Below are 57,671 nucleotides of genomic sequence, written 5' to 3' on the forward strand. Positions count from 1 at the left end.
TGTTTTTTTCATTGTTCAGTACTACAACCTTAGTTGTAGTGCCCTGCACATTGGTTCGTCTTGTTCAGTTTTCAAAGGTCTTTGTCACTCACTTCTCTCAAGTGACAACTATATTAGTATATCACAGTCGCTTTCGCTTGTCAACACTTTTTTGAAACTTTTTTTAATTTTTTTCATCCAGTGTTTCATCTGCTTCATACTATAGTCCGTACGGGATTCGAACCCGTGTTACCGCCGTGAAAAGGCGGTGTCTTAACCCCTTGACCAACGGACCGGAGTTGTTATTTTCAACTCTTACTATTATACCGACTTTTCTTACTTTGTCAACACCTTTTTTGAACTTTTTTTCAATTCTACTGAATTACTTCCTTCAGCTCTCTGAGAAGGGCTTTGCGGCCTTTAAATCGTTCGTCTGCCCAGAGGCGTTCATAGGCTTCTTGCTTATCTTGTGGTAACTTTCTTCTATAACTATCCAGCAATTCATGAAGGGCGTAGTAATCATCCAACCACAATCCTCCTTCTGGTAGGCGTTGGCTAATCTCTCCTACTTCTTCATAGGCCATACGGTCCAGGCGACGTTTTTGACTCTCTTGTTTTCTGACGCTATCAAGGATTCGATTGCGGAATTTTGTTTTGAAGTAGACGTAGAGTTTCTTTTCCTCTTCCACTAATTCTGGATGGGCCTCGAGGAGTTCATAGAGACAGATCAGTCCTTCTTGGTCCCAATCCTCTTTTTCCCACAGGTGGAGATAGTAATCTTTTCGGCATCTATGGACAATACCTTTTACCTTCTCATAATACTTTTCAAGCATTTGCTTTCCCCCTTTCTCTGCTTGTAGTATAGCAGAGAAAGAGGGAAAGAAGGACTTTGATTTCTGTCTTGTGTTTTTGAGTCTGTAATGTTATTGATTATAAGTTTGTAATTCACATAAAGCTGGCTAGTTGTCATAATCTAATTTTCAGACAAAGCAAAAAGCCCACTGTTGTAGGCTTTCTGTATCATATATCTTAAAATTAAAGCATTTTGTTGTAGAATTCAACGACAAGTGCTTCGTTGATTTCTGGGTTGATTTCGTCGCGTTCTGGCAAGCGAGTCAATGAGCCTTCCAATTTTTCAGCGTCGAATGATACGAATGCTGGACGTCCAAGAGTAGCTTCTACTGCTTCAAGGATAGCTGGAACTTTCAATGATTTTTCACGAACTGAGATCACTTGACCTGGAGTTACACGGTATGATGGGATATCAACGCGTTTTCCGTCAACAAGGATGTGACCGTGGTTTACGAATTGACGAGCTTGACGACGAGTAGTCGCAAGACCAAGACGGTAAACAACGTTATCCAAACGACGTTCCAAAAGAAGCATGAAGTTGAAACCTAGGATTCCGCCTTTGATTTTTGTAGCTTGTACGAACAAGTTACGGAATTGTTTTTCACCTACACCGTAAGTGAAACGAAGTTTTTGTTTTTCAGCCAATTGCAAACCGTATTCTGACAATTTAGAACGGTTGTTTGGTCCGTGTTGTCCTGGTACGTAGTTACGACGTGCCAATTCTTTACCTGTACCTGTAAGTGAAAGGCCAAGGCGACGAGCTTGTTTCCAAGATGGTCCTGTATAACGTGACATGTGTATGTCCTCCTGATATAAATAATATTTCGGTGGAAATAGTCACTTAGAAAGCCCTGATTCGTGCAGATGCCCTTCGCCTAAACAGCCAAGGTTACTTATCATAAGACACCTGTTGACGAGCTTCATGCTTTCCTGCTGATATTTCGCACAAAATCCATTTTACCATGAATGGCTGGATTTGTAAAGGGGTTTTAGGCTTTATTTTCATTGCCAGAGAGGTTAAGAAGGAGGGTAAAGGTGCTTCCTAGACCGTACTGGCTGCTGACTGTGATTTCTCCACCCAATTGATGAGCCAATTCACGCGCAATCGCAAGTCCTAAGCCATGACCACCTGTCTTCATGTTACGCGAAGTTTCTACACGATAAAGGCGTTTGAAAATATTCTCCAAATCCTCTGGGGCAATCCCCTGCCCCTCATCGGTCACACTGATTGAAAGCTGGTTCTTCTCCAGCTTAGCCACCACTTCCAGCTTGGTTCCTGGAGCAGAATATTTAAAAGCGTTATTGACCAGATTCACCAAGATACGAGAAAGCTTGGCATAATCTCCTTCAATCCTAGCAGACTCTGGAATTACCTGCAAGTGGACATCTCGCTCCTCCTGCTCAATCAAGAACTGAAACTCACTCATACACTCAATCAAGAGCTGATCCAGAAAAATGCTGTCTTTACTAGTTGTCTCTGCCCGATTTCTAGCTGTGTTTAGAGTCAAAAAATTTAACTCTTCAACCAGTTTATTAAGCCTTTCCGTCTGACGCCCAATGGTTGCTAGATAATGCTCCTGTTCTCCTTCCTTAATAACCCCATCCAAAATCCCTTCCACTGTCGCTTGAATCGAAGTAATGGGAGTCTTGATATCATGCGATAGCTGGGCAATCATCAAGCCCTTTTCTCGTTCGCTTTCTTCCAAGGAATCAAAGGTCGCCTGCAAATCATGGGACATTTCATTGAAAGCTTGGCCTAATTGCTGAAATTCTACAGGTCCTTGAACCTCCAGATTTGAAGGAAAATCCTTGTCCGCTACTCGCTTGGCATGCTCCTTGAGTTTGCCCAACGACGTAAATACCGGCGACAGGAGAAAGAGACTAATCCCAGCACCGACCAGGCTGGCAACGATGGTCATTCCAAGCAAAAAGTAAATCTCGCTTTTCGCAATCAGCATTTTTTGAACAGCCCAAAAAACCACGATAATCGTTAGGAGTGTTGAAGTGACATACCCCACTAAAATATAACTTTTTAATTTCATTAACTACCTCGTGCTTTCTCAATTTTGTAGCCCAAGCCCCAGACAGTTTTGATAGTAGGCGTTTCTGCACTGGCATGTTTAGCCAACTCCTGTCGAAGAGCATGAATATGAACATTCAAGGTATTGGTATCATCCACATAGTCTTCTTGCCAGACCTTTTCATAGAGGTCTGTCTTAGAGAAAACCCGCTCTGGATTACTAGCTAAAAGCCATAGAAGTTCGAAGGATTTGACTGTCAAATCAAGCGCCACACCTCCAACTTGAACCTTATGGCTACCGTGATTCATCCGTAAATCCCCGAGACTGACGACCTCTGTCTCACCTCCACGATGAAGGCGACGTAAGATATTGTGGACACGCAAAACCAGCTCACGAGGGCTAAAGGGCTTGGCAATAAAGTCATCTGCCCCCAAGCTCAGACCATAAATCTTGTCCTGCTCGCTGGTCTTAGCCGTAATAAAGAGAAAAGGCTGATCCGGATATTGATACTGGACCTCACTAATCAAATCATAACCATCCATCCGAGGCATCATGATATCTGTAATAATCAAATCAATCGCTTTTCGCTTGAAGATTTCCAAGGCCTCTACTCCATCATGAGCCACCAAAACCTGATAGCCCGCCTGAACCAGATAGCGTTGATGAATATCTGTGATTTCTACCTCGTCGTCAACGAGTAAAATTGTCTTTCCCATCTGTCTCTCCTTTGAAAAAAACAGTGCTATACTACAATAGTATAACACTATTTTAATCGCTTTACGAACATTCTAATCGCTATCTGAATTTTTCAAATCCTAGATAGAAAATCTGTAGCTAGACTAGTCATTTTCCTCTTTTTTAGATTTCAAACCTAGTCCACCTAGCAGTCCGGCCAAGGCGAGTCCAAAGAAACCAAGAGTAGCCATTGAGGTTTGGGCTTCACCAGTATATGGAAGCATGTCTTTTTGCTCTTTCATCTGATCAGCCATCATTGGACTTGACACCTTGTTATTAGATGCCATCTTGCCTTCATCAGGCATTTTGCTTGAAGTTGCTGTGACTTGGTCTTGCTTCATACTTGAAGTTGCCATTGGCTGGCTAGCATTCATGGTTTTGTCCTGCTCTTTGTTAGGCATCATCTTATCCTGACTAGTAGCTGGCATTTGAGATTTCATCGGATTGAGAGACTTATACCCATTCAAGTTTACTGTCAAATCCTTAGTCGCTACAAGATTGTTCAAATCAGCCTTACCGTCTTTAGCACCGTACACCTTGATAGTAGCTTTATAACTTTGAGTGCCGTTTTGTTTCAAGAAATCAAGAAGCTCTTTGTCTGATTTGCCTTGAGTACCTGCCAAATCCACTTCATAGAAGTAGAGACCTTTGCCCAATTTTTCTACTGGTGGAAGAGCAGGATTTTTAGCTGAACCATTGTCGGACCATGGAGCCTTGTCTGAGGCTTTCAAGATAAGGCGAGTCAACATACCATCACCAGCGAAGAATTCGTATGGGATTACTTGGTTAACACCGGCTGTGAATGGACCTGGGAAGTTAGCTTTATCCAAGTAAGTGGCTGGGACGTCTACTATGTCTTTTGTATTGTCGGCTACGCCTTTTTGCACTTCAGTTGGAGTAGTCAAGCCGTTCAAGTTGATATCCAAATCCTTAGTCGCTACGAGGTTGCTCAAGTCTGCCTTGCCATCTTTAGCACCGTACACCTTGATGATAGCTTTATAACTTTGAGTTCCGTTTTGTTTCAAAAGGTCAAGAAGCTCTTTATCTGATTTACCTTGAGTACCGGCCAAGTCCACTTCGTAGAAGTAAAGACCTTTCCCCAATTTCTCTACTGGTGGAAGAGCAGGGTTTTTAGCTGAACCGTTATCTGACCATGGAGCTTTGTCAGATGCTTTCAAGATAAGGCGAGTCAACATACCGTCACCAGCGAAGAATTCATATGGGATGACTTGGTTGACACCGGCTGTGAATGGGCCAGGGAAATTCGCTTTATCCAAGTAAGTGGCTGGGACATCTACTATGTCTTTGGTATTGTCGGCTACGCCTTTTTGCACTTCAGCTGGAGAAGTCAAGCCATTCAAGTTTACTGTCAAATCCTTAGTCGCTACAAGGTTGTTCAAATCAGCCTTACCGTCTTTAGCACCGTACACCTTGATAGTAGCTTTATAACTTTGAGTGCCGTTTTGTTTCAAGAAATCAAGAAGCTCTTTGTCTGATTTGCCTTGAGTACCTGCCAAATCCACTTCATAGAAGTAGAGACCTTTGCCCAATTTTTCTACTGGTGGAAGAGCAGGATTTTTAGCTGAACCATTGTCGGACCATGGAGCCTTGTCTGAGGCTTTCAAGATAAGGCGAGTCAACATACCATCACCAGCGAAGAATTCGTATGGGATTACTTGGTTAACACCGGCTGTGAATGGACCTGGGAAGTTAGCTTTATCCAAGTAAGTGGCTGGGACGTCTACTATGTCTTTTGTATTGTCGGCTACGCCTTTTTGCACTTCAGTTGGAGTAGTCAAGCCGTTCAAGTTGATATCCAAATCCTTAGTCGCTACGAGGTTGCTCAAGTCTGCCTTGCCATCTTTAGCACCGTACACCTTGATGATAGCTTTATAACTTTGAGTTCCGTTTTGTTTCAAAAGGTCAAGAAGCTCTTTATCTGATTTACCTTGAGTACCGGCCAAGTCCACTTCGTAGAAGTAAAGACCTTTCCCCAATTTCTCTACTGGTGGAAGAGCGGGGTTTTTAGCTGAACCGTTGTCTGACCATGGGGCCTTGTCAGTAGCTTTCAAGATAAGGCGGGTCAACATACCATCACCTGCGAAGAATTCGTATGGAATAACTTGATTGACACCGGCTGTGAATGGACCTGGGAAGTTGGCTTTGTCCAAGTAAGTTGCTGGGACATCTACTGTGTCTTTGGTATTGTCTGCCACACCTTTTCGAACTTCAGCTGGAGTAGTCAAACCATTCAAGTTGACATCCAAATCCTTAGTCGCTACTAGATTACTCAAATCAGCCTTGCCGTCTTTCGAACCGTACACTTTGATAGTTGCTTTATAGCTTTGCGTACCATTTTGTTTTAAGAGGTCTAGAAGCTCTTTATCTGATTTACCTTGGGTACCTGCCAAATCCACTTCATAGAAGTAAAGGCCTTTGCCCAATTTCTCTACTGGTGGAAGAGCGGGGTTTTTAGCTGAACCGTTGTCTGACCATGGGGCCTTGTCAGTAGCTTTCAAGATAAGGCGGGTCAACATACCATCACCTGCGAAGAATTCGTATGGAATAACTTGATTGACACCGGCTGTGAATGGACCTGGGAAGTTGGCTTTGTCCAAGTAAGTTGCTGGGACATCTACTGTGTCTTTGGTATTGTCTGCCACACCTTTTCGAACTTCAGCTGGAGTAGTCAAACCATTCAAGTTGACATCCAAATCCTTAGTCGCTACTAGATTACTCAAATCAGCCTTGCCGTCTTTCGAACCGTACACTTTAATAGTAGCTTTATAGCTTTGAGTGCCGTTTTGTTTTAACAAGTCAAGCAGCTCTTTATCTGATTTACCTTGAGTGCCGGCCAAATCCACTTCATAGAAGTAAAGGCCTTTGCCCAAGTTTTCTACTGGTGGAAGGGCGGGATTTTTAGCTGAACCGTTGTCTGACCATGGGGCCTTGTCTGAGGCTTTCAAGATAAGACGAGTCAACATTCCGTCTCCGGCGAAGAATTCATATGGAATGACTTGGTTGACACCTGCTGTGAATGGGCCAGGGAAGTTGGCCTTGTCCAAGTAAGTAGCTGGGACATCTACTGTGTCTTTGGTGTTTTCAGCCACACCTTTTTGAACTTCAGCTGGGGTGGTTGCTGATTGAGCTTCACTTGCCGCAGGTTTAACCGCATCTTCTGTTTGTTTCTTAGATTCTGGTCGGGCTTGCACTTCTTCTTTGGGTGCTACCACTTGGTCTTTAGCAGTCACATCCGCTTTTTCTGGAGAGCTTGTCGTATCCACACTTGCTTTAGGTGTTGGAGCAGACTGTTCTGAAGAAAGATCTACATCGACTGCTTTTTTGAGAACCTCTGCTGGTAAGTCGCTCTTTTCACTCACCGAAGTAGCGTCTGGCACGACTTGGGCAGGAGTCGGATTGACGACATCAGCACGTGCAGAACTTGGTTGACCGACTAGGACAAAGAAGCCACTAGCCACAACAACTGAAGCAACACCTACACTGAGGCGGCGAATAGACCAACGAGTATATCTCTGATTTGGATTGAATTTCATAGGATTCTCCTTAGAGTTTTCTTTTTTTGATAGCTCTAGTATAATCTCCTAAAATTAAAAAGGATTAAGAAAAAGTTAAAATTTTTCTTAAATCCCTCTTATAAAATACTTATATTGACTCAATAGTCGTTGAAAAAAAGAATAGTCATTCCTCTTCTACTCACTAAGGCTTGCTAGGGTATCCAAATATTGGTTATTTATCACCGCCATGATATAGGTATCCGGTTTTAATAAATCATTTGGTCCAAACTGTACATCTAAGGGAGCATTTTCGTAGTCACGAAAACCGAGGATATTGAGATTGTATCGTCCTCGAAGGTCTAGTTGACTTAGACTCTTACCTGACCACGATTGTGGAATTTTCATCTCGACAATTGAGACATTCTTGTCCAACTGAAAGACATCTACACTGTTATTAAAGAGAATCGTCTGTGCCAACGAACGACCCATCTCAAACTCTGGTGAAATGACTGAGTCTGCACCGATTTTTTCAAGGACTTTTTTTGCTGTATGGCTTTTAACCTTAGCAATAACAGTCGGTACCCCTAGACTCTTGCAATGCATGACTGCAAGAACACTAGACTCTAGATTTTCACCAGTTGCGACGACTACGGTATCGCAGGTATCAATTCCAGCTGATAGCAAGAGCTCTTCATCGGTGATATCTCCAACAACACCACGCACCAAGACTGGTTCAAATTGATTGATTCGTTCCTCATGGTTGTCAATAGCGATAATATTTATATCATGCTTGGCGAGAGCAGCCAGAACACTACTCCCAAAAATACCCAAGCCTAAAATTCCGATTGTCCGATCTGACATAGTTTATCCTTTCTTATCCTATGGTAATATCCGCTTTCATATAGTGGATCATATCTTTCTTATCTGGTCGATACTCAGCCAAACTAACTAATAGCGTCAGAGGTCCGATTCGCCCAATAAACATCAGTAGCATGATGACACTAAGCGCTAGCTTACCTAACTCTGGTGTCAAATTAGCTGTTACTCCAACCGTGGCAAGCGCTGAAATAGTTTCAAACATAATGTAGATAAAGCGCTGATTTCCTTCTGCTGTTATTCCTAGTAAAATCAAGCCAACCAGAAAAGTCAATAAGAAAACAATAAACACACTGAATGATTTTTGGACTGTTCGAGGTTCAATCGTTCTCCGAGCTATATTTGCATGAGGTAACCCTAAAAGTTCACTGCGTGCGAATACCAACAAGACAAAGAAGGTTGTGATTTTTAGTCCCCCTGCTGTACCGCCAGGTGACCCACCCAGAAACATCTGCAAAATATAGATCATCAAGGTAACAGGTCTAGTCTGAGTAAAATCAATAGAAGCAAATCCTGCCGTCCGCATGCTGACAGTTTGGAAGAAACTAACCAGCAATTTATCTGGGAAGCTGAGATTGCCAATCGTTCCCGAATTGTTCCACTCTATCAAGAGGGTTGAAACTGTTCCAGCAAATAAAATCCCCGCTGTTAAGAAGAGGACTAGCTTAGTATGGAAACGAAGACGACGCTTTTTCTTCTTTCCTAACTGGGTAGCTAGATCAAACCAGACCATGAAACCTAGGCCACCTGTAATAATCAATCCTGCAATCACTAAATTAATCAAAGGATCAGTTTGAAAAGCTACTAAACTTGTACTTCCAAAATTATCAAAACCAGCATTACAGAAAGCTGAAATAGCTACGAAAATGGAAGTAAAAATTCCCCGTCCCCAACCAAACTCGGGGACAAAACGAAAACTTAGCAGAAAGGCTCCGAAGCCTTCTACTAGAAAAGTCGTCACGAAGATGGAACGTAGAAAATCCCTCAGAGACTGGGTTTCTTCGAAGCTAAAGCTCTCCAAAATCGTTTCTCGACCTCGAAGACTGAGTTTTTGCTTGCCCTGGATATAGAAAATTCCGATAAAAGTCATGAGACCCAAACCACCAATCTGAATCAAGAACATACAGATCAGCTGCCCCCAGACATTGTAGGTCGAAGCGACAGGTAAGGTAAAAAGTCCTGTCACACAGACCATGGATACTGCTGTAAAGAGATGGTCGAAATAGGTCGCTTGGGAGCTTGTTGCTTGCACAAATGGCAGACTCAAAAGGAGAGAGCCTGCGAAAATAACTAAAGCAAAACTTAAAAAAATTCGACGAGCAGGTGATAAACGCCCCAAGGTCATGTTTATTTTTTCCGAAAATGATTTGAATAACATAGCTACATTGTACCACAAAATCAGTTAAAGCTGTCACATATGACTAACGATTTCAAGACAGAGTTCCAAGGCCTTGTCAAAAGCTTCCGAACCCCAATCGCGGCTATCATAATTTTCTAAATCGGCTAAAGAATCTGCGGTAAAGAGCAACTCTCCCCAGACAACCCCACGTAGCTGGGCTACTGCCGCAAGAGCGGAGCACTCCATCTCCACAACTGCACAGCCTTCTTCCTTGCGATAGGCAACTTTTTCAGCTGTTTCTCGGTAAAAACCATCTGTCGACCAAGTCATAACCTCTTCATAAGGAATGCCTAGTTGTTCCAAGACTTGTTCGATAGCAGAAATTGCTTGAACATGCACATCCATATAACGAGAAGGTGGTGCATAATGGTAACTAGTTCCTTCATCACGCAGGGCTCGTACTGGAACCAGAAAGGCATTTTCTTCTATATTCGTTAACACGCCACAAGTACCAGTAGAGATGATTTTCTCCACACCGTAACCAATCAACCAATCCATAAACTGGGCCGCAGGGGCAGAACCAACAGGAGCCTGGGCCAGACAAACTTCCTCACCCTTGTAACTCATGACATAAACGGGGTAGGTCTTAGTGGCAGACACAAACTCCCCAACGCACTCCGCCCCTACTTCCTGAGCAAAGCGGTCAATCTCCTCCTCCAAAAATGCATAGATGCACTTCTTTGGCAACTGTAAATCTAATCCTTCGTGATTTGGCATGATGACTGCCTGAGGATTATCATCAAACTCTAAAATAGGAATGGCATGTTTTTGAATCATAGGGCACCTCCTCTAAATTTTTACTATTGTATCAAAAACAGAAAGAAAGTCAAGGTCGAGTCGAAGTTCAATTCAGAAAAATTGAATTTAAATAGGAAACAACAATTAAATGCTTTTTTCGTCATAATAAAATTGCTATAGCTTAGAAATTATCTTATAATAGATTGAATTAAAAAAAAGTGAGGGAGTTTTATGAAATTCTATTCCTATGACTATGTGCTCAGTCAGATTAGTCAACAGAATTGGGTCATGATTATTGTGTCGACGCTCTTAGTGATTGTGACTGGATTCTTTGCATTTAAGGCTTTTCAAGATAAGAGAGGGAGTAAGTTCCGTGAATTATCGCTCATTTCTATTTTGACGTTAATTGCTTTTGTATTGATTAGCATTACGAATCTTCAAAACAACCAATCCAATGATAATCAATTTCGTAGTTCCTTGCACTTCATCGAAATTGTATCAAAAGAGTTAGGTGTTGATAAGAAAAATGTTTATGTCAACACATCAGCAGTGACTGATGGGGCGATTATTAAAGTAGGTGACAATTTTTATCGTGCCATTAGCGGGACTGACCAAGATAGCTATTTATTAGAAAAAATGGAACTCTATAAATCAGATGTTGAACTCGTGGAGGTTGAAAAATGATAAGCTTTTTTGCTACGATTGCAATTAAATTGGCTTTGGGGCTTCTTTCTCTTGTTTTTGTTATTAACGTAACAGGTAAAGGAAATCTAGCACCAAGTTCTGCAGTGGACCAAATCCAGAACTTTGTTCTCGGGGGTATTATCGGTGGGGTTATCTACAATAGTTCTATTACCATCATCCAATACATTGTTATCCTCATTATTTGGACTATTCTCATTTTACTCCTTAAATGGTTGAATACCAATATTTCCTTTTTCAAACACTTAATTGACGGGAAACCTACTATTATCATTAAAAATGGTAAATTAGATCCAGAAGCCTGTCGCTCAAAAGGTCTTGCAGCCGCAGATGTAGCTCTTAAATTGCGCTCTCAAGGAATCTTCCAACTGAAGGATGTCAAGAGAGCTGTGATTGAGCAAAATGGACAGCTGATTGTCGTAAGAATGGGCGATGAAAATCCTAAGTATCCAATTATTACCGACGGTGTTGTCCAAGTTGAAATCCTAGAAACCATTGGCAAATCCGAGGAGTGGCTAACTGAGAAATTGAAAGAAGAAGGTTTCGAAGAAGTCTCAAATATCTTTATCGCTGAATATGATAAAGGTCATTTGAATGTTGTAACCTATTAAAAAAATAAACTGATGCTTTTCGTATCAGTTTTTTGCTTTTTTGCATAAAAGGGTATATACTTAAATTAATATCTGATGTAATTTAGATAATACAAAAAATTAACGGAGGTATCCCCCATGTCAATCGAAGAAAAATTCAACCAAGCTAAAGGTTCTGTCAAAGAAGGTTTTGGTAAACTAACTGGCGATACAAAAACTCAAGCAGAAGGAGCTGCAGAAAAGGTAGCTTCAAAAGCTAAAGAAGTTGCTGAAGATGCAAAAGAAGCTGTCGAAGGTGCAGTATCTGGCGTAAAAAACATCTTTAAAAAAGACGGAGAATAATTCTTTCTCGTCCTAATAACATAAGAAACTCTTATTCCAAGCTGTTAATATGCTAGGGATAAGAGTTTTTTCTTTAAATTATTATGTTTTTTAATATTAGAAAATACTTCTTATGATGTGTTGCTCAACCTAAAGCAAAAAGAACTAATTCCTATACTCCTCCTATTTCCACAAACCACCTAAGATTTGTTTTTCCAATAAGCCTAAGTCCTCTTCACTAATTTCGACATTGTCACCAATGATATATAGTTGAGAGAAGTAAGCTAACAATGGACCTATACAGATGCGAACCATTTGAGGAATCGTTATCTCTGGATTTACACGTGGATCTGCTAGCAATTCCTTATGAAGCACTCGAAGTTTATCTTGAATAGCATTCCAGATAAAAATCTGTTCATTTTTTAGTTTTTTATTTGAAAAACTCTCTTGTAGAATGATTTTCATCAAGGCACGATTTTTTTTGAGATAGCTCATACGATTATGGACGAGATAACGAACCCTCTCTTCTGTCGTTTCAAAAGCTAAGAGTTCCTCAAAAAAACTACCGAGAATGCCTGGGACTACAGGATGTAAAATAGCCGTCAGTAAATCATCCTTCGTCTTAAAATACTTAAACAAAGTTGCCTGGCTTAGTCCAGCACGCTCAGCTATGTGAAGAGTTGAGGTCCCATGGTAACTCCTGGTTGATATGAGATCCACTGCTGCCTGCATGATTTTTTTCTTTCCTTGAGGGTAATTCGCTTCTTCTAAGTAATCTTCAAACGATTCAAAAACAGTCTTATCCATCCAATCTTCACACCTTTTTAGCATTATTTATGTTGATTTCTAAACTTTACGATAACGACGCAATCCAACAATATTGAGAATTGTTAAAATGATCAAGAAAATCATTAAAACACCAAGATTTGACAAAATATCACCAAGATTGTGTCCGTAAAGAATAATCTGGCTTATTGCATCACCAGAATAGGTTAATGGCAAAAATTTCCCCACAGTTGGAGCCCATTCTCCCATGGATGACAATGGAATAATTCCTGAGAAAAAAAGTTGGGGCATAATCACGAGAGGAATAAATTGCATCATTTGGAATTCTGATTTTGCTAGAGTAGACAAGAGAATTCCAAAAGCTAGTGCTACAAGAGCCAGTACCACATTAACTATTATAACATTTAAAATATTTCCTACAACTTCTACATCTAGTAGCCAAATTGCTGCTAAAACGACAACTGCCGTTTGAAAAATCGCAATAATACCGTAAGACAACATATAGCCATAGACGATTTCAGAACGTTTCACTGGGGTTGCTAACAAGCGATCCAAGGTTCCACTTGTTCGCTCTTTCAACAGTGCCATACCAGAAATCAAAAAGACAAAGAAGAAGACCACAAAGCCAATTAAAATTGGAATCATACGTGCAAAGAATCCAGTATTTTTATCTCCATATTGGTAAGATTCTTTGATTTCAGGCGCCTTTTCATCTAATTTCAATTGTGGAAGAGCTTGTTTGACACGAGATAATAACTGATCGGTGCCTTCATTGACGATACTTGTTCGTAACACTTGTCGTGTCATAGTTGTTTTAGAAGCATCCGTATTTGCGTAGTCGACCTGATACTCACCATCTTTATACGATATGACTGCATCTACTTTCTCGTCAGCTAGAGCTTTTTTAGCCTGATCTAAGTCTTGATAAGTCTCGACGTCCACATGATCGAGCTCATCCATTTTTGTTACCAAACCAGTTGGTAGATCTTGTGTCGCTAACTTGACATTCACGGTTGTACTAGCTGAAAACATGAGGTTCATCAGCCACATAATAAATACCGGCGCTACAAACATCATAGCCAAGGTTCGTTTGTCACGAAGCAATTCTTTGATAACTTTTTTAGCAATAGCAATGGTTCTCATCTTACTCTCCTTCTGCTTTCAAAAAGACTTCTTCAATACTTGAAACTTGATAACTATCTTTTAAGTGTTGCGGTGTATCAAAAGCAATGATTTTTCCACCTAATAATAAGCCGACCTTATCCGTTAACTCTGCTTCATCCATAACATGGGTAGTAACTAATATCCCTACCCCATTGTCTCTAAGCGCGAATAATTCTTTCCAGATTTTCTTTCGAAGAGAAGGGTCGATTCCAACTGTCGGTTCGTCCAAAATCAAGAGCTGAGGATTCCCCAGAAGCGCGACGGCTAAAGACAAGCGTCGCTTCATTCCTCCAGAATAACCGGATACCGTTTTATTCAAATGCTCTGTCAGATCCACAACTTGAGCCACATGGGCAATTTCAGCTGTCAGATCTCTTTTGGATAGCCCTTTTAGCTGACCAAAAAATTCTAGATTTTCTTGACCTGACAAGGCCTCATAAAGAGCATCAGACTGAGCCATATAGCCAATATCACCTAAAATATGACGATTTGGCATAGTATGGTCCAAGACTAAAGCGATACCGCTATCCGCCTTTTCCATTCCTAGCATGGTTTTAATCATAGTTGATTTACCAGCACCTGATGGACCGATTAGACCAATGATTTCTCCAGGCTTTAAATCAAAACCAACGTGATCTAAGACCATTTGACGACCAAAAGATTTTTCTAAATCTTTTAAATGTAACAATTTTTTCATTTGAATCCTCTCAGGTGAGTGTTTACTCACTTTTTAATCATGAGACTATTATAGTGAGTGAACGCTCACTTGTCAAGTAGAAAGTAGAAAATTGAAAAAAAATCTCCCTTCTCTTTCGAGAAAGGAGATTTTTTTATGGTCGTCCACCAGGGCCTCCATTTCCTTGAGGTCCACCTCCACCAGGTATCGAATTGACAATCTCAGTCTGTTTTTCACCATTGAAATAGATGTCTCCGCCTGTGTGAGTCGCTGTTCCATCAAAGTCAAAACCAGTTTGACCAGTCATTTTGATGGTTCCTCCCGTAACAGTAATGTTACCATTTGAGTCAATTGGATCCGTGTCCCCTTGACCAACTTCAACCGTCAAGTTCCCACCATTCATAGTGAAGAAAATTTCACTTTGTTGAGCATTTTTGTTGGCTGCATTGACACCATCATCCGTTGAATAGATGGCGATATCTCCACCGTTGATAGTAATTGACTTACCTTCAAGCCCTTCTGTAGAATTCTTAACGGTATAGGTACCACTATCAATAACCAAATCACCTGATGCGTGGATACCATCATCTCCAGCAGTAACAGTGATGGTATTGTCAGAGAGATACATGGTTCCTACAGATGTGTCCTCATCATTGTCGACCTTAACTCCGTCTTCCTTGGCATCGATAGTCATAGTTGTGCCGGTAATGTTGAGTTCATCATTAACATTAAAGGCATCCCCGACTGCTGTGATGTTGTAGCTTCCACCTGTGATGTGAAGTGTATCATTTGCCTTGATACCATTGTTTTTCTTACCATCTACATTGAGAGTTCCTTTACCGTTGATGGTCAAGTCCACTTTAGAGAAGAGCGCTGCATCCGCTTTTTCGTCACTATTAGTTGCTGAATCTGATAGGCTATTAGTTGTGCCATCTGCTAGAGTTAGGTAAACATGACCGGCTGATGTTGCAGATATAGCAGCATTGGTATTGGTCATGGTCACACCCTTTAGAACAATATGTACATCATCAGTCTTTTCGGCTTCAATCTTGATTTGAACTCCGTCGGATTGACCAGATATGACATAGGTTCCTGCCTTGGAGATTGTAACGGTAGATCCTGATACGGCAACTCCATCACCTGATACCTTCGCTGTTGATTCTGACAAGGTTACAGTTGCTGCTGTCTTTTCATCATAAGAAGTATCATAGTCCTTGTCTGTAAAATAGCTAGTTTTCTTAGCTTCTGTAGTTGATGTCGTTTTCGTTGTCGCAGTATTGCTAGCTGTTGTATTTGAAGTTGACTGGGTACATGCTGTTACCAGTGCTAGAGTTGTTATACTTGTTAATAGGAATGTCCATTTTTTTGCTTTCATGCTCGTTTCCTCGTCTTTCATTTTACATGCTCTTAGTCTACGGGTCTTTCCTAAAAGAAGCCTAAACTTTTTCTGAAAGTTTTCTTAAGTTTAGTTTCAATTAAGTTAAATTTAACAAAAGTTTTAGAAACCCCCTCTAGAATTGTAGACAAGCAAGTTCACCTTGTTTAAAAATAGTATAACTGAAAGAAAGAGGAGAAAGACTTATGAAACCATTAGAAACAACTTTTAAGCGGATTGAAACCAAATATATTATCTCCAAAGATAAACTAGACAAACTGATTCAAGATTTAAAGGAATATCTAGTAGAAGACGACTATCCAATTTCAACTATTTCAAACATCTACTTTGATACGGAAGACTTTGATGTGCTCCAAGATGATGATTTTGGAAATAAGCGAAAAGAAAAGGTTCGGATGCGGACCTATCTCAGTCAACCTAAAGCAGATAGTCAAGTATTTTTAGAAATCAAAACCAAGGACCAAGAAGGAGTTGGTCGCAAGTTTAGACTACTCTCAACTCCTACTTCTATCCTTAATTTTATGACCAAAGGGCACTTGGATGCTAGCATTACTGATACAGTCGTCATTGAAAAAGTGAAAAAGCTTCATCAGGATTACAAGCAAGCAATCCAGCCTCGTATGTACATCTACTACGATCGTTATTCATTAAAAGAAAAAAAATACATCGAGGGCTACGACTATAATAAAATTCGTATCACAATTGACCAAAATCTAATCTATAGAGATGAAAATGTCAGTCTCTTCGCAGGAAATCAAGGGGCTCCTCTATTGGATGACAATACTGTAATTATGGAGATTAAAGCTCCTGGAAACAAACCTCAGTGGTTACAAGACATCCTAGACAAGTATAGTTTGATGGAGCACAAATTTTCAAAATACAGTTGTGCTTACCACAAATCTCAAGGGCTTCCTTATGCACCACGTCCCAGTATAGAAAGCGCAGGTACCGCTTATGCTTAATCTATTTAACTCAATTTTCAACAACGCCACTGCAAGTGCAGATCCCTTCCAACTACTGCTGGCACTTCTAGTCAGTCTAGTCCTAGGTTTGGCACTTACTTGGACCTACAAATATCGAACCCTCTACACCAGAGAATTTGCTATCAGCTTGACTCTGCTTCCCTGCCTTATGACCTTGGTTATTTTTCTGGTCAATGGGAGCTTGGGTACTTCAATTGCTGTAGCCGGAACCTTTAGTTTGATTCGTTTCCGTTCTGCAACTAGTGGTTCAAGAGAACTGATTGCAATTTTCCTAGCCATGATTATCGGTCTGGCTTGTGGAACAGGCTATCTCTTCCTAGCAATTCTCTTCACGCTCTTTATCTTGGGCGTTTGGTTCCTTTTGGAAAATCAACAAGTCAAAACTGACAATCAACGCCGTAGACTTTTGACAATCACGGTAGCTAATCAGGAGAAGGTACAGGAAGCTATCCAATCAGCTCTTGACCAATTCTGCTCAGAAATTGACATGATTACGATCAATAGCACAAATGCAGGGGACAACCTTAGCATTGTCTATGAAGTCGAGCTAAAAACAGAGGCAGATGATTTCCAAGTGACTAGCTATCTTACACAAAATATTGATCAATGCGATGTGGCATTGACTAAAAAAGCTAAAAAGAGAAAAAATCTCTAAAGACGAAAAACGAGGCTGGGATAAAAATTCCGACCTCGTTTTTTGCTAGCAATAAGTTTTTGACACTGAGACTGGTTAGGCTTTTCGATTCCAAAGAGCTCTTGTGAAAAAGACTTCATTTTCTCTATCTCAACCTTTAATTTCCTTTGACTGGAATCTCTTTGATAACTCGCGCTGGATTTCCTGCTAGAACTACATTGTCACCAAAGGATTTTGTAATGACCGCTCCTGCTCCTGCAACGACATTATCCCCTAAAGTAACACCCGGTAGGACAATGACACCACCACCTGCCCAAAAGTTCTTACCAATCGTGATGGGTTTGCCAAATTCTAGTCCTGAGTTTCGTTCGTCGGGGTCCAGCGGGTGAAGGGGTGTTAAAAATTGACAGTTGGGACCAATCATAGCATTGTCACCGATGGTTATAGGACAAACATCTAGCATAGTTAAATTCCAATTGGAATAGAAATTTTCTCCCAGATGAATATTGACCCCGTAATCTACCATCAAGCGAGTGTTGATGTAGAGATTTTCACCAGTAGAACCAAACCATCCTTTGATGATTTCCATACCTTTTACTGGATCGACTTCTTCATTAAAAGCTGCTTGCTTTTGTCGCGCTGTTTGTGCTAGAAAACGGAGGTCTGGGTCGAATGGGTGATAGGGTTCCCCCGCGATCATTTTTTGATATTCAGTTTTCATATCTTGATGTCCTTGTTTTTTATACTCAATGAAAATCAAAGAGCAAACTAGGAAGAGAGCCGCAGGCTGTACTTGAGTACGGCAAGGTGAAGCTGACGTGGTTTGAATTTGATTTTCGAAGAGTATTAGATGATTGTAGCATAGTTTTAAATCTAGAGCAAGTTATAGTGAAATGAAATAGAATCTGAACAAATTTACCAGAGTAGTTAAGTCAATTTCTAGCATTTTTTAGAATTCACAGTGTACCGTTTTGTATAGTGGATTGAAATAAGATATGAACAGAGAGATTAGGAAAGTCAAACTAATTTCTAGAAATATTTTTAGCAGTTGTAGTGTACTATTCTAGATTCAATCCACTATAAAACACAAGCCTAACCTTAAATAAAAAAAGCGAGCAAAGCTAGTTTTCTGACAATCAGAATTCTGCCTTGTTCGCTTTTTTATCTAGTGGATCCTTCTTAAGAATCTATCGTGAATGATTAATCTTTTCATTTCAGACCTTAAGCAACACCTACTTATTCGCTTACTTCAACAGTTTCAACGACTTCTTCTACAGTCGTATCTACTGAAGTTTCTTCTTGAGAAGATGCTAGGTAAGACTCTTCATTGATAGCTTGTGGTTCAAGGTTACGGTAACGTGCCATACCTGTACCAGCTGGGATGATCTTACCGATGATAACATTTTCTTTAAGTCCAAGGAGATGGTCTTTCTTACCACGGATAGCCGCGTCAGTAAGGACACGAGTTGTTTCCTGGAAGGAAGCCGCTGACAAGAAACTGTTGGTTTCAAGTGAGGCTTTTGTAATTCCCATAAGGACAGGGCGACCTGTCGCTGGAACTCCACCTGCGATAAGGACATCTTTGTTGGCATCTGTAAAGTCATTGATATCCATGAGGGTACCCATGAGAAGGTCTGTATCTCCTGGATCCATGACACGGACTTTACGGATCATTTGACGAACCATTACCTCAATGTGTTTGTCACCGATTTCTACCCCTTGGCTACGGTAAACTTTTTGTACTTCACCGAGAAGGTAGGTTTCAACTGACAAGACATCACGTACAGCAAGGAGACGTTTTGGTTGGATAGAACCTTCTGTCAATGCTGCACCACGAGAAACTTGATCGCCGACTTCAACACGCATACGAGCTGTAAACGGAACGACATATTCACCTTCGCCAGTTTCACCCTTAACAAAGACTTTCTTAGTACGAGTTGATGCATCTTCTTCAATAGCTGTAACTTGTCCTTTAACCTCTGTGATAACCGCTTCCCCTTTAGGATTGCGGGCTTCAAAGATTTCTTGGACACGAGGAAGACCCTGAGTGATATCGGTATTTGAGGCAACCCCACCCGTGTGGAAGGTACGCATTGTAAGCTGTGTACCAGGTTCCCCGATAGATTGGGCAGCGATTGTACCAACTGCTTCACCAACTTCAACCGCATCACCAGTCGCCAAGTTGATACCATAACAGTGACGGCAGACACCGTGACGAGTGTTACATGTAAATACAGAGCGGATAGTCACTTCTTCCACACCAGCGTTGACAATTTCACGCGCCTTGTCTTCTGTAATCAGCTCATTTGGACCGATAATAACTACACCAGTTTCTGGATGTTTAACAGTTTTCTTAGTGTAACGACCATTGAGACGTTCTTCGAGAGATTCGATCATCTCTTTTCCTTCTGCGATAGAACGGATCAAGAGACCACGGTCTGTTCCACAGTCATCCTCACGGATGATAACGTCTTGGGCAACGTCAACCAAACGACGAGTCAAGTAACCTGAGTCGGCTGTCTTAAGGGCCGTATCAGTCATACCTTTACGGGCACCGTGAGTTGAGAAGAACATTTCCAATACCGACAAACCTTCGCGGAAGTTTGAAAGGATTGGCAATTCCATGATACGTCCGTTCGGAGCCGCCATCAGACCACGCATACCGGCAAGCTGTGAGAAGTTTGAGATGTTACCACGGGCTCCAGAGTCCATCATCATAACGATTGGGTTCTTAGGATCTTGGTTGGCAATCAAGCGTTTCTCCAATTTTTCACGGGCAGCACGCCATTCAGCTGTAACGGCATTGTAACGCTCGTCGTCTGTGATCATACCACGACGGAATTGTTTTGTGATTTGTTCTACACGTTTGTGTGATTCTTCGATGATTTCAGCCTTGTCTTCAACAACTGGGATATCGGCAATACCCACTGTCAATCCTGCAAGAGTTGAGTGGTGGTAACCGAGGTTCTTCATACGGTCAAGTAGGGCAGAAGTTTCTGTCGTACGGAAACGTTTGAAGATTTCAGCGATGATATTTCCAAGGTTTTTCTTCTTGAATGGAGGGTTAAGCTCAAGTTTGCTGATAGCTTCCTTGATATCTCCACCTAGTGGCAAGAAGTATTTATCTGGAACACCTTCTGTCAAGTTAGCATTATTTGGCTCTTGCAAGTAAGGTAGACCTTCTGGCATGATATCGTTGAAGAGGATCTTACCAACAGTTGTAAGCAAGACTTTATGTTTTTGCTCTTCTGTCCATGGTTTGTTAAGGCTGTCTGTTGCGATACCTACACGTGAGTGAAGGTGAACATAACCATTGCGGTAAGCCATGACAGCTTCGTCACGGTCTTTGAAGACCATTCCTTCACCTTCACGACCAGCTTCTTCCATAGTCAAGTAGTAGTTACCCAAAACCATGTCCTGAGATGGAGTAACAACTGGTTTACCATCTTTCGGGTTCAAGATATGCTCAGCAGCGAGCATCAAGATACGAGCTTCTGCTTGGGCTTCTTCTGAAAGCGGTACGTGAATGGCCATTTGGTCCCCGTCAAAGTCGGCATTGTAGGCTTCACAGACAAGCGGGTGCAAGCGAAGGGCCTTACCATCAATCAAGACTGGCTCGAAGGCTTGGATACCCAAACGGTGAAGGGTCGGTGCGCGGTTAAGAAGTACTGGGTGTTCTTTGATCACTTCTTCAAGGATATCCCAGATACGCTCATCTCCGCGTTCGACCAAGCGTTTAGCAGCTTTGACGTTTTGCACGATATCACGTGCAACGATTTCACGCATCACAAATGGTTTAAAGAGCTCGATCGCCATTTCACGTGGCACACCACACTGGTACATCTTAAGAGTTGGACCAACGGCGATAACGGAACGTCCTGAGAAGTCCACACGTTTACCGAGCAAGTTTTGACGGAAGCGTCCTTGTTTACCTTTGAGCATGTGGCTCAATGATTTAAGTGGACGACTACCTGGTCCTGTAATTGGACGACCACGACGACCATTGTCAATCAAAGCGTCAACCGCTTCTTGAAGCATACGCTTCTCATTTTGAACGATGATACCTGGTGCGTTCAACTCAAGCAAACGAGCCAAACGGTTGTTACGGTTGATAACACGACGGTAAAGGTCGTTCAAGTCAGATGAGGCAAAACGGCCACCATCCAACTGCAACATTGGACGAAGATCTGGTGGAATAACCGGAAGGATGTTAAGAATCATCCATTCAGGTTTATTTCCAGACTTGTAAAAGGCATCCAAAACATCCAAACGACGGATGGCTTTGATACGTTTTTGTCCAGTTGCTGTCTTCAATTCTTCTTTGAGTTCAGCAATTTCTTTTTCAAGATCTACTTGTTTCAAGAGGTCTTGGATAGCTTCGGCACCCATTTTAGCAACGAATGATCCGTAGCCATATTCACGCAAGCGCTCACGATATTCACGCTCTGTCATGATAGATTTGTGCTCAAGTGGTGTATCCTTTGGATCAATCACCACGTAAGCAGCAAAGTAGATTACTTCCTCGAGGGCACGAGGGCTCATATCAAGGGTCAAGCCCATACGGCTTGGAATTCCCTTGAAATACCAGATATGAGATACAGGAGCTTTCAACTCGATGTGTCCCATACGTTCACGACGAACTTTTGTACGCGTTACTTCAACACCACAACGGTCACAAACAATCCCTCTGTAACGAATACGTTTGTACTTACCACAAGCACATTCCCAGTCTTTTGTAGGACCAAAGATGACTTCGTCGAATAGTCCTTCACGTTCTGGTTTCAACGTACGGTAATTGATTGTTTCAGGTTTTTTGACTTCTCCATAAGACCATGAACGGACTTTACTTGGAGAAGCTAGTGTGATTTGCATACTTTTAAAACGATTTACGTCAACCACTATTTCTTCCCTTTCTATTCTAAGTGAGCTACTTATTCTTGTTCAGTAGCTTCTTCTGTTGCTTCCGCTTTTGCACCTTCTTCAGCTTCAAAAGCAGCTTTTGCTTCTTCAGCAGCTTTTTTACGTGCTTTTTCAAGGTCATCTACGTGGATGACATCTTCGTCCATGCCCTCGTCAAGATCACGAAGTTCAACTTCTTGATCATCTTCGTCAAGGACACGCATGTCAAGACCAAGTGATTGCAATTCTTTAACAAGAACTCGGAAGGATTCTGGAACACCTGGTTTTGGAATTGGTTTTCCTTTTGTAATAGCTTCATAGGCTTTCAAACGTCCGTTGATATCGTCAGACTTGTAAGTCAAGATTTCTTGAAGGACATTTGATGCACCATAGGCTTCAAGCGCCCAAACCTCCATCTCACCGAAACGTTGTCCACCAAACTGAGCTTTACCTCCGAGTGGTTGTTGGGTAACGGTTGAGTATGGTCCGACTGAACGAGCGTGCAATTTATCATCAACCATGTGGTGGAGTTTGATCATGTACATGACTCCAACTGACACACGGTTATCAAATGGTTCACCAGTACGTCCATCGTAAAGGATCGTCTTGGCATCGCTATCCATACCTGCTTCTTTAACAGTTGACCAAAGATCTTCTGAACTTGCTCCGTCAAAGACTGGTGTTGCGATGTGAATACCAAGGGTGCGAGCTGCCATACCAAGGTGGAGCTCCATAACCTGACCGATATTCATACGTGATGGCACCCCAAGTGGGTTCAACATGATGTCGACTGGAGTTCCGTCTGGAAGGTAAGGCATGTCTTCTACAGGAACGATACGAGATACAACCCCTTTGTTTCCGTGACGTCCGGCCATCTTATCTCCGACCTTAATCTTACGTTTTTGAGCGATGTAGACACGAACTAGCATGTTAACGCCTGATTGCAATTCATCACCGTTTGCACGTGTAAAGATCTTAACATCACGAACGACACCATCGGCACCGTGTGGTACACGAAGAGAAGTATCACGAACTTCACGAGACTTGTCTCCGAAGATAGCGTGCAAGAGACGTTCTTCAGCTGAAAGGTCTTTCTCACCCTTAGGTGTTACTTTACCTACAAGGATATCACCTTCTTTAACCTCAGCACCGATACGGATAATACCCATTTCGTCAAGGTCTTTAAGAGCATCTTCACCAACGTTTGGAATTTCACGAGTAATTTCTTCAGGCCCAAGCTTTGTATCGCGCGTTTCTGATTCGTATTCTTCAAGGTGAACAGATGTATAAACATCGTCTTTCACCAAGCGTTCGCTCATGATAACGGCATCCTCGAAGTTGTAACCTTCCCAAGTCATGTAGGCAACGATTGGGTTTTGTCCAAGCGCCATTTCTCCATTTTCCATAGAAGGTCCGTCAGCGATGAAATCGCCTTTTTCAACGACATCGCCAACTTTTACAAGCGTACGTTGGTTATAAGCAGTACCTGAGTTTGAACGACGGAATTTTTGGATGTGGTAAACGTCCAATGAACCATCTTCACGACGAACTTCTACCTTGTCAGCATCTGCGTAAGTAACTTTACCATCATACTGAGCAATAACAGCTGCTCCAGAGTCATGGGCTGCTTGATATTCCATACCAGTACCAACGAATGGTGCTTTAGGGTCAATCAATGGCACAGCCTGACGTTGCATGTTGGCACCCATGAGGGCACGGTTGGAGTCATCGTTTTCCAAGAAAGGAATACATGCTGTCGCAACGGCAACTACCTGTTTTGGAGAAACGTCCATATAATCAACACTTGAAGCTGGGTATTCTTGGTTAACCCCTTGGTGACGTCCCATGACAACTTTTTCAGCAAAAGTGCCATCTGCGTTCAATTTAGAGTTAGCCTGTGCTACTGTGTACTCATCTTCTTCATCAGCAGTCAACCAAACGATTTCGTTAGTTACTTTTCCAGTTTCACGATCAACCTTACGATATGGTGTTTGAATGAAACCATACTTGTTGAGGTGTCCGTATGAAGACAAGTTGTTGATCAAACCGATGTTTGGTCCCTCAGGTGTCTCGATTGGACACATACGACCATAGTGAGTGTAGTGCACGTCACGCACTTCATATCCAGCGCGGTCACGTGTCAAACCACCAGGTCCTAAGGCAGACAAACGACGTTTGTGTGACAACTCAGAAAGCGGGTTGTGTTGGTCCATGAACTGTGACAATTGAGAAGAACCAAAGAATTCTTTGATTGCTGCAGTTACTGGACGGATATTGATAATTTGTTGTGGTGTTAGTACTTCGTTATCTTGAACAGACATACGTTCACGAACGTTACGTTCCATACGTGAAAGTCCAAGACGCACTTGGTTGGCAAGCAATTCACCAACAGCACGGATACGACGATTTCCAAGGTGGTCGATATCATCCACACGACCAATACCTTCAGCCAAGTTGAGGAAGTAGCTCATCTCAGCCAAGATATCTGCAGGCGTTACGATACGAACCTTGTCATCTGGATTTGCATTACCGATGATAGTTACAACACGGTCTGGATCAGTTGGTGCAACAACCTTGAATTTTTGAAGAACGACTGGCTCTGTTACTACAGCAGCATCATTTGGAATGTAGACAATCTTGTTCAAATCGCCATCCAAATGAGTTTCAATGCTCTCAATCACGCTACGAGTCATGATTGTTCCAGCTTCTACCAAGATTTCACCTGTTTCAGGGTCTACCAATGGCTCAGCAATGGTTTGGTTAAGCAAACGTGTTTTAACATTGAGTTTTTTATTAATCTTGTAACGACCAACAGCTGCCAAATCATAGCGACGTGGATCAAAGAAACGTGCTACAAGCAAGCTACGTGAGCTTTCAGCAGTCTTAGGCTCACCTGGACGAAGGCGTTCGTAGATTTCCTTCAAAGCTTCGTCTGTACGAGAGTCCATTGGGTTTTTATGGATATCTTTTTCAACAGTGTTACGAACAAGATCACTATCACCAAAGATATCAAAGATTTCATCATCGCCTGAGAAACCAAGCGCACGAACCAAGGTCGTAAATGGAATCTTACGAGTACGGTCGATACGAGTGTAGGCGATGTCTTTTGAGTCGCTTTCAAGTTCCAACCAAGCTCCACGGTTAGGGATTACAGTTGAACCGTAGCCCACTTTACCATTTTTGTCTACCTTATCATTAAAGTAAACCCCTGGAGAACGAACCAACTGTGATACGATGATACGCTCACCACCATTGATGATGAAGGTACCCATCTCAGTCATGATTGGGAAGTCACCAAAGAAGACTTCCTGTGTCTTGATTTCGCCAGTTTCTTTGTTAATCAAGCGGAAGGTTACAAAGATAGGTGCTGAGTAGCTGGCATCGTGGATACGTGCTTCCTCTAGCGTGTATTTTGGTTCTTTGATTTCATAGCCTACAAACTCCAACTCCATTGTGTCTGTGAAGTTTGAAATTGGCAATACATCTTCAAATACTTCCTTAAGACCGTGATCTAGGAAATCTTTGAATGAATCTGTTTGAATTTCAATCAAATTTGGTAAGTCAAGAACTTCTTTGATTCTTGAAAAACTACGACGGGTACGATGTTTCCCGTATTGAACGTCATGTCCTGCCAAGATGATTCTCCTTTTTAAATAAAGTTCCAAGCTTAGTGACCTAAGCTAGTAATTATCGTTAGATGGTTCTAAAAACCCTATCAACTTATCCCCTTTGACTAATTTTCAGAATCTTTAAATCTTTGTTACAAAGGCCGAAAAACCTGAAAAAAAGCACAAAAAGAGCAGCTAAATCCGACTTTTTCAGGAGATTTAACTGCTGTGAGCCTTGTCCGGACAATATTTCAGACAAAACCTACGACAAATGATTATTTATATTATACCCTATTTAGCTAGATTTTTCAAGGTTTTAAAATATTTTTCTCTTCCTCTAATCCGTTAATTATCTACATCTTTCTCTGGAAAATCAAGTCCATATTTAGGAAAACGCTTGCCTTAACTATTCCCTCATGCTATACTGTTATTGAAATTAATAGACAGGAGACATTTTATGAAAACAGCTAAAACCACTGTTACAATCGTTTCTGCACTTGCATCTGTCATCTTATTGACCAGCTGCGCCACAAAATCCACAGAAACACAAACATCCGCTAATAACTCATCTGACAATCAGATTACAATGACTTACGACCAACTACGGTCTAGAGAAAATACCATGTCAACTCTCTGGTATCAAAAAGCGGCCGAAACAAAAGCCTTGTATCTACAAGGTTATAATGTTGCTACAGATCGTCTAAAGGAATTACTGAAAACAGAATCAGACAAGCCTTATTCGATTGTTTTGGACTTGGACGAAACGGTCCTAGATAACAGTCCTTATCAAGTTCAAAATGTCAAAGATGGAACAGCATTCACACCTGAAAATTGGGATGTTTGGGTCCAAAAAGCTGCAGCAAAAGCCGTCCCAGGTGCTAAAGATTTTCTTCAGTTTGCCGATCAAAACGGTGTCCAAATCTACTATATTTCTGACCGTTCAGTCGACCAAGTAGATGCTACCATTAAAAATCTAGAAAACGAAGGTATTCCTGTACAAGGACGTGATCACCTCATGTTCCTAGAAAGTGGTGTAAAATCCAAAGAAGGTCGTCGACAAGCGGTTCAAGAAAAGACAAATCTTGTGTTACTATTTGGTGATAACCTTGTAGACTTTGCAGATTTTTCTAAGACTTCTGAAGCTGATCGTGACAAACAACTTGAAGAATTGCAAAAAGAATTTGGTGAAAAATTCATCATCTTCCCAAATCCAATGTATGGATCATGGGAAACAGCAGTTTACGGTGGTAATAAACTAGATGCCAAGGGACAAGTAGAAGAACGCGAAAAGGCTTTACAAGGCTTTGACAAGTAATGAAAACTTGGTATTCAATAAGGCCATAAGTACAAAAAGAAATGCAAAAGCTCTTTAACTGACAAAACTCAAAAAAGCGGACAAGAGAGGATTCTGATAACCAGAAAACTTTCCTGTCCGCTTTTATCATGTGAATCGTATCTTAATGAGCCAACATTTCTTGGGCGATTTCTTGACCAGATAAGCCATCTGGATAGTAGGTTGGCCAGTTGTCCATCTCCTCAAAGAGGGCTTCTTGGCTAGTGCCTCCAAAGAAAATATGGAAATGCTCTGCCTTGACTGGTGCGATATTGTGGTCGCTAAATTGAACATACTTAAATTGTCCAGCATCCGCATCTGTCGCTTCAAAGAGATAACGAACTCCTCGATTCCCTTTCTTATAGGTCAAGATTTTCTTGCCGACATACTTGTAGGTATATTTCTTACTTTGGTCACCTTGGATGAATTCCATAGTGTTATCCGTGATATTAATCTTAGATACATCCGTTTGATAGCCTTTTTGATAGTAGGCTTTGTATTCATCCTTGGTCATCTTACCAGTCAACTTAGCCTTGTAGTCAAAGACTTGGTCTAGAGTACCATCTTCAAGGAAAGGATAGACTGACTGCCAGTTACCAGCATAGTCACTCAAGGTACGATCCTTAACATCAGCATCCTCAAAGTAACCATTTTGAACGGTTTTAGTTTCCTCGGCTTTTTCTGGTTCAATTTCTGCCCCAGCCTGATCAGTTGTTTGCTTGAGGGCCTTGAGATTTTTCTCCATAACAGAGATATAGTTCTCTCCAGCTTTCATGTCCTCTTCGGTCAAGCTTTCCAAAGGATTTAGAACATCTAACTTCACTCCTGTTTCTTTTGAAAGAGTATTAGCTAGAGCTTGAGAGGCATTTTCTTCAAAGTAGATATAAGAAATCTTGTTTTTCTTGATATATTCGGTCAATTCTGCCAAGCGGCTTGCTGAAGGCTCCGCATCTGGCGAAAGCCCTGAGATAGAGACTTGATTGAGTCCGTAGTCTAAAGCTAAGTAACGAAAGGCAGCGTGTTGAGTCACAAAACTCTTTTGTTTAGCACTAGAAAGTCCTTCAGTATAGGCCTTATCCAAGGCTTGCAATTTTTCGATATAGGCTGCTGCATTTTGTTCAAAAGTCGCCTTCTTATCTGGATAGCCAGCTGAAAGACTATCACGGATGTGCTCTACAAGTTTGATTGCACGCGCAGGAGACAACCATACATGAGGGTCATACTCGTGATGATGACCTTCTTCGCCATGGTCATGGTCTTCCTCTTCTTCACTTCCTGGAAGAAGCAACATATCTCCAGTAGCCTTGATTGTTTTTACTTTTTTCGCATCTAGTGAATCTAAAAGCTTGGGAACCCATGTTTCCATGTTCTCATTTTCATAAACAAAGGCATCAGCGTCTTGGATTTTAGCCACTGCCTTAGGCGATGGTTCATAATCATGTGGTTCTGTCCCTGCCCCAATCAAGAGCTCGACATTGGCTGTATCGCCTGCTACTTGCTTGGTAAATTCGTAAACAGGGTAGAATGTTGTGACGATATTTAATTTTCCGTCTGCCTGTTTTTGATTGGAACAAGCGACTAAGAATAGTGTCACAAGACTTGCCAAAAATAGGCCTAGTTTTTTCATTTTCTTCTCCTATTTGATAAAACGTTTGAGTAAGCTGACTAACAAAAAGACAACTACAAAGATAATGGTAATACTTGCACTCGGTGGTGTCTCTGCATAATAGGAAATATAAAGCCCCGCAACCATGCCAAGAAAACCAATAACGCTGGCAAGAATCATCACCGAACTAAAGTTCTTCCCTAAACGCAACGCAATACTAGCTGGCAAGACCATGATAGTTGATACCAAAAGTGCTCCCGCTGCTGGGATCATGAGGGCAATAGCCACACCAGTTACCATGTTAAAGAGAATAGACATGGTACGCACTGGAAGTCCATCGACAAAAGCTGTATCTTCGTCAAAAGTTAGAATATACATAGGCCTTAAAAAGAGGAATGTCAGGATTAAAACAACCGCTGCAATGATAAAGAGCCCAATTACCTGCTCTTGACTAATGGTCACGATAGAACCAAAAAGGTACTGATCCAGACTCATCGAACTAGAACTCTTCCCCTTACTCATAACAATAAGTGAAACTGCAAGTCCTGTAGACATGAGAATGGCTGTCCCAATCTCCATAAAGCTTTTATAAACCGTACGCAGGTATTCAAGGAAGACCGCTGCAATCAAGACAATGGCAATGGTTGAGATGGTCGGAGAGATTCCCAAAACCAAACCAAAGGCAACACCCGAAAGTGAGACGTGACTCAGAGTATCACTCATGAGACTTTGACGGCGCAAAATGAGGAAGGTCCCAAGGACTGGTGAAAAGAGGCTCATGGCAATAACTGCCAAAAAGGCCCGCTGCATAAAATCATAAGAAAATAGATTAAGCATGCTCCACCTCCTGGTCATTTTCATGGACATTGAAACAACGCCATGGCGAATCTTGGTCACGAACAAGGTGGATATTGCGATCTGCGTAATCCTTGACTTCTTCAGGATCGTGAGTAATCATCAGAACAGCCTTGCCATGATGGTGAGCACTATGGTGCATGAGCTCATAAAATTCATTCTTGGTACCTGCATCCATCCCAGTCGTTGGCTCATCCAAGATAAAGATATCTGGATCTGAAGCAAACATACGTGCAATAACCGCTCTTTGCTTTTGCCCACCAGAGAGAGAACCAATCCGTTTATCCCGATGTTCCCACATACCGACAGAGTTTAAACTGGCCTTGATATGTTCCTCATCATGGGCATTCAAACGACGGAACCAACCCTTTCTTGGATAGCGACCTGATTTGACAAACTCATAAACAGTACTAGGAAAGCCTGCATTAAAACTGGCGATCTGCTGAGGAAGATAGGCGATTCTTAGCTTTTTCCCATGAATATTTATCTTTGAGATGGTTACTTTCCCAATTCTCGGTTGTAAAATACCTAGACTAGCTTTGATAAGAGTAGTCTTTGCCGCTCCATTTTCTCCTGTCAGTGTGACAAATTCCCCACTATCAACACTGTAATTGATATGCTCAAGCACAGGTTCCTTGTCATAATAGAAGGACAAATCCTCTACTGTGATGTATCTCATTACTTGATTTCTCCTACTAAAACAGTTAAAAACCGCTGGATAATTTTTTGTTCGTTTGGTGTGAACTGAGTGGCAACCTGCTCATAAGTCGAGAGGGTATGTTCATGATGATGGTGGTGTTCCTCAGCAATAGGTCGAGCCAAGTCTGTCAATTGATAGAAGACAACGCGAGCATCCTTAGGATCCTTAGACGTTTCTAACATTCCCTCCTTAACCAGGGATTTGATAGCCTTGGTAACGGCAGCTTGACTAACATTGAGACGACGCGCCAACTCAGAGTTGGTGAGCGAATCCTCTGATAAAAGCATGAGAATATGCTCCTGGGTATTGGTCAAGGCTACATCACTGGTACAATGGCCAATCAAAATTTCATGCTGATTTTCCGCCTTGAGAATAATCTCATTTAAAAATTGATCGATATCTTTTGCCAACTGTCTCATGATTTGCTCCTTTCTCAGAACGGAATTTCTATAAATACAAGGTTTTCATACTCTTCAAAAATCAAATTCAAACCACGTCAGCTTCGTCTTGGCGTACTCAAGTACAGCCTGCGTCTCGCTTCCTAGTTTGCTCTTTGATTTTTATTGAGTATCACACCATTCCTTTACTAGTTAAGTATATCACATCCAAGCAAGGAGTCAAGAAAAAAGATGAAAACACCTGAGATGTTTTCATCTTTTAGAATTATTTTTCTTGTTTACGGCTAGTCCAGAGGGCTGTCGCTCCAAGAATCATACCAAGTAGCATCATGAAAATAGATTGCTCACTACCTGTATTTGGAAGTAATTTTTCTGATACGACTGTCTTGTTAGCAAACTTATCTGCAACCTTATAATCAACTTTTACAGTAGACGGTTGTGTCGGTTGTGTTGCTTGGTCTTCTTCTGATTTAGCTGGGTCTTGCACTTTTCCTTCTTCAGGCAATGTAAATGTTTTTGAATCCACAGAAATCGTGCGTGAGTTTGGATTTACCTTTTCATACTGAGTCAAATCAGCTGTTTTAAGGTAATCTTCAAAGGCAGCATCCATTGAAGGGCCTTCTTCTCTGGCACCACCAAGCATGGTATAACCATCACCACCTGCTGCAAGGAAGTCATTGGTTGCTAGGTAGTAGACTTTTTCCAAATCTAGTTTTTCATAGAGACCAGTCGTACGATTCTTAACTTGAATAGCCAAGACACGTTTGCCTGCAGCTAGATTTGTATCGTAGTAGACCTTGGCTCCTGAAATCTGTAAGAATCCGCCACTTGGTTCTAGCAATGGTTGACCATTTTCATCTAGAACAGTTTTTCCTGCCTTATCAACCTGCAAGATAGATCCAAGTGATTTTTCAAACATATCCAGAACTTGCTGACCAGTTACTTGAATTTGTGAGATTGTGTTCCCAAATGGTAGAACCGCAATGACATTTCCTTTTGTAATTGGCTTATCCTTGGCAATCGTTTCACGCAAGCCACCACCATTGGTCACAGCGATATCTGTTGGATGACTAAAGCCTGTTTGACCGTATTGATAGAGAGAATCTGCGACAACATTTCCAAGGTTGGTTTCACGAACACGGACATTTTCACGGTCACCGTTCAATTCAACTGGGCTATTTGAAACAACTTCTACAGCATTTTCAGCATCATATTTTTCTTTGATTTCTTTGACCATGGCTGCAATCTTTGGATTGGCTTCTAATTTCTTAGCATCTGCAGCAGGTACCTGGCTTGGATTTCCTAATAATTGACGAGATTTGTAAGTGATTTTACCGACATTATGGAGATAGCTTCCTGTCTGGTTGTAGGTCACATTGTCACCATAGGTAGTAGATTCTACTGTATGAGAGTGACCATCAATCACTGTAACACGCTTACCTTTCAACAAAGGATTTTTTGAAAGTGCTTCTGCAAGTGTTGAACCACGCCATTCTACAGGTGTTGTTGTATCAACTCCCAAGTGAGCGAGAACAACATAGTGTTTGTAGTCTTTGCCTTCTGCCAAGGCTTTAGCTTGAATTTCTTCGATAACCTTGTTAACCTCTGCAATAGGCTCTGTAAAGGTTACGCCTTTAACATTTTTAGGGTGAGTCTTAGTAGCTGTTTCAGGTGTTGTCACACCGATGACGACAAACTCATCACCTGCAATATCCTTGTTCTTATCAACAATTGTTGCTGCTTCAAATAGACGAGCTCCATTTACATAAGTATTCGAGCTAAGCAGTGGAAAGTTCAAGATTTCTTTGTATTTTTTAGCTTCGTCAAGTCCAAAGTCAAACTCATGATTTCCTACAGCCATAGCATCGTAGCCCATCTCATTTAGGATTTTGGCACGTGCTTCACCCTTTGTAGAGTTTGAAATTGGCAGACCTTGGAAGGCATCCCCTGCATCCACCACTAGAGTCGTTTGATTGCCCTTTTCGCGCTCCTTCTCAATAACTGTCGCGAGCTTGGCATCTCCAATTACTCCTTTTTCTTCTACAATGCGACCATGCACGTCATTGGTATGCAAGATAACAGTATCTGCTTCTTCTTTTTGAGGTGCAACCTCTTCAGCTGGCGTTGCTGGACTTGTAACAACCTCAGGAGTCGCTGCTACTGCTGGTGCTTCTGCAGTGCTCACAACTTCTGTAACTTCTGAAGAACTAGTATTTTCTTCAGCATAGACCTGTCCAGCTAAAAAGGCTGGAGCTAATAGGGCTGTCGATAGGACAGGCAACAAGAAACGTTTATTCATATTGAAATCCCTTTCTCTTCTTTCTTTTACCATTATACGCTATTTAGCATCATTTTAAAACTTTTAGCCTTTCTTAGGATAATCTATCCGACATTTCATTAAAAAAGTTTGAACTAAAAGTTCAAACTCCTCTTCTATATTATTGAAAATCTTTAATATTCCCATCGTAATTTGCCCAATCCTGGCTAAAGAAGCGGTCATTCATTTGGTAACTAGGAGCTGTTGTCGGATTGCTCAAAAAGGGATTTACCACCTTATCAAACGCCAACCAGCCCAACCAACCGATATGAATCGTATCCTTAACAAAGTAGGGATCTCCACCATTTTTTGAAAAGTCAGCGATATTGGTGAAACCCTGACTTTCCAACTGGTAACGAATTTTTTCAATAGAGTGTTGATACATTTCTTCGCTCAAACCTGTATAGTTCATCCATTTTTGATTGACAGGTTGAAAGACAAAGAGCACATTAACCTTAGACTTGGCAAATTGATCAAGTACTAGCTGTAAATCATTGTACTCAGTTGATTGGAGAAAGTTATAATTCTTTTGATAGCCTTCTAAATTTTTTAAGTCCTTCTTAAGTTGAGTGGTATAAAAATGGTTATCCATCCCCAAATCATTATTGGTCGTATTTTCTTCTGCATCCTTACGAGCAATATTTTCCAATTCTTCATAAGAAAATTGCTCTGGGAGACTGCTCAAATATTTTTCAATATGATCTTTGTACTTTAATCGACCATGAATGGAAAATTGACCAAAAAGAGCAGCTTGTCTTTCATTGAACTCGGCAGAGAGATTAACCATCGTTTGATCAAAGTCTGACAATTGTTCATTCTTGGCCAGCTTCTCAACAATCCCCTTCATCGGTACTCTTGGATTTTTCTTCAAGAGTCTAGTAGCCGCATATTGAGCAGCCAGATCTCCGGATTGATTTTCCAAAAAGGCCGTCAACTGGTCATTGTTAAAAAAGCTTTGAAAAGTAGGCGCATCGTGCTCCTCTTTTGTAAACCATTGTGGAGAGATTACAAATACCGCTTGTTTGTTTTCAAGCTCAGATGTGATTTGTTGTAGTCCAAAGTACTGACTAAGAGAAGCTGCTCCTGCCTGCCCCATAAAATAAGGACGATAGGAGCGGTTATACTTTTCCGCTAATACTCCTGGATGCATGCTATCAAAGCGAATCCATTCACTCGAACCCAAAAAGGGTATAAAACGTATATTAGGATCCGTAAGAGCTCTTACTTTTTGACTTCTTTCCTTAAAGCTTTCTGCACTTATCGAAGCGGCAGAGTATTTTTCCTCCATGAGATTATGACTTGGACTACTTGGATAGAAACAGATAAGAAGGCACACCAACAAGCCCGCTACAAAGACAGGCCCGAAAATCAGCCACAAGCGTTTAAGCATTCTTTAACTCCGTAATCCCTGCTACGATTTTATTAGCTGTATTCCAGTCATCACGACCAAATTCTGTAACTGGGACACGAATATCAAAGCGGTTTTCGATTTCCACAATTAATTCAACTGTCCCCATACTATCCAAGACACCTGCATCAAAAAGATCCTCATCCATCATGTCAGAAACATCTTCCATAAACAATTCATCAATAATTTCAATAACTTCTGATTTGATATCCATTTTTTAATTCCTTTTATTTTTTTAACCATAAATCATTCAAAAATCCAGAAAAGATTAAGAATGAAACCATCACGACATGGAAGGTTATCACCATGCCAAGCAACTGAACCCAACGGTTCTCAGGCAAGGGAGGTCGCCCTGCTTTCTTACGTTCTTTATTGAGCGTTCTTTTCTTTCGAACCCAGGCATCATTAATGACTAAGCCCACTCCATGAAAGAGTCCGTAGGCGATGTAAAACCAAGTTATCCCATGCCAGAACCCCATAAGGAGCATATTCAGGATATAGGCGACACTTGAGGTCACATTTCGATTCTTAAAAAGCTTCTTTCTCGTCATCACCATGACCATGCGCATAAAGACAAAGTCACGGAACCAGAAGGATAAACTCATGTGCCAACGATTCCAAAACTCTTTCAAATCTCTTGACAAGAAAGGTTTGTTGAAGTTGATCGGACTACGAATCCCCATCAGATTTGAAATAGCTAGAGCAAACATGGAATAACCCGCAAAGTCAAAGAAGAGCTCCAGACCAAATGTGTACATGACTGCAACTACGTAGTAGTTAAAGAAGCCACCTGTTTGTAAAGCTAAATTCTTTAGCGGTGGCAATAAAATCTCGCCTAAAATATGAGCTAGGATAAATTTATATAGAAAACCCCACATGATATACCGAACGGACTCGGCTAGCATATCTAGCAACTCATCGCGCTCTGGTATCGTCTGATAATTTTCATTAAAACGTTTGAAACGATCAATAGGACCACTTGAAAATGTCGGCATAAAGAGAAGAAAACGCAAATACTCCCACAGGTTCAAATCCTTAATGACTCCATCTCGAAGTTCGATGATGATTCCCACCGAACGAAAAGTCAGGTAAGAAATTCCCAAAAATCCAAGCAAAGATTGCGTTCCATTGATAGCAGGTTGCACCTTGACAAAGATAATCGGAAGGAGGGACAGAAAACTAACTAGGTAGAAGACCCACTTGCCATCCTTACTTTTTCGATAATGCTTGTAGAAAAGAACCAGTACCATTTGCCAAATTAGATAGATTCCTAAGGCAGCTATTTGATTAGTCTTGCCACCCGTCAACATGGTAACGATAAAGAATAGACTAACCAGTATTTCATACCAGGCAAAACGTTTTTTGAAAAAAAGACCGATAAAGATGGGCAAGGTAGCAGTAATCACGTACAAAAAGTACTGCGGATTCCCATACGGCTCAATATGAGGCAGCTGTTTCAGGAAATCCATCATCTATTATTCACCTCGTTAATCAATCCTTTGATATCAATCTTGCCATTTGGAGTCAGTGGCAATTCCTCTCTATAAAGAAACTTAGATGGCATCATGTAAGACATCATAATATCTTCCAAGTCTTCCTTGATAGCTTTCGTGATATCAATTTCGCGCTCAAATTGTTCTTTGACGCCATCTTTTAAGATAACATAGGCCAAGAGGTTTTGAACCTTGTGGTCTTTGTTGTAACGTGGAACTGCAACAGCGGATTCAACATACTGAGATTTATTCAAGTTTTGAGAAACATCTTCTAGCTCAATGCGGTAACCGTTAAACTTGATCTGGAAGTCCATCCGTCCACCATAGAGAAGGAGACCTTCATCTGTCATAGTTCCCACATCTCCCGTATGATAGGCTGGAAGACCTTCAAATTCGAAGAAGGCTTCAGCTGTTTTTTCAGGATTGTTCATGTAGCCTTTTGAAACAGCAGGTCCAGATACGATGATCTCCCCTTGTTCTCCATTTGGCAATTTGTTCCCTTCCTCATCAATGATAAAGGTTGGAGAATCTTCTTTGGTGTAGCCAATTGGAAGACGTTTCAAAGTTACTAACATCTCATCTGTAATAGCGACTGCTGACAAAGCAACTGTTGCTTCCGTTGGTCCATATGCATTAATGATGCGTGCATTTGGAAAACGCTTGCGCAATTTCTGAGCTGTTTTAACTGTCAACTCTTCCCCATCAAAGTAAAAATGAGTAATGCCTGGCATCTTTTCAGCATTGAAATCTTCAGACAACATGGCCATATCTGCAAAAGATGGTGTTGAAGTCCAGATAGCAATCGGAAGAGAAAAGATGGTCGCAAAGAGTTGCTTAAAGTCTTGAGTAATGGCTGATGGGAGGGCAAAAAGTGTACCACCAAGTGCCAAGGTCGGTGCCCAGTACATGACAGACAGGTCAAAAGAATAAGGTGGCTGAGCCAGCATTTGTGGACGACTTGGCGTCGCAAATTCCTTATCCGTAATCATCCAGTTGGTAAAGCTGAGAAGGTTATTATGCGAAATCTGCACCCCTTTTGGTTTCCCAGTTGTCCCTGAGGTAAAGATGATGTAGTAGTTATCATTCCCTTTGACCGGATGCGTCATCTCATAGCTTGCCCCTTGAGCAAAGGCTTCTTGAACCTGAGCTAGATTCATCATCGGTGTAGAAACCTGCTTCAATGGAAAGTCTGAGATAGCAATAATCAAACTTGGCTCTGCCACTTCTAAAATAGCCGAAACTCGCTCCAAGGCCGAATGACTGTCAATTGGAATGTAGGCATGACCTGACTTGGTCAAGGCTACAAAGGTAGCCAACATCTCATACTCCTGACCACCAAAAACGACTACTGGAGATTTTTCAGGTAATCCTAGCTGATCAATGGTTGCAGCCAAACTATCTGAATCAGCCTTTAAATCACCATAGGTACGTTCCTCACCAAGAACATTATAGACTGGAAAGGTAGGTTGAGTTTGGGCGAAATATTCAATCACTTCAATCATATCTTTTATCGGCTTATTAGACACGATGATTTTTCTCCTTTAAACTAAAATTCATTGTAAATAAAGCTTCCCTGACTTTGTCCTAGGTAACTAAAAAAGTAAAGCAAACCCAGTAAAACAATAAAATACAGGACCGTTTGCCCTAAAAAAACATAAATTGGTTTCTTTTTATCCATAATTAACTTCTTTTTGTAAATTTTCAATAATTTTATGCAAATATACAATTACTATTTTTTCTTGTTCCCATTTTACCACTTTATTCCCTCTATTTTCAACTGTTTACCATAACTTAAAAGTTCGTTTTAGGTTATTTTAAGACAAGTTAAAATATTAATGTTTTGCCCTCAAAAAACAACAAAGTTTGAGAAGCCAATCTCAAACTTTGTTACAAATAGCTCTTTTATCTTAGAAAAGTGAGAATACAAGCACGGCCAAGGCTGCACCGATAACAGGTCCCACAACTGGAATCCAGGCATAAGACCAGTCTCCATCTCCCTTATTTGGAATTGGCAAGATGCTGTGCATGATACGAGGGCCAAGATCACGAGCTGGGTTCAAGGCATAACCTGTTGTCCCACCTAGTGATAGACCGATACCGACAATCAAAGTTCCCACTGCAAAGGTTCCGATACCAGGCTGAAGGTCATAAAGCCCCAAAGCAAAGATTGTCAACACCAAAACAAAGGTTCCAAGGATTTCACTGATCAAGTTAGAAACTGTATCCTTGATGGCTGGACCAGTACTGAAGGTTGCCAGGATATTGCCTGCATTTTCTTCTGCATCATAATGTGGTTTGAATTGCAACCAAACCAAAATCTGACCGAGCATAGCTCCTGCAAACTGAGCTAGGATGTAAGGGAAAACGGATGCCCAAGGCAGGCCACCTTTTAAGGCCACACCAATGGTCACAGCTGGGTTTAAATGAGCTGGACTGAGCTTGCCAGACACAAAGGCTGCGACAGCAACGGCAATCCCCCAACCCATAGTGATGACAATCCATCCTGAATTGTTACTCTTAGTTTTGGGAAGAACTACACCTGCAACAACACCATTTCCTAGAAGAATCAGGATTAAAGTTCCCAAAAATTCTCCAAATAATTCTTTCATCATATCTTTGTCTCCATTTAAAAGAAGGAGAGAGAAAGCAAGGAACGCTTGTCTCCCTCTCTTCTAGTTTTTCTTAATTTTTTAATGCTGCCAAGTCATTTTGAGCAAGAGCTGCTTCGACATCAACACGGTAAGTTGTTTTCTCTTCTTCTGTCCAGTCATAGAATCGTCCCATTTCATCCAAAACTGGCTCAACGATGCTATCCAAGCTATCACGCATAAAGAGCATATGGTTGGTACGACGAAGAAGGAAGTCAACTGGGCTAAGAGCCAACTCATTGCGCATTGCATAGTGAAGGGACAAGGTGTCTGCCAAACTGAGTCCTGGAGCTTGTTCCAAGCTGTGAGCAAGGGCAAAGACCTTTGGTGCATTTGAACCGTAAAGATTTGCCAGATAATGTGCTTCCTTGCTATCCAAACCACGTGATACTCCAAGTTGCGCAAAGGCTTCGATTTCTGAATCTACATTTGCTGGATTCAATTCTCCACCTGAAACAGGATAAGTCTTAGAGTTGATGAGTTTAAAGCTGCGGTCAAACTCTGCTTTCAAAATCTCAACTACGCGCTCCATAGCCCCTTCAGCCATCTTACGGTAGTCTGTGATTTTACCACCAGCAAGGGTCAAAAGGCCATTGTCATCACGATCCAAGCTCGAACCACGAGAAACTGCAGATGGATCCAAATATTTCTCAGATGTGCTGCTTTCAAGCTTGCTGACAGCAGATTCAACATCTTCACGCGTTTTTTCTTTCGATAGATAAGCTTCGACAGTCGCAATCAAGTTGTTAAAGCTTTCGTCGCTAATAGTGCCGTTATTTCCTCCATTGTAGTCAGAAGCGCTATTTCCTGCAATCAATGGACGAAGACCTGCCCAGCTGCTTTCGATATCATCAATGGTGATGTTAGCTTCTGGGAAGCGATTGTTGACAATGCCAAGCAGATAATCCACATCTTCTTGAGTCACTTTTGGATGCTCTAAATCACCTGTGTAGTCTGTATCTGTTGTACCGAAGTAGGTCTTGTTTTCACGTGGAAGTACAAAGACCATACGACCGTCACCCAAACCTGTGTCAAAGTAAACTGGCTGTGAAACCTTGATCTTACTTGAATCCACTACTAGGTGAACTCCCTTAGTTGGACGCATTTGTGAGAATTGGGTTCCCTTATTAGACAAATTACGTACCTTGTCGCTCCAAGGACCTGTTGTGTTGATAACCAGACGAGCCTTGATTTCAAAGACTTGGTCTGTCAACAAATCACGAGCTACGACACCTGTAATCTTGCCACTTTCGTCGAAGAGGAAGCCTTCTGCCTTCACGTGGTTGGCAATAAGGGCACCGTCTTGGTTGGCACGTTTAATGTTTTCAATCACTAGACGCGCATCGTTGTTACGGAAGTCAAGGTAAACCCCACCTCCTACCAAGCCTTCTTTCTTCAAGTTTGGCTGGCGTTCCAAGACTTCTTCCTTGCTCAAGACCTTGTTTGCAGCTGGTGTGTTGTTAACTCCTGCCAAAAGGTCATACAAGTCCATAGCTACTTTAAGACGGAAGAGGCTAAAGGTCGCTCCATCTTCATCGTAAACTGGCAAGAGCATTGGGTCCGGTTTTGGAATGTGTGGTGCGATTTGTTGAACCACTGCACGTTCAGAAACCGTATCTGATACAACTTCTACGTCGAATTGTTTGAGGTAACGCAAACCTCCGTGAACCAATTTTGTTGAACGGCTAGATGTTCCTTCTGCAAAGTCTTGCATTTCAATCAAACCAGTCTCAAGACCGCTAGCTGCAGCCTGCAAGGCTACACCAGCCCCTGTGATTCCTCCACCGATAATCAAGAGGTCCAGGGTACGTTCCTGCATTTTTTTAATTGATAATTCACGTGTTTTCTTTGAAAATTCCATATTTACACACTTTCTAACTGAGTCGCTTTATTCTTCCAGTATTAGTCGTCTACTTCCGCAAAGACTTGGGTTGCTTTCACAGCTTTCTTCCAGCCCTTGTAGAGTTGCTCCTTGCGAGATTCGTTCATAGATGGCTCAAAGAGTTCTCCTGTCTCGTTCAAGAGTTTCAACTCATCCAAGTCTTTCCAATAGCCCACTGACAAACCTGCTAGGAAGGCTGCCCCCAGAGCTGTTGTTTCCAAGTTTTTGGCGCGTGCGATATCGATTCCCAAAATGTCAGCTTGGAACTGCATGAGGAAATTGTTCATAGCTGCACCACCGTCTACTTTCAAGACTTGGATAGCTGTTTGAGCATCCACTTGCATCGTGTCAATGATGTCACGCACTTGATAAGCGATAGACTGCAAGGTTGCTTTGATAAAGTCTTCTTTGCTTGTTCCACGAGTCAAGCCAAAGACAGAACCACGAGCGTTTTGGTTCCAGTATGGAGCACCTAGACCTGTAAAGGCCGGAACGACATAAACTTCGTCGTTATTGTGAGAATCACGAGCATATTTTTCAGACTCTGGTGAACTTTCAACCATGCGAAGACCATCACGAAGCCACTGAATAGCACTTCCTGCGATGAAGATAGAACCTTCCAAGGCATAGTAAACCTTGCCATTGATTCCGTAACCAATCGTTGTCAAGAGGTTATTTTCAGACAACTGCATTTCTTCACCAGTATTCATGATGATGAAAGAACCTGTTCCGTAAGTATTTTTGACCATACCAGGCTCAAAAGCCAACTGTCCAAAGAGGGCTGCCTGTTGGTCCCCAGCCATACCTGAGATTGGCACTTCACCGCCGTAGAAATGGAAAGGAGCTGTCTTACCGTAGATTTCAGAGTTAGAACGAACTTCTGGAAGCATAGCCTTCGGAATGTTGAGGATTTCCAAAATCTCATCATCCCATTTGAGTTCTTTAATGTTATAAAGCATGGTACGGGCTGCATTTGAGTAGTCGGTCACGTGAGCCGCACCATCAGTCAATTTCCAAACCAACCAAGTATCGATAGTACCAAAGAGCAACTCACCCTTTTCTGCTCGCTCTTGAGCGCCTTCTACATGGTCCAAGATCCAACGAACCTTGGTCGCAGAGAAGTAAGCATCGATGATCAGACCAGTCTTCTCATGGAATTTCTCTACATAACCTTGTTTTTTTAGTTGTTCAGCCAAAGGCGCTGTCTGGCGAGACTGCCAAACGATGGCATTATAGATAGGGAGACCTGTCTTTTTATCCCAAACAACTGTCGTTTCACGCTGGTTGGTAATCCCGATAGCTTGGATTTGATTTGGCTTGATACCACTTTCGATAAAAGCCCCAGCGATTACTGACTGCACAGAGTTCCAAATTTCATTGGCATTGTGCTCAACCCAACCTGCTTGTGGAAAGATTTGTGTGAATTCTTTTTGACTTGAGCTGACCTTTTCCCCTTTTTTGTTAAAAATAATGGCACGAGAACTGGTAGTTCCTTGGTCAATGGCCATAATGTATTTTTCTTGTGACATGTGCTGTCCTCCTGATAAAGATCTTGAGGTTATTTCCTCTTTACAGTAACTAGTATACAAAATAAAGCGCTTTCTTGTTTATCAAGTTTTTTAAAATTTTAAAAAAAATTGATAAGATTGTGAGAATTTCACAAAAAAGACCTGGATTCCCAAGCCTTTTAAGCAAATAATATCTGACGAATCGCTGCCAAATCTTCCATATCTAAGTCGTTTTTTAAATAATATACTGGAGTCTGGTCTTTTTTATGAATAGGATTATTGGTAACCAGCAAATCGTAGTGCCGACTAGGGTCATAGGCTTCAATAGTAATAAAACGATTGTATTCCAAATAGCGTTTCAAGATAGCAGTCATTCTTGAAAAGACAAGAAAACCCGCTGTTACATCTAGACCAATCCGCATATGATGACCGTCATTTTCTGCCATGTATTCCATCAATTGAAGCAATTCCCAAAGTATTTTTTTATCCAAGTCCGTCCCCTGCTGAAAGGCAGGTAAAGCATGAAAAATCTCCTCTGCTATCTCTTTAAAATCATGTTCCATCAGCAAATAAGGATGACGATTCTCTAACTGGTACTTATAGCGGTCTTGTAAAATATAGCCCTTGAATAGATAGACTTGCCCACAAAATTGACTCAGTTCATAGGTGACATGGTCTTCCGTATAACCGCCTAGCAAGCCCTCTTTCTTCATTTTTTGAATCAGTTGCGTCAACAAATCTGCCAGCCGCCCTCCAAACCCAAGGATATACTCCATGGTATGTAGGGGCAAAATGCGATGAGAAAGAAGAAAAGAGAAGAAAATCATCATCTCACCATCCTCAGTTCCCAAAGGAATATGTTGCCCAGCAAAAAAGGACGGTGTCTTTCTCAACAAGCGAAGGTAGAAAATATTGTCAAAATAGCCTCGCATTTTATCTTCTATGACTTGAAATTGACAGGCATTGACACGTAAACGTTGTTGGCTGATATGATTCCACAAAATCAAGTCTAACTTCTGCCCCGAAGACAATTGAGCACCACAGATTTCTTCTAAACTAGCAATCTCCCGCCTTCTCTCAGGCTTTTGCATTTCATTTCCCCAGTCCTTACTCGACCAAACCTTACGTAAAAGACAGAAATAAAAGTAACGAATCTGGTGCTCTGGACCTCGCAAACGTCCGTTTTGGATAGATAAATCAAATTCGGATAAAATCTGATTTAAACCAGATAAGTGGCGCCCAAGCGTGGCCTCACTGACCATCAATTCTTGAACCAGCTGATGGGCTTGAAACTGCTGGTGATAGAGCAGATATAGTAAAATCTGGTATTTCACCGCATTGTCTAAAAATAGGCGACGAATATCACGCCCCTTAGTAGTCGCACCGACTGACAAGTTGACCTGCTCTTCCTGTAGATGAATCTGTACATCTAGACCAACTGTTTGCGCTCTTTCATTTGTGAATAAGATGTACTTGGTCACAGTCGCTTTAGAGAAGCCCGTCTCCTCCATCAGTGCTTTTAAGGTCGTTTGTGACTCCTGCAATAAAAAAGAAAGGACTAAAAATTGACCAGCTTCAGCCTTTTCCATCAAATCTCCTAAATACATTTGTTACCCCTTTCATTTCCTTCTTCAAGCATAGCATAAATTAAAAAAATGCTAAAATAATCTGTTTATCTTTTCGGTTTTTCCCTAGTTTCAAACTCAAATAATCCTCAGAATCAGCAAACACCCCACTCCCCCTTTGGGCATTTTTATGCTAAAATAGTAGCTATGGATAAAATTATTAAAACTATATCAGAAAGCGGGGCCTTTCGTGCTTATGTTCTTGATAGCACTGAAACCGTCCGCACTGCTCAAGAAAAACATCAAACTCAAGCTAGCTCAACTGTTGCACTTGGCCGCACCCTTATCGCCAGCCAGATTCTCGCAGCCAATGAAAAAGGAAATACCAAGCTAACGGTTAAAGTTCTTGGAACTAGCTCTCTAGGAGCCATCATCACCGTAGCTGATACCAAGGGGAACGTCAAAGGTTACGTTCAAAATCCTGGTGTTGACATCAAAAAGACTGCAACTGGTGAAGTTCTAGTCGGACCTTTTGTCGGCAATGGTCAATTTCTCGTTATCACAGACTACGGCACTGGAAATCCTTACAACTCCATGACTCCGCTTATCTCTGGAGAAATCGGAGAAGATCTTGCCTTCTACTTGACAGAAAGCCAACAAACTCCGTCAGCAGTTGGACTCAATGTCCTTTTGGACGAAGAAGACAAGGTCAAAGTAGCAGGCGGTTTCCTTGTTCAAGTTTTGCCAGGAGCCAAGGAAGAAGAAATCGCTCGTTTTGAAAAACGCATCCAAGAAATGCCTGCCATTTCAACTCTTCTAGAAAGCGACGACCATATCGAAGCTCTTCTAAAGGCTATCTATGGCGACGAACCATACAAACGCTTGTCTGAAGAAGAGATTCGTTTCCAATGTAACTGCAGCAAAGAACGATTTATGAAGGCTCTTTCTAGTCTTCCAAGCTCAGACTTGCAGGAAATGAAGGACCAAGATCATGGCGCAGAAATCACTTGTCAATTCTGTCAAACAACTTACAACTTTAACGAAAATGATCTGGAGGAACTCATTCGTGACAAATCTTAATACACCTTTTATGATTGGCAATGTTGAGATTCCCAATCGTACCGTTTTAGCACCCATGGCCGGCGTGACCAACTCAGCCTTTCGTACCATTGCTAAAGAACTTGGGGCAGGCCTCGTTGTCATGGAGATGGTCTCTGACAAGGGAATCCAATACAACAACGAAAAAACTCTTCACATGCTTCATATCGATGAAGGAGAAAACCCAGTCTCTATCCAACTATTTGGTAGTGATGAAGACAGCCTAGCACGCGCAGCAGAATTCATCCAAGAAAACACCAAGACCGATATCGTGGATATCAACATGGGCTGTCCAGTTAACAAAATCGTCAAAAACGAAGCTGGCGCTATGTGGCTCAAGGATCCAGACAAGATCTACTCTATCATTAACAAAGTTCAATCAGTCCTTGATATCCCTCTCACTGTCAAAATGCGTACGGGCTGGTCTGACCCATCTCTAGCTGTGGAAAATGCCCTCGCCGCTGAGGCTGCAGGTGTTTCTGCACTTGCTATGCACGGTCGTACTCGTGAACAAATGTACACTGGTCACGCTGACCTCGAGACTCTCCACAAGGTTGCACAAGCTCTGACAAAAATTCCATTTATCGCTAACGGTGACATTCGCACTGTCCAAGAAGCCAAACAACGCATCGAAGAAGTCGGTGCTGACGCTGTTATGATTGGTCGAGCTGCCATGGGAAATCCCTACCTCTTCAACCAGATCAACCATTACTTTGAAACTGGAGAAATCCTTCCTGATTTAACCTTTGAAGATAAGATGAACATCGCTTACGAGCATTTGAAACGCTTGATTAACCTCAAGGGAGAAAAGGTTGCGGTCCGTGAATTCCGTGGACTCGCTCCTCACTACCTCCGTGGAACATCTGGCGCAGCCAAGCTCCGTGGTGCTATTTCGCAAGCTAGCACACTAGCAGAGATTGAAGCTCTATTGCAATTAGATAAGGCCTAAACTTCTATACTACCTATAGAGTATTAGTTTGACTTTCCTAATCGATTTGTTCATACCTTATTTTAATCTACTATAATAGTCACATAACACCAAAAATCTCTTAGATTCATTTCTAAGAGATTTTTTCTTTATTCCCTCACAACCATCCTTCTTCTTCGGCAGTTTTGGCTGCTTCGGTTCGGTTGCTTGCGCCTAGTTTGGAGAGGATATTGGTCATGTAATTACGGACGGTGCCGTTTGAGAGGTAGAGCTTATCCGCAATTTCTTGGTTGGACAGGCCTTGGGCAACTCCATGCAAAACAGCGACTTCTTGCTCGGTCAAGGGATTGGGATGGATCATCATGACTTCCATCAGCTCTGGAGAATATTCCTTGCGCCCCTCTAACACCGTATGCAGGGTCTGCATGAGTTCGGCGATGCTTCGCTCTTTCAAGACATAGGCGTCGACTCCTGCTTTGACAGCTCGTTCAAAATAGCCTGGGCGTTTAAAGGTCGTAACGATAACCACCTTGGTTTCAGGCACTTCTTGTTTGATCCACTCAAGTGCTTCGAGTCCTGTCTTGACTGGCATTTCGACGTCAAGGATGGCAATATCTACTGCTTCTTTCCCCAAAACCTCGATAGCCTCGGCTCCATTTTTCGCCTGCAAGACGGTCTCCACATCTGGTTGAAAGCTTAAGAGCTGGCACATGGCATCTCTCAGCATACTTTGATCTTCTGCAACTAATACTTTCATCTACTTTCTCTCCTTATAAGGCAGATGCACGCGCACTTCTGTGGGATCTTTCAAACTGACCAGCTCTACTTGCCCTGAGAAGGCTGAGGCACGATCTTGTACTGTGTGCAGTTCATTTCCTTCTACAGTTGCAAAGCCTTTCCCGTCATCTCTGACCGTCAGAAGCAATTCCTGATCTGTACGTTCCAGTTTTAGATAAGCTTTTTGAGCTTGGGCATGCTTAATGATATTGGTTGCCAGTTCTAACAAAATCATAGCAGCCGTGGACTCTACATCCTGGGTCAAGCTAGCCTTGTCCAAGTGATTGTCAACCTCAACCTCAATGCCAGCAATCTCTAGCATCTTTTTGACAGTTTCAAGTTCTGAAGCTAAGGTCCGTGATTTCAGATTTTCCACAATGGTTCGTACTTCATTCATGGAATCCTTGCTTATCTGGTGAATTTCTTTTAATTCCTTCTCCACCTGTGGATAAGCCTCCATCTGAAATAACTGCAAAGCGAGATCCGTCTTGACACTCAGCATAGCAAAGGTGTGTCCCAGACTATCATGCAAATCCTGACCGATACGACTACGTTCATTTTCAGCTAACAAGAGATTTATCTGGGCATTTTGCTTGGCCTGCGCTTCTTTCAAATCCTCTACAATACGAATCCGAACCAAACCAAAAGTCATCAAATCGACAAAAGCAAGAATTACAAGTAGATAGAATAGAAACCCAACTTCGATTCTCTGAATAATCAACAGTTGCCCCACCACAAGCACTTGAGCAAGGAGAAAAGTCCGGACATGTAAAGAATTAAAACTACGTACGCCAAAATGATAAATTAAGAGATTGGAAAGGAAAAAGAAAAACCAGATATAATTAACAGCAACAAAGGCGGTATTCCCAGCTACATAGACCAGCATGAGGCCCCAATATAGCCAAGATAGGCGCTGGCTCTTAGTTGTTAAAACACCCAAATACGTCACTACAAATAGAATATCAACCAATAAATGCCAAGCAGGAAGCTCCCCAATCACTACAGGTAGGATGGGAAAAAGCATAAAAATCAAACTGGCCCAAAACATATAGTGTATGCTTTTCAGTCTTTCAAGCATTAAGCATTCTCCTTATGACCTTGAAGGTAAATAGTCAAACCAAATAAAACTGCTGAAAAAACAAGTAAATACACTGTGGCTGATAGATTGATGCCACCCTCGTTTAAGAAGGTCTTGAGCAACTCCATCAACTGATAGGTCGGGAGACACTTACCGACTGCTTGCATCCAGTCTGGAAATAAAGAGATAGGCATCCAAAGTCCACCTAAAACAGCCAATCCTAGATAAAGAAGATTACCCACGACAGACATCAACTGACTAGTTGGTAAGAGCGTCAAGGTTAAGCCAAGTGCTACAAAGGCAACACTTCCTACTATCAGCAAGAGTGCAGCCCCAACCCAGCTTCCTAGAGGCATCTCTACACCTCTTACAAAATGCCCAACTGAGAAAACCACCAAGATTGAAACCAAATAATCAACCATCATACTTGTTATCTTTGATAGATAATATTCTACCATATTTACAGGGGTATGGCGCAATGTTTTCTGCCAGTTGTTGATTTTATCGGTATGTAAAACAACTGGGAATGAAAAGATAGCGGTAGACATCATGGAAAAAGCCGTCATGGAGATGAGGTAGTCGCGCATAAAATTAGCCGGTCCACCTGGGGTGTCTTGGTACATGCCTGAAAAGAATAAATAGAAGGCTGTCGGCATCCCTACTGACAAGAGATAATAGACTAGTTGCCGTTTGGTCAATAGAAATTCTATCTTATTTAATGCGGTCCATCGTTTCATCTTAGTCATCCCCCTTTTGTGTTTCTTCAAAGATTGTATCCAGCAAACTACGGTTATTAACTTCAATTTCTTGTATGCTACATCCTGCTTGCACTAACAGTTGCCAAAAAGCATCCGCTTCACGTGTAACTACTTGCAGAGCATCTTGTTTTTGTGACCAGTTTTCAACCAAGTTTGACTGTTCGACAACTTCCTTGTATGCTAGAGGAAGGATAAAGTGCTTTTCAATCTCCTCACTGCGCATAGCTAGAGGTGTTGTATCGCGAATCAACTCTCCCTTATTTAAAACCAAAATCCGGTCCGCTGTATGCTCTACCTCTTCGATATAATGGGACGAATAGAGAATGGTAACTCCCTTAGCTTTTAGCTCCTGAACAATTTCCCAAAAGCGTTGACGGGTTGAGGTATCCATGGCTGCAGTAGGCTCATCCAAAAAGACAAGCTTTGGTCGCCCAATCAAGGTCAAAACAAAAGAGAAGAGACGCTTTTGCCCACCTGACAGTTTTTCTGCCAATTGCTCTTTCTGTTGCTGATCAAACTGCAATAGTTGATCGACTTCCTGATTGCTCAAGGGATTTGGATAGATGCTTTGAAAGAAAGCAATCAACTCTTTGACCTTTAATTTCTGAACAATAACATTTTCTTGAGGGAGATAGGATCTAGTGTAGTCTAACTTAGAGCTCGTCACTGGCAAGCCTTGGATAGATACTTGACCACTAGTAACCAGCTTATCTCCAAGCAAACAGTCCAAGAGTGTGGTCTTCCCAGCACCATTGGGACCAATCAAGGCGACGCATTCACCTTCAGCTACCTCAAAAGAAATATCCTTCAATATAGCCTTGCCCTTGATGTTTTTATTTAGGCTTTCTACTTTAATCATGTTCATGATACTCTCCTTTCAGCCACTCCTTTCCCATCGGAAAGACGATAAAAATCATAAATCCTAGACCCCAGGCACCGCGAATGACTTGGTGAAGGAAGGTTTGATCAAACCAACCTGTAAACATTTCTACCAACCATACCACTAGTGATAGTCCAATAAAAAGAAAGAGAATCGCTTTTTTCATTTTTCAAACTCCTTTTTCACATCTGAGACCAATTTCAAACCTTCTCGTATTATCCAAGACATCATTCCAAAGCTTGCAAACAACTCCCAAGGAAAATGATAAAAGCCTTCATCTAATCCTGAGAACATGAGATAAGTCATGACTCCTGCTACTACTAAACTCATTGCGATAATTACTTTATGTTTCATTTTTTTCTTCCTCCATTTGATACATCTAGTATAATTCTTTGAAGGTAGAATCACTAGAAGCTTCTGTCATGAGGAGATATGACAAATGTCATTAAAAATGATGGAACAGAAATTACTAGATTGGATTGATTTTCTAGCACCAATCAGCTACTGGGTCCAAAACTCATTGCAAACCAAAAAGATCGGGAACCTTTGTCCCGACCTCTTTCATTTTCAAGTTAATCTTTATTCCACACTGAAAAGATATGGATATACTGGTTGTTGACCTTGGTGGATTTCTACTTCAACATCTTCGAACTCTTCTACGATTTCTTGGGCGATTTGGTTAGCCAATTCTTCACTTCCATCTTCACCAATATAGAAGGTTACGATTTCACTGTCTTCGTCCAACATATGTTTCAAGGTTTCAGTCAGAGTTTGGTGCATGTCAGGGTTTGATACAAGGATCTTACCATCTACCATACCAAGATTGTCATTTTCGTGAATTTCTAGACCATCGATGGTCGTGTCACGAACGGCTGTTGTTACACTACCACTGACCACATCACCAAGAGCTGCAGTCATGCGTTCTTTGTTTTCTTCGATAGTCTTGCTTGGATCAAAGGCAAGAAGACTAGTCAATCCTTGAGGAAGGGTACGAGCTTCTACCACTACTGCTGGTTGTTCTAAGACTTCAGCTGCAGATTGAGCTGCCATGAAGATGTTTTTGTTGTTTGGCAAGAAGATAATGTTGCGAGCATTGACTTGCTCAACAGCCTTGATAAAGTCTTCTGTCGAAGGGTTCATGGTTTGTCCACCTTCGATAACATAGTCCACACCTTGAGCACGGAAGATGTCTGCCAAGCCTTGTCCAGCTACTACTGCGATAAGAGCATATTCTTTTTCTTCAGCTGGTTTGCTGACTTTAGCTTCTTTTTCCACTTGTGCTTCATGTTGGTTACGCATGTTATCGACTTTAACCTTAACCAAGCTACCATACTTGAGACCTTCTTGCATAACAAGACCTGGATCTTCTGTATGGACGTGAACCTTAACGATTTCATCGTCATTGACAACAAGAAGTGAATCCCCAAGTTCGTTCAAGTAGTTACGGAATTCTTCGTAGTCAAAGTCTTTTGCATAAGTTGGGCCTTGCTTAAGGGCAACCATGATCTCTGTACAGTAACCAAAGGTGATGTCTTCTGTTGCCACATGTCCAGCTACAGACTTGTGGTGTTCAGCATTGATCATTTCACTCATATTCGCTGGAGTGGCAACAAAGTCTTCAGACGCACTGTATTCACCAGTAAGGGCTGAAAGGAAGCCTTCATAGATAAAGACCAAACCTTGACCACCTGAGTCTACAACTCCAACTTCCTTTAATACTGGAAGCATGTCTGGAGTCTTAGCAAGGGCTGTTTTAGCTCCTTCTAAGGCAGCGCGCATAACCTCAATAGCATCGTCTGTCTGCTCGGCTTTTTTCTTAGCACCGATAGCAGCACCACGTGATACAGTCAAGATTGTTCCTTCAACTGGCTTCATAACGGCCTTGTAGGCTACTTCAACACCAGATTGGAAGGCAAGAGCTAGGTCTTTCCCTGTCAACTCTTCTTTTGTCTTGATGGCTTGCGAAAATCCGCGGAAAAGCTGAGAAGTGATAACTCCAGAGTTCCCACGCGCACCCATCAAAAGACCTTTAGCCAAGATACTTGCAGCCTCACCAACAGTTGAAGCTGGTTTGTCTGCTACTTCTTTAGCACCATTTTCGATAGTCATTCCCATGTTTGTTCCTGTATCTCCATCTGGAACTGGGAAGACGTTCAATGAGTTGACATATTCGGCTTGCTTGTTCAAACGAGTAGATGCAGCCTGTACCATTTCTTGAAATAAGCTTGTAGTAATATTTGACACGATTATTCTCCTACAACTTTGATATTTTGAATGTAGACATTCACAGTTTGAGCAGTAATGCCAAGTTGGTTTTCCAAACTAAAACGGACACGCTCTTGGATATTTTTTGAGACTTCACTGATTTTTGTTCCGTAGCTCAACACGGTATATACATCAACTGCAATGCTACCATCTTCGGCCGCTTTTACAACGACACCTTTAGAATAATTTTCCTTCCCAAGGAGGGCTTGGAAATTATCTTTGAGGGCTTTCTTACTTGCCATACCGACCACACCAAAAATCTCAGTTGCTGCACCGCCTACAACGGTAGCAATCACTTCATCTGTTAGTTCGATTTGACCATCTTTTGTATTAATTTTTACAGTCATTTTTTCTACCTCAACTAGTTGATACTCTATTTTATCATATTTCAAGCCAAGTGTAAAAGCAGAATACTGTATCGGCGGATATTTGCTCCTTTGACGAGGCTTTTTGAACTCAGAGCAAAAGAAAAAGACCTGATGGCCTTTTACTCTTTATTAAACGCGTTCTACTTTACCTGATTTCAAAGCACGAGCTGAAGCCCAAACTTTTTTAGGTTTACCATCGATAAGTACAGTAACTTTTTGAAGGTTTGGTTTTACGGCACGTTTTGTTTGGTTCATCGCGTGTGAACGGTTGTTTCCTGATACAGTCTTACGACCTGTAAAGTAACATACTTTAGCCATTTGTGTTTTCCTCCTATTAGATCTAATATAGCGGATGTGCTAGCACCACATACTGTACTATGTTATCACACTTTCTCTTTTTTGGCAAGGGGATTGGAAGATTTTTTTATTTAACGTAAACAACTCCTAGTTTCCCAAAAGCTACATCTCCACGGATAATCAAAGTTTTGCTGGTTGGGGCTAGAGGGGCATCTGCCTTGGCTACTCCACAAAAAGTCTCTACCTTTAGATCTACTCTCCAGTGTTGAGGCACGTAGATAACTGCATTCCCAAATCCGACTTCGATATTCAGAGTAGCGAAATCACCTAACATCTCTGCATTGTCATAATAGATTTTGGCATTCCCAAAACCGACCTCAAACTCATCTTCTACCAATTCTTGGTCTTGCTTGTAAAATGTACCCGCCCCAAAAGCGACTTCCTTGTCTGTCAGAATGGTCTTTTCACCGTCATACCACCATTTTTTCCCATTCCAAGTTCTGTTAGAATGAGTGAGTGCGCTGACACCCATTACGATTAAAATACTTGCCCAGAACAAAGACTGATTGGGAATCGGTAGAATAGCATAAAAATGATTGGCTATCATTAAAGCTACTAAAGCTGTAAAGGAGGCTGAAGTTAAGTGGCGACGCAACAAAGCTTCAACTGATTGATAGGCAAAAAATCCAATACCAATCAAGGGCCAAATGTGCCCTCCTAGAGAAGGAATTCCAAAATTCCCCTGCAATAACACTAAAGCTGCCAATACTAGCAACACAATACCAAATACTTTCTTTTTCATGTTCTTACCTCATGTTTCTTAGATTTTCTTTTAGGAGGGATTGGTAGTGCCGTGACACGTGAACCTCCTTGTGGGTTTGATAAAAGGAAATAGTGCCTGTCCCGGAGAAGGACTTGTCCACCGAGTAGACCTGACGGATATTGGCAATGGTCGACTTGGATACCCGACTGAAATAGCGGGGCAGAATGGACTCCAACTCATAAAGCTTGAGTCGAACCTCGTAGGCTTCTTTCTGGGTATGGGCGTAAATCTTGCTACCTTCCGTCTCAAAGAAGAGGATTTCTGCCAAGTCTAAGTAGTACTCACCCGTCCCCTTGTAAAAGATCAACCTAGGAGCCTTGGTTTCTTGCAAGAGTCGTTGCAAGTCAGCTATCTCATCTGTCAGGGCTGCAGCCTTGATGACAATCTCTGTCTCAGTTAATTCACTATCAATCTCGATTCGTAACTTCATCCTATCTCCTTTCTGCATCTACTATACCAAAGGCCAGAAGACTTTACAAGGGCAAAAAAGCAAGTGGTCACTTTTGACCCGTAAGTGGTTACGAGGCCAAGCCCACTTGCTTTGCTTCTTACAAAATAAAGAAAAGAATTCCCAAAAGGAGGCCACAGGCGTAGCCAACTAAAACATCCTTGGGATAATGAACGCCCCCCAAGACTCGCACAAAACCGAGAAAAGCTGACAAGACCAACAAAACCAACCCCACAGGCAGATTTGCATGCAGGCAAGCCATGGAAATAATGGTTGCCGAAAAGACATGGCGGCTGGGCATTGAATTCCCAGAGCTGTCTTTATCTAGTAGCGGGACAATTTCCCAAGTTTCATAGGGACGTGGTTGATTGATCCACTTACGAACTAGCGTCAATAGGACAAATCCTAAAGCTGGAACTAAAATATAAGCAGAAAGGTCTTTCCCAACCCCTTTACTTACAAAGTTTGTTCCCAACAAGGTCAGGTAAGCTAAGGGCATCAGAACTGTCATCATGCGATTAAAGACTCGCAGCAATTGCAATAGTTGTGGATGACGAAGAAGACTTGATTTCCTCTTCTCGTACCATTCTTGATAGTTTTTCATGTCTATTTCTCATACTTTTCTAGGACCTGCTGGGCTGTTTTCCCCTTAGCAAGCCAGTCCACTAATTTGTCCAGACGACGGATTTCTTGCATCAGAGGATCATCAATTTCCTCAATACGAACACCACAAATTTTTCCTGTTATCGCAATCCGTTCAGGTGCATAAGACGGTGCCTGTCGAAAAAAATCTCCGTAGGTAAGGTCCCTATCCAGACAAGCAAGGATCTCACTCACTTCATACCCTGTCAGCCAACTGGTCACTTGGTGAACGGATTCTGCCCTTCCACCCTTTCGCTCAACCTTTGCAATCAAGGCTGGATAGACCGCAGAAAATTTCATATTGTATAATTTCTGACTCATACATTCCTCTTTCTATTATACCAGTATAAAGAAGAAAAAGAAGGCCGTCAAGCCTTCTTTGGTTTTATTCTTCTACTTCATCTTCTGTAAATTGACTATTGTAGAGGTCAGCATAGAAACCACCCTGAGCCATAAGCTCTTCATGATTGCCTTGCTCAATGATATTTCCATCCTTCATAACCAAAATCAAATCGGCATTACGAATAGTTGACAAGCGATGGGCGATGACAAAGGATGTGCGTCCCTCCATCAAACGGTCCATGGCTTTCTGAATCAACTCCTCTGTACGTGTGTCAACTGAAGATGTCGCTTCATCAAGAATCAAGAGCGGAGCATCCTTGAGAAGGGCACGAGCGATGGTCAAGAGCTGTTTCTGTCCGACTGACAAGGTCACTGTATCATCTAAAACAGTATCGTAACCATCTGGTAGAGTCATGATAAAGTGATGGATTCCGACTGCTTTTGCTGCTTCGATCATTCGTTCATCACTAATCCCTGTTTGGTTGTAGATGAGATTATCACGAATGGTTCCTTCAAAGAGCCAGGTATCCTGCAAGACCATTGAAAAGGCATCGTGCACTTCTGAACGTTTCATCTTCTTGGTATCCACACCATCAATGCGAATGCTTCCCTTATCAATCTCATAGAACTTCATCAAAAGGTTGACAATAGTAGTCTTACCCGCTCCAGTCGGCCCAACAATGGCAACCTTTTGCCCTGCATGAGCTGTCGCAGAAAAATCATGGATGATCGTTTTCTCAGGAGTATAGCCAAAGGCAACTCTGTCAAAGACTACTTCACCCTTCATACCAGTCAATTGTCTTGCCTTATGAGATTCGTCTTCCATCTCAGCTTCGCCTAGAAACTCAAAGACACGGGTCATAGCTGCACTGGCCTGTTGCAAACTTGTAATCCCTTGGGCAATCTGTGATAAGGGTTGTGAGAAGGTACGAACATAAACCATGAAGGCTACGATAATCCCAATACTGATATGGCCTTCAAGAGCCAAGGCAGCACCGACGATAACAACCAAAACATAACTAAAGTTTCCGACAAAGAACATAGCAGGCATCATGATGCCAGAAATAAACTGAGATTTCCAGATACTATCATGTAGATTTTGATTCAATCCTGCGAATGTTTCTTTAGTAGTATCCACAGCATTATAGCTGGTCACAACATTGTGGCCAGAGTACATTTCTTCCACATAACCATTTACAGCTGCTAGGTTATTTTGTTGAGCTTTAAAGTAACCCTGCGACTTGGCCATAATTACGGAAACCGCCGTAAATCCAACAAGGGTTGAAACAACAGTTACCAGTGCCAAAATCCAGTTCATACCAAACATAGTAATCAAAACAGCAATCAGTAAAAAGCTAGCTGAAAGAACTGTCCCAAGGCTTTGGTTAAGAGACTGAGCTGCTGTATCAACGTCATTAGTCACACGAGAAAGGGTGTCCCCTTGAGAATGACGGTCAAAATAAGCAAGTGGCAAGCGATTGATTTTCTCAGCAATAGCTGTCCGCAAACGTTTTGAAAAATGTTGGATACTCGTTGAAAAGATATAGGCTTGCGTATAGTTGAGAATGGCACCAAGCACATACAAAATTGCTAAAAAGCTGGCGATGCTAGACACAGCTACCAAATCGATTTCTGTAGCCAAACCGTCTGAAATCAAGTTGGTGATTTCCTTAATCTTAGTTGGTCCATAAACCGTGATGATGCTTGAACATACAGCCGCCACAACTGCAACTAGTAGAGGAAGTTGGAGACCTGCTAGAAAAGGTTTATATTGTTTCCAAAAGGACATCTTCTTATTTTCCATGTTCCAATTCCTCCTTCGATAGTTGTGAATAGGCAATTTCTTGGCAAACTTCATTAGTAGCAAGAAGTTCTTTGTGGGTGCCTTGTCCCACGACTTTACCCTGATCTAAGACTAAGATTAAGTCTGCATCCATGATGGTTGAGATACGTTGAGCAACGATCAACTTGGTCATAGACTGTGTTTTTTCAGCTAGTTCTTGGCGCAAGATACGGTCTGTCTTGTAGTCCAAGGCTGAGAATGAATCATCAAAAATGAGAATTTCTGGCTTACGAGCCAAGGCGCGTGCAATGGCCAAACGTTGTCTTTGACCTCCTGAGAAGTTAGTCCCACCTTGAGCCACTTCTGAAGCTAGACCTGCTTCCTTATCTTCGATAAAGTTTTTAGACTGGGCCAACTCAAGAGCTTGCCACATAGCAGTCTCGCTTAGCGGAGTTTCTGGACTCTTACCAAAGTCTAGATTCCCCTTGACATCTCCTGAGAAGAGAACAGCTTTTTGTGGAATATAGCCGACTTTATTCCGCAAGTCTTCCAAATCATAATTCTGTACATTGACGCCGTCCACTAGGATTTCCCCATCCGAAACGTCATAAAAACGAGGCAAGAGGTTCACAAGCGTAGATTTACCAGAACCAGTTGAACCGATAAAGGCGACCGTTTGACCAGCTTCTGCCTTGAAGCTGACATGTTCCACAACTGCTTCTGAGTTTTTAGAATAGCGGAAGGTTACATCACGGAATTCTACTTGACCTTGAATAAATGAATCTGCCGTCTGTGGTTGACTAGGATTTTCAATAGAAGAATGCAAATCTAGCACCTGATTGATACGTCCTGCAGAAACCAAGGTACGAGGAAGGACGATAAAGAGAGCTCCCATGAGCAAGAAGCCCATCACGACCTGCATGGCATAAGACATGAAGACCACCATATCACTAAAGAGTGGTAGACGGTCTGTCAGGCTAGCATCATTGATGATATAGGCACCAATCCAATAAATAGCTAGACTCAAGCCGCTCGAAATCGCCATCATAATGGGATTCATAATAGCCATCAATCGATTGACAAAGAGATTGAGACGAGTGACTTCCTCATTGGCTTCTTCAAATTTCTCATCCTGATAATCCTCAGCATTGTAAGCACGAACCACTCGAATCCCTGTCAAGCTTTCACGAGTGATACTATTGAGTTTATCTGTCAATTTCTGGATGACAGATTGTTTTGGAAAGGCTAGAGTCATGAGAACTGTTGTCATCAGAACATTGACGATAACAGCAACCACTACTGCCCAGAGCCAGTATTCAGATTTGCCAAGGATTTTTCCAATGGCCCAGATAGCCATGATAGGACCACGAGTGACCACTTGGAGCCCCATAGTAAAGAGCATTTGAATCTGCGTGATATCATTAGTCGTCCGAGTCAATAGACTGGGGATTGAAAAACGTTTAATTTCTATCTGGGAGTAATCCAAAACACGATTAAAAATATCGCTTCGTAGATGAGCCGTGTAGGATGCTGCAACGCGAGCTGCAAAAAATCCAACTGTGACAGATGATAGGAAGGCCAAGAGTGACAAGCCCAT

52 protein-coding genes and 1 tRNA gene (1 of these 53 running past the window's edge) are annotated in these 57,671 nt (G+C 41.8%); 8 read left to right on the forward strand and 45 right to left on the reverse strand.

Annotation, left to right across the window (positions count from 1 at the left end):
* Positions 1 to 202: 202 nt before the first annotated feature.
* The 9 genes from GEZ89_RS00005 to GEZ89_RS00045 form a co-directional block, all read right to left on the reverse strand.
* A tRNA-Glu gene (locus GEZ89_RS00005) sits at positions 203 to 274 on the reverse strand.
* A gap of 79 nt (positions 275 to 353) precedes the next feature.
* The gene (locus GEZ89_RS00010) at positions 354 to 812 is read right to left on the reverse strand and encodes a sigma-70 family RNA polymerase sigma factor (protein WP_153224516.1); all 459 of its coding nucleotides are present in this window, start codon (positions 810 to 812) and stop codon (positions 354 to 356) included.
* Between the two features lie 202 nt (positions 813 to 1,014).
* Entirely contained in the window at positions 1,015 to 1,626 is a 612-nt protein-coding gene (gene rpsD, locus GEZ89_RS00015; protein WP_000092756.1) for a 30S ribosomal protein S4, read from the reverse strand.
* Between the two features lie 194 nt (positions 1,627 to 1,820).
* A complete protein-coding gene (locus GEZ89_RS00020) occupies positions 1,821 to 2,873 on the reverse strand; it encodes a HAMP domain-containing sensor histidine kinase (RefSeq protein WP_153224517.1) in 1,053 nt (350 codons plus the stop codon).
* Positions 2,873 to 3,568: a response regulator transcription factor gene (locus GEZ89_RS00025; RefSeq protein ID WP_153224518.1), complete on the reverse strand. Its 696-nt coding sequence runs from the start codon at positions 3,566 to 3,568 to the stop codon at positions 2,873 to 2,875. The genes GEZ89_RS00020 and GEZ89_RS00025 overlap by 1 nt, the downstream gene beginning before the upstream one ends.
* Before the next feature lie 123 nt (positions 3,569 to 3,691).
* The gene (locus GEZ89_RS00030) at positions 3,692 to 7,141 is read right to left on the reverse strand and encodes an SSURE domain-containing protein (protein WP_153224519.1); all 3,450 of its coding nucleotides are present in this window, start codon (positions 7,139 to 7,141) and stop codon (positions 3,692 to 3,694) included.
* Positions 7,142 to 7,297: 156 nt separating this feature from the next.
* Complete coding sequence (locus tag GEZ89_RS00035; protein WP_049528967.1) at positions 7,298 to 7,963, reverse strand: potassium channel family protein; 666 nt, start codon at positions 7,961 to 7,963, stop codon at positions 7,298 to 7,300.
* 13 nt (positions 7,964 to 7,976) lie between these two features.
* On the reverse strand, positions 7,977 to 9,356 hold the full coding sequence (locus GEZ89_RS00040) for a TrkH family potassium uptake protein (RefSeq protein WP_153224520.1): 1,380 nt from the start codon (positions 9,354 to 9,356) through the stop codon (positions 7,977 to 7,979).
* Between the two features lie 33 nt (positions 9,357 to 9,389).
* Positions 9,390 to 10,154, reverse strand: coding sequence for a nucleoside phosphorylase (locus GEZ89_RS00045; RefSeq protein ID WP_153224521.1), 765 nt, complete (start codon positions 10,152 to 10,154; stop codon positions 9,390 to 9,392).
* Between the two features lie 192 nt (positions 10,155 to 10,346).
* On the opposite strand from GEZ89_RS00045, the gene GEZ89_RS00050 reads away from it, so the two are divergent.
* The 3 genes from GEZ89_RS00050 to GEZ89_RS00060 all read left to right on the forward strand — a co-directional run bounded on the left by GEZ89_RS00050 (position 10,347) and on the right by GEZ89_RS00060 (position 11,749).
* On the forward strand, positions 10,347 to 10,799 hold the full coding sequence (locus GEZ89_RS00050) for a DUF3290 family protein (RefSeq protein WP_153224522.1): 453 nt from the start codon (positions 10,347 to 10,349) through the stop codon (positions 10,797 to 10,799).
* Positions 10,796 to 11,428: a DUF421 domain-containing protein gene (locus GEZ89_RS00055; protein ID WP_153224523.1), complete on the forward strand. Its 633-nt coding sequence runs from the start codon at positions 10,796 to 10,798 to the stop codon at positions 11,426 to 11,428. Before GEZ89_RS00050 ends, GEZ89_RS00055 begins: the two co-directional genes overlap by 4 nt.
* Before the next feature lie 117 nt (positions 11,429 to 11,545).
* Positions 11,546 to 11,749 carry a CsbD family protein gene (locus GEZ89_RS00060; RefSeq protein ID WP_000020982.1) on the forward strand — a complete coding sequence of 68 codons (204 nt, stop codon included), beginning with the start codon at positions 11,546 to 11,548 and terminating at the stop codon, positions 11,747 to 11,749.
* A gap of 162 nt (positions 11,750 to 11,911) precedes the next feature.
* Here GEZ89_RS00060 and GEZ89_RS00065 read toward each other — a convergent pair whose 3' ends face one another.
* The 4 genes from GEZ89_RS00065 to GEZ89_RS00080 form a co-directional block, all read right to left on the reverse strand.
* Positions 11,912 to 12,535, reverse strand: a complete 624-nt coding sequence (locus GEZ89_RS00065; protein WP_049530157.1) for a TetR/AcrR family transcriptional regulator — start codon at positions 12,533 to 12,535, stop codon at positions 11,912 to 11,914.
* 39 nt (positions 12,536 to 12,574) lie between these two features.
* Positions 12,575 to 13,657: an ABC transporter permease gene (locus tag GEZ89_RS00070; protein ID WP_006154045.1), complete on the reverse strand. Its 1,083-nt coding sequence runs from the start codon at positions 13,655 to 13,657 to the stop codon at positions 12,575 to 12,577.
* Position 13,658: 1 nt separating this feature from the next.
* Positions 13,659 to 14,375 carry an ABC transporter ATP-binding protein gene (locus tag GEZ89_RS00075; RefSeq protein WP_042759577.1) on the reverse strand — a complete coding sequence of 239 codons (717 nt, stop codon included), beginning with the start codon at positions 14,373 to 14,375 and terminating at the stop codon, positions 13,659 to 13,661.
* A 133-nt stretch (positions 14,376 to 14,508) separates the two neighbouring features.
* Positions 14,509 to 15,729: a carbohydrate-binding domain-containing protein gene (locus GEZ89_RS00080; RefSeq protein ID WP_074324964.1), complete on the reverse strand. Its 1,221-nt coding sequence runs from the start codon at positions 15,727 to 15,729 to the stop codon at positions 14,509 to 14,511.
* 206 nt (positions 15,730 to 15,935) lie between these two features.
* Here GEZ89_RS00080 and GEZ89_RS00085 point away from each other — a divergent pair, with 206 nt between their 5' ends.
* A complete protein-coding gene (locus GEZ89_RS00085; protein ID WP_153224524.1) occupies positions 15,936 to 16,712 on the forward strand; it encodes a polyphosphate polymerase domain-containing protein in 777 nt (258 codons plus the stop codon).
* A complete protein-coding gene (locus GEZ89_RS00090; protein ID WP_045762619.1) occupies positions 16,705 to 17,388 on the forward strand; it encodes a DUF4956 domain-containing protein in 684 nt (227 codons plus the stop codon). The genes GEZ89_RS00085 and GEZ89_RS00090 overlap by 8 nt, the downstream gene beginning before the upstream one ends.
* Positions 17,389 to 17,524: 136 nt before the next feature.
* Here the strand turns inward: GEZ89_RS00090 and GEZ89_RS00095 are convergent, their stop codons facing one another.
* The 3 genes from GEZ89_RS00095 to GEZ89_RS00105 all read right to left on the reverse strand — a co-directional run bounded on the left by GEZ89_RS00095 (position 17,525) and on the right by GEZ89_RS00105 (position 25,901).
* The gene (locus GEZ89_RS00095) at positions 17,525 to 18,088 is read right to left on the reverse strand and encodes a sugar O-acetyltransferase (protein ID WP_153224525.1); all 564 of its coding nucleotides are present in this window, start codon (positions 18,086 to 18,088) and stop codon (positions 17,525 to 17,527) included.
* Positions 18,089 to 18,603: 515 nt separating this feature from the next.
* Positions 18,604 to 22,266: a DNA-directed RNA polymerase subunit beta' gene (gene rpoC / locus GEZ89_RS00100; RefSeq protein WP_322741458.1), complete on the reverse strand. Its 3,663-nt coding sequence runs from the start codon at positions 22,264 to 22,266 to the stop codon at positions 18,604 to 18,606.
* Positions 22,267 to 22,298: 32 nt separating this feature from the next.
* Complete coding sequence (locus tag GEZ89_RS00105) at positions 22,299 to 25,901, reverse strand: DNA-directed RNA polymerase subunit beta (protein WP_153224526.1); 3,603 nt, start codon at positions 25,899 to 25,901, stop codon at positions 22,299 to 22,301.
* A gap of 430 nt (positions 25,902 to 26,331) precedes the next feature.
* Here GEZ89_RS00105 and GEZ89_RS00110 point away from each other — a divergent pair, with 430 nt between their 5' ends.
* Positions 26,332 to 27,189 (forward strand): 5'-nucleotidase, lipoprotein e(P4) family, encoded by an 858-nt coding sequence (locus GEZ89_RS00110; protein ID WP_153224527.1) that lies wholly within the window; start codon positions 26,332 to 26,334, stop codon positions 27,187 to 27,189.
* A 142-nt stretch (positions 27,190 to 27,331) separates the two neighbouring features.
* On the opposite strand, the gene GEZ89_RS00115 is transcribed toward GEZ89_RS00110, so the two are convergent.
* From GEZ89_RS00115 to GEZ89_RS00180, 14 genes are all read right to left on the reverse strand, one after another.
* Complete coding sequence (locus GEZ89_RS00115; RefSeq protein WP_153224528.1) at positions 27,332 to 28,834, reverse strand: zinc ABC transporter substrate-binding protein AdcA; 1,503 nt, start codon at positions 28,832 to 28,834, stop codon at positions 27,332 to 27,334.
* A gap of 9 nt (positions 28,835 to 28,843) precedes the next feature.
* Entirely contained in the window at positions 28,844 to 29,650 is an 807-nt protein-coding gene (locus tag GEZ89_RS00120) for a metal ABC transporter permease (protein ID WP_153224529.1), read from the reverse strand.
* Positions 29,643 to 30,347 (reverse strand): metal ABC transporter ATP-binding protein, encoded by a 705-nt coding sequence (locus GEZ89_RS00125; RefSeq protein WP_075232376.1) that lies wholly within the window; start codon positions 30,345 to 30,347, stop codon positions 29,643 to 29,645. Before GEZ89_RS00125 ends, GEZ89_RS00120 begins: the two co-directional genes overlap by 8 nt.
* Positions 30,347 to 30,787, reverse strand: coding sequence for a zinc-dependent transcriptional regulator AdcR (adcR, locus tag GEZ89_RS00130; protein ID WP_153224530.1), 441 nt, complete (start codon positions 30,785 to 30,787; stop codon positions 30,347 to 30,349). The genes GEZ89_RS00125 and adcR overlap by 1 nt, the downstream gene beginning before the upstream one ends.
* Positions 30,788 to 31,031: 244 nt before the next feature.
* Positions 31,032 to 33,065, reverse strand: coding sequence for a cell surface ecto-5'-nucleotidase Nt5e (gene nt5e / locus GEZ89_RS00135; RefSeq protein WP_153224531.1), 2,034 nt, complete (start codon positions 33,063 to 33,065; stop codon positions 31,032 to 31,034).
* Between the two features lie 139 nt (positions 33,066 to 33,204).
* Entirely contained in the window at positions 33,205 to 34,473 is a 1,269-nt protein-coding gene (gene dltD, locus GEZ89_RS00140; RefSeq protein ID WP_153224532.1) for a D-alanyl-lipoteichoic acid biosynthesis protein DltD, read from the reverse strand.
* Positions 34,466 to 34,705, reverse strand: a complete 240-nt coding sequence (gene dltC / locus GEZ89_RS00145; protein ID WP_000351968.1) for a D-alanine--poly(phosphoribitol) ligase subunit DltC — start codon at positions 34,703 to 34,705, stop codon at positions 34,466 to 34,468. Before dltC ends, dltD begins: the two co-directional genes overlap by 8 nt.
* Before the next feature lie 13 nt (positions 34,706 to 34,718).
* The gene (gene dltB, locus GEZ89_RS00150) at positions 34,719 to 35,963 is read right to left on the reverse strand and encodes a D-alanyl-lipoteichoic acid biosynthesis protein DltB (RefSeq protein ID WP_153224533.1); all 1,245 of its coding nucleotides are present in this window, start codon (positions 35,961 to 35,963) and stop codon (positions 34,719 to 34,721) included.
* Positions 35,960 to 37,510: a D-alanine--poly(phosphoribitol) ligase subunit DltA gene (gene dltA / locus GEZ89_RS00155; RefSeq protein WP_281335297.1), complete on the reverse strand. Its 1,551-nt coding sequence runs from the start codon at positions 37,508 to 37,510 to the stop codon at positions 35,960 to 35,962. Before dltA ends, dltB begins: the two co-directional genes overlap by 4 nt.
* Positions 37,511 to 37,530: 20 nt before the next feature.
* Positions 37,531 to 37,662: a teichoic acid D-Ala incorporation-associated protein DltX gene (locus GEZ89_RS00160; RefSeq protein ID WP_000358457.1), complete on the reverse strand. Its 132-nt coding sequence runs from the start codon at positions 37,660 to 37,662 to the stop codon at positions 37,531 to 37,533.
* A 229-nt stretch (positions 37,663 to 37,891) separates the two neighbouring features.
* A complete protein-coding gene (locus tag GEZ89_RS00165; RefSeq protein WP_153224534.1) occupies positions 37,892 to 38,596 on the reverse strand; it encodes an MIP/aquaporin family protein in 705 nt (234 codons plus the stop codon).
* A 70-nt stretch (positions 38,597 to 38,666) separates the two neighbouring features.
* Complete coding sequence (glpO, locus tag GEZ89_RS00170; protein ID WP_153224535.1) at positions 38,667 to 40,493, reverse strand: type 1 glycerol-3-phosphate oxidase; 1,827 nt, start codon at positions 40,491 to 40,493, stop codon at positions 38,667 to 38,669.
* Between the two features lie 41 nt (positions 40,494 to 40,534).
* The gene (gene glpK / locus GEZ89_RS00175; RefSeq protein WP_153224536.1) at positions 40,535 to 42,043 is read right to left on the reverse strand and encodes a glycerol kinase GlpK; all 1,509 of its coding nucleotides are present in this window, start codon (positions 42,041 to 42,043) and stop codon (positions 40,535 to 40,537) included.
* Positions 42,044 to 42,201: 158 nt separating this feature from the next.
* Positions 42,202 to 43,629 (reverse strand): helix-turn-helix domain-containing protein, encoded by a 1,428-nt coding sequence (locus tag GEZ89_RS00180; protein WP_153224537.1) that lies wholly within the window; start codon positions 43,627 to 43,629, stop codon positions 42,202 to 42,204.
* Positions 43,630 to 43,794: 165 nt separating this feature from the next.
* Between GEZ89_RS00180 and hslO the strand changes: the two genes are divergently transcribed.
* Together hslO and dusB are read left to right on the forward strand one after the other, a co-directional pair.
* The gene (hslO, locus tag GEZ89_RS00185; protein ID WP_153224538.1) at positions 43,795 to 44,667 is read left to right on the forward strand and encodes an Hsp33 family molecular chaperone HslO; all 873 of its coding nucleotides are present in this window, start codon (positions 43,795 to 43,797) and stop codon (positions 44,665 to 44,667) included.
* Positions 44,654 to 45,634, forward strand: coding sequence for a tRNA dihydrouridine synthase DusB (gene dusB, locus GEZ89_RS00190; protein WP_000183319.1), 981 nt, complete (start codon positions 44,654 to 44,656; stop codon positions 45,632 to 45,634). The genes hslO and dusB overlap by 14 nt, the downstream gene beginning before the upstream one ends.
* Before the next feature lie 136 nt (positions 45,635 to 45,770).
* On the opposite strand, the gene GEZ89_RS00195 is transcribed toward dusB, so the two are convergent.
* From GEZ89_RS00195 to GEZ89_RS00265, 15 genes are all read right to left on the reverse strand, one after another.
* On the reverse strand, positions 45,771 to 46,370 hold the full coding sequence (locus GEZ89_RS00195; RefSeq protein WP_153224540.1) for a response regulator transcription factor: 600 nt from the start codon (positions 46,368 to 46,370) through the stop codon (positions 45,771 to 45,773).
* Positions 46,371 to 47,468, reverse strand: coding sequence for a sensor histidine kinase (locus GEZ89_RS00200; protein WP_153224541.1), 1,098 nt, complete (start codon positions 47,466 to 47,468; stop codon positions 46,371 to 46,373). It lies immediately after the preceding gene.
* Positions 47,468 to 48,205, reverse strand: coding sequence for an ABC transporter permease (locus tag GEZ89_RS00205; protein ID WP_153224542.1), 738 nt, complete (start codon positions 48,203 to 48,205; stop codon positions 47,468 to 47,470). The genes GEZ89_RS00200 and GEZ89_RS00205 overlap by 1 nt, the downstream gene beginning before the upstream one ends.
* A 1-nt stretch (position 48,206) precedes the next feature.
* Positions 48,207 to 49,091 (reverse strand): ABC transporter ATP-binding protein, encoded by an 885-nt coding sequence (locus tag GEZ89_RS00210; protein ID WP_153224543.1) that lies wholly within the window; start codon positions 49,089 to 49,091, stop codon positions 48,207 to 48,209.
* Positions 49,078 to 49,272, reverse strand: coding sequence for a hypothetical protein (locus tag GEZ89_RS00215; protein WP_153224544.1), 195 nt, complete (start codon positions 49,270 to 49,272; stop codon positions 49,078 to 49,080). Before GEZ89_RS00215 ends, GEZ89_RS00210 begins: the two co-directional genes overlap by 14 nt.
* Positions 49,269 to 49,460, reverse strand: a complete 192-nt coding sequence (locus GEZ89_RS00220) for a hypothetical protein (RefSeq protein ID WP_153224545.1) — start codon at positions 49,458 to 49,460, stop codon at positions 49,269 to 49,271. The genes GEZ89_RS00215 and GEZ89_RS00220 overlap by 4 nt, the downstream gene beginning before the upstream one ends.
* Positions 49,461 to 49,685: 225 nt before the next feature.
* Positions 49,686 to 51,350: a DAK2 domain-containing protein gene (locus GEZ89_RS00225; protein ID WP_322741459.1), complete on the reverse strand. Its 1,665-nt coding sequence runs from the start codon at positions 51,348 to 51,350 to the stop codon at positions 49,686 to 49,688.
* Between the two features lie 2 nt (positions 51,351 to 51,352).
* A complete protein-coding gene (locus tag GEZ89_RS00230; RefSeq protein ID WP_000216431.1) occupies positions 51,353 to 51,718 on the reverse strand; it encodes an Asp23/Gls24 family envelope stress response protein in 366 nt (121 codons plus the stop codon).
* Positions 51,719 to 51,868: 150 nt separating this feature from the next.
* A complete protein-coding gene (gene rpmB, locus GEZ89_RS00235; protein WP_001140948.1) occupies positions 51,869 to 52,057 on the reverse strand; it encodes a 50S ribosomal protein L28 in 189 nt (62 codons plus the stop codon).
* Positions 52,058 to 52,163: 106 nt separating this feature from the next.
* Positions 52,164 to 52,838 (reverse strand): LiaF transmembrane domain-containing protein, encoded by a 675-nt coding sequence (locus GEZ89_RS00240; RefSeq protein WP_153224546.1) that lies wholly within the window; start codon positions 52,836 to 52,838, stop codon positions 52,164 to 52,166.
* A gap of 4 nt (positions 52,839 to 52,842) precedes the next feature.
* Positions 52,843 to 53,289, reverse strand: coding sequence for a LytTR family DNA-binding domain-containing protein (locus tag GEZ89_RS00245; RefSeq protein ID WP_004250544.1), 447 nt, complete (start codon positions 53,287 to 53,289; stop codon positions 52,843 to 52,845).
* 118 nt (positions 53,290 to 53,407) lie between these two features.
* Positions 53,408 to 53,911 carry a phosphatase PAP2 family protein gene (locus GEZ89_RS00250; protein WP_153224547.1) on the reverse strand — a complete coding sequence of 168 codons (504 nt, stop codon included), beginning with the start codon at positions 53,909 to 53,911 and terminating at the stop codon, positions 53,408 to 53,410.
* 2 nt (positions 53,912 to 53,913) lie between these two features.
* Positions 53,914 to 54,270 carry a DUF2200 domain-containing protein gene (locus GEZ89_RS00255; RefSeq protein WP_153224548.1) on the reverse strand — a complete coding sequence of 119 codons (357 nt, stop codon included), beginning with the start codon at positions 54,268 to 54,270 and terminating at the stop codon, positions 53,914 to 53,916.
* A 64-nt stretch (positions 54,271 to 54,334) separates the two neighbouring features.
* Positions 54,335 to 56,095 (reverse strand): ABC transporter ATP-binding protein, encoded by a 1,761-nt coding sequence (locus GEZ89_RS00260; RefSeq protein ID WP_153224549.1) that lies wholly within the window; start codon positions 56,093 to 56,095, stop codon positions 54,335 to 54,337.
* A protein-coding gene (locus GEZ89_RS00265; RefSeq protein ID WP_153224550.1) for an ABC transporter ATP-binding protein crosses the window boundary here: on the reverse strand, positions 56,085 to 57,671 show its 3' portion. Its footprint extends 183 nt past the window's final position; the window shows 1,587 of its 1,770 coding nt (coding positions 184–1,770); the start codon falls outside the window, past its right edge — the gene reads right to left on this strand; the stop codon is at positions 56,085 to 56,087. The genes GEZ89_RS00260 and GEZ89_RS00265 overlap by 11 nt, the downstream gene beginning before the upstream one ends.

Origin of the sequence: Streptococcus mitis, assembly GCF_009496285.1 — a bacterium.
Classification (GTDB): Bacteria; Bacillota; Bacilli; order Lactobacillales; family Streptococcaceae; genus Streptococcus; species Streptococcus mitis_BP.

Excerpts from the sequence above, each read along its gene's own strand:
- GEZ89_RS00240 (WP_153224546.1), bottom strand. The coding sequence starts at position 52,838 with ATGAAAAAGAAAGTATTTGGTATTGTGTTGCTAGTATTGGCAGCTTTA.
- GEZ89_RS00060 (WP_000020982.1), top strand. The coding sequence starts at position 11,546 with ATGTCAATCGAAGAAAAATTCAACCAAGCTAAAGGTTCTGTCAAAGAA.
- dltC (WP_000351968.1), bottom strand. The coding sequence starts at position 34,705 with ATGGATATCAAATCAGAAGTTATTGAAATTATTGATGAATTGTTTATG.
- GEZ89_RS00215 (WP_153224544.1), bottom strand. The coding sequence starts at position 49,272 with ATGAAAAAAGCGATTCTCTTTCTTTTTATTGGACTATCACTAGTGGTA.
- GEZ89_RS00220 (WP_153224545.1), bottom strand. The coding sequence starts at position 49,460 with ATGAAACATAAAGTAATTATCGCAATGAGTTTAGTAGTAGCAGGAGTC.
- GEZ89_RS00075 (WP_042759577.1), bottom strand. The coding sequence starts at position 14,375 with ATGAAAAAATTGTTACATTTAAAAGATTTAGAAAAATCTTTTGGTCGT.
- GEZ89_RS00210 (WP_153224543.1), bottom strand. The coding sequence starts at position 49,091 with ATGAACATGATTAAAGTAGAAAGCCTAAATAAAAACATCAAGGGCAAG.
- GEZ89_RS00095 (WP_153224525.1), bottom strand. The coding sequence starts at position 18,088 with ATGAAAACTGAATATCAAAAAATGATCGCGGGGGAACCCTATCACCCA.
- dltD (WP_153224532.1), bottom strand. The coding sequence starts at position 34,473 with ATGCTTAAACGCTTGTGGCTGATTTTCGGGCCTGTCTTTGTAGCGGGC.
- GEZ89_RS00020 (WP_153224517.1), bottom strand. The coding sequence starts at position 2,873 with ATGAAATTAAAAAGTTATATTTTAGTGGGGTATGTCACTTCAACACTC.
- GEZ89_RS00200 (WP_153224541.1), bottom strand. The coding sequence starts at position 47,468 with ATGCTTGAAAGACTGAAAAGCATACACTATATGTTTTGGGCCAGTTTG.
- GEZ89_RS00025 (WP_153224518.1), bottom strand. The coding sequence starts at position 3,568 with ATGGGAAAGACAATTTTACTCGTTGACGACGAGGTAGAAATCACAGAT.
- GEZ89_RS00120 (WP_153224529.1), bottom strand. The coding sequence starts at position 29,650 with ATGCTTAATCTATTTTCTTATGATTTTATGCAGCGGGCCTTTTTGGCA.
- GEZ89_RS00010 (WP_153224516.1), bottom strand. The coding sequence starts at position 812 with ATGCTTGAAAAGTATTATGAGAAGGTAAAAGGTATTGTCCATAGATGC.
- GEZ89_RS00245 (WP_004250544.1), bottom strand. The coding sequence starts at position 53,289 with ATGAAGTTACGAATCGAGATTGATAGTGAATTAACTGAGACAGAGATT.
- GEZ89_RS00110 (WP_153224527.1), top strand. The coding sequence starts at position 26,332 with ATGAAAACAGCTAAAACCACTGTTACAATCGTTTCTGCACTTGCATCT.
- GEZ89_RS00085 (WP_153224524.1), top strand. The coding sequence starts at position 15,936 with ATGAAACCATTAGAAACAACTTTTAAGCGGATTGAAACCAAATATATT.
- GEZ89_RS00125 (WP_075232376.1), bottom strand. The coding sequence starts at position 30,347 with ATGAGATACATCACAGTAGAGGATTTGTCCTTCTATTATGACAAGGAA.
- glpK (WP_153224536.1), bottom strand. The coding sequence starts at position 42,043 with ATGTCACAAGAAAAATACATTATGGCCATTGACCAAGGAACTACCAGT.
- GEZ89_RS00195 (WP_153224540.1), bottom strand. The coding sequence starts at position 46,370 with ATGAAAGTATTAGTTGCAGAAGATCAAAGTATGCTGAGAGATGCCATG.
- adcR (WP_153224530.1), bottom strand. The coding sequence starts at position 30,787 with ATGAGACAGTTGGCAAAAGATATCGATCAATTTTTAAATGAGATTATT.
- GEZ89_RS00050 (WP_153224522.1), top strand. The coding sequence starts at position 10,347 with ATGAAATTCTATTCCTATGACTATGTGCTCAGTCAGATTAGTCAACAG.
- GEZ89_RS00080 (WP_074324964.1), bottom strand. The coding sequence starts at position 15,729 with ATGAAAGCAAAAAAATGGACATTCCTATTAACAAGTATAACAACTCTA.
- GEZ89_RS00165 (WP_153224534.1), bottom strand. The coding sequence starts at position 38,596 with ATGATGAAAGAATTATTTGGAGAATTTTTGGGAACTTTAATCCTGATT.
- dltB (WP_153224533.1), bottom strand. The coding sequence starts at position 35,963 with ATGATGGATTTCCTGAAACAGCTGCCTCATATTGAGCCGTATGGGAAT.
- GEZ89_RS00250 (WP_153224547.1), bottom strand. The coding sequence starts at position 53,911 with ATGAAAAACTATCAAGAATGGTACGAGAAGAGGAAATCAAGTCTTCTT.
- GEZ89_RS00055 (WP_153224523.1), top strand. The coding sequence starts at position 10,796 with ATGATAAGCTTTTTTGCTACGATTGCAATTAAATTGGCTTTGGGGCTT.
- rpmB (WP_001140948.1), bottom strand. The coding sequence starts at position 52,057 with ATGGCTAAAGTATGTTACTTTACAGGTCGTAAGACTGTATCAGGAAAC.
- rpsD (WP_000092756.1), bottom strand. The coding sequence starts at position 1,626 with ATGTCACGTTATACAGGACCATCTTGGAAACAAGCTCGTCGCCTTGGC.
- GEZ89_RS00035 (WP_049528967.1), bottom strand. The coding sequence starts at position 7,963 with ATGTCAGATCGGACAATCGGAATTTTAGGCTTGGGTATTTTTGGGAGT.
- GEZ89_RS00040 (WP_153224520.1), bottom strand. The coding sequence starts at position 9,356 with ATGTTATTCAAATCATTTTCGGAAAAAATAAACATGACCTTGGGGCGT.
- nt5e (WP_153224531.1), bottom strand. The coding sequence starts at position 33,065 with ATGAATAAACGTTTCTTGTTGCCTGTCCTATCGACAGCCCTATTAGCT.
- GEZ89_RS00030 (WP_153224519.1), bottom strand. The coding sequence starts at position 7,141 with ATGAAATTCAATCCAAATCAGAGATATACTCGTTGGTCTATTCGCCGC.
- GEZ89_RS00070 (WP_006154045.1), bottom strand. The coding sequence starts at position 13,657 with ATGAGAACCATTGCTATTGCTAAAAAAGTTATCAAAGAATTGCTTCGT.
- GEZ89_RS00090 (WP_045762619.1), top strand. The coding sequence starts at position 16,705 with ATGCTTAATCTATTTAACTCAATTTTCAACAACGCCACTGCAAGTGCA.
- GEZ89_RS00205 (WP_153224542.1), bottom strand. The coding sequence starts at position 48,205 with ATGAAACGATGGACCGCATTAAATAAGATAGAATTTCTATTGACCAAA.
- GEZ89_RS00180 (WP_153224537.1), bottom strand. The coding sequence starts at position 43,629 with ATGTATTTAGGAGATTTGATGGAAAAGGCTGAAGCTGGTCAATTTTTA.
- hslO (WP_153224538.1), top strand. The coding sequence starts at position 43,795 with ATGGATAAAATTATTAAAACTATATCAGAAAGCGGGGCCTTTCGTGCT.
- GEZ89_RS00045 (WP_153224521.1), bottom strand. The coding sequence starts at position 10,154 with ATGATTCAAAAACATGCCATTCCTATTTTAGAGTTTGATGATAATCCT.
- GEZ89_RS00160 (WP_000358457.1), bottom strand. The coding sequence starts at position 37,662 with ATGGATAAAAAGAAACCAATTTATGTTTTTTTAGGGCAAACGGTCCTG.
- GEZ89_RS00260 (WP_153224549.1), bottom strand. The coding sequence starts at position 56,095 with ATGGAAAATAAGAAGATGTCCTTTTGGAAACAATATAAACCTTTTCTA.
- GEZ89_RS00115 (WP_153224528.1), bottom strand. The coding sequence starts at position 28,834 with ATGAAAAAACTAGGCCTATTTTTGGCAAGTCTTGTGACACTATTCTTA.
- GEZ89_RS00255 (WP_153224548.1), bottom strand. The coding sequence starts at position 54,270 with ATGAGTCAGAAATTATACAATATGAAATTTTCTGCGGTCTATCCAGCC.
- GEZ89_RS00230 (WP_000216431.1), bottom strand. The coding sequence starts at position 51,718 with ATGACTGTAAAAATTAATACAAAAGATGGTCAAATCGAACTAACAGAT.
- GEZ89_RS00065 (WP_049530157.1), bottom strand. The coding sequence starts at position 12,535 with ATGGATAAGACTGTTTTTGAATCGTTTGAAGATTACTTAGAAGAAGCG.
- glpO (WP_153224535.1), bottom strand. The coding sequence starts at position 40,493 with ATGGAATTTTCAAAGAAAACACGTGAATTATCAATTAAAAAAATGCAG.